The 54971-nt window shown below is 72.7% G+C and carries 42 protein-coding genes and 4 pseudogenes (1 of these 46 cut by a window edge); 28 read left to right on the forward strand and 18 right to left on the reverse strand.

What is annotated here, in order from left to right; translation table 11 throughout:
- Positions 1-192, reverse strand: partial view of a Dps family protein gene (locus tag ACGFYH_RS21365; RefSeq protein WP_393804721.1) — the 5' end (the start) only. It extends 411 nt beyond the left edge of the window; only the first 192 of its 603 coding nucleotides appear in the window; the start codon lies at positions 190-192; the stop codon falls past the left edge of the window.
- A 208-nt stretch (positions 193-400) separates the two neighbouring features.
- Here ACGFYH_RS21365 and ACGFYH_RS21370 point away from each other — a divergent pair, with 208 nt between their 5' ends.
- Together ACGFYH_RS21370 and ACGFYH_RS21375 are read left to right on the forward strand one after the other, a co-directional pair.
- A complete protein-coding gene (locus ACGFYH_RS21370; RefSeq protein ID WP_393804722.1) occupies positions 401-1522 on the forward strand; it encodes a Gfo/Idh/MocA family protein in 1122 nt (373 codons plus the stop codon).
- A gap of 169 nt (positions 1523-1691) precedes the next feature.
- On the forward strand, positions 1692-2144 hold the full coding sequence (locus ACGFYH_RS21375; RefSeq protein ID WP_393804723.1) for a phospholipase: 453 nt from the start codon (positions 1692-1694) through the stop codon (positions 2142-2144).
- Between the two features lie 323 nt (positions 2145-2467).
- On the opposite strand, the gene ACGFYH_RS21380 is transcribed toward ACGFYH_RS21375, so the two are convergent.
- The gene (locus ACGFYH_RS21380; protein ID WP_393804724.1) at positions 2468-3247 is read right to left on the reverse strand and encodes a DeoR/GlpR family DNA-binding transcription regulator; all 780 of its coding nucleotides are present in this window, start codon (positions 3245-3247) and stop codon (positions 2468-2470) included.
- A gap of 166 nt (positions 3248-3413) precedes the next feature.
- Between ACGFYH_RS21380 and ACGFYH_RS21385 the strand changes: the two genes are divergently transcribed.
- Complete coding sequence (locus tag ACGFYH_RS21385) at positions 3414-4295, forward strand: SIS domain-containing protein (protein WP_393804725.1); 882 nt, start codon at positions 3414-3416, stop codon at positions 4293-4295.
- A 31-nt stretch (positions 4296-4326) separates the two neighbouring features.
- Positions 4327-5196, forward strand: a complete 870-nt coding sequence (locus tag ACGFYH_RS21390) for a ketose-bisphosphate aldolase (protein WP_393804726.1) — start codon at positions 4327-4329, stop codon at positions 5194-5196.
- On the opposite strand, the gene ACGFYH_RS21395 is transcribed toward ACGFYH_RS21390, so the two are convergent.
- A complete protein-coding gene (locus tag ACGFYH_RS21395) occupies positions 5189-6319 on the reverse strand; it encodes a methyltransferase (protein ID WP_393804767.1) in 1131 nt (376 codons plus the stop codon). The genes ACGFYH_RS21390 and ACGFYH_RS21395 overlap by 8 nt on opposite strands.
- Positions 6320-6529: 210 nt before the next feature.
- Between ACGFYH_RS21395 and ACGFYH_RS21400 the strand changes: the two genes are divergently transcribed.
- Together ACGFYH_RS21400 and ACGFYH_RS21405 are read left to right on the forward strand one after the other, a co-directional pair.
- Entirely contained in the window at positions 6530-7768 is a 1239-nt protein-coding gene (locus ACGFYH_RS21400) for an ROK family protein (protein WP_393804727.1), read from the forward strand.
- Between the two features lie 323 nt (positions 7769-8091).
- A complete protein-coding gene (locus ACGFYH_RS21405) occupies positions 8092-8376 on the forward strand; it encodes an SHOCT domain-containing protein (protein WP_393804728.1) in 285 nt (94 codons plus the stop codon).
- 92 nt (positions 8377-8468) lie between these two features.
- On the opposite strand, the gene ACGFYH_RS21410 is transcribed toward ACGFYH_RS21405, so the two are convergent.
- Entirely contained in the window at positions 8469-9017 is a 549-nt protein-coding gene (locus ACGFYH_RS21410) for an ATP-binding protein (protein WP_393804729.1), read from the reverse strand.
- Positions 9018-9202: 185 nt separating this feature from the next.
- Complete coding sequence (locus ACGFYH_RS21415) at positions 9203-9526, reverse strand: hypothetical protein (protein ID WP_393804730.1); 324 nt, start codon at positions 9524-9526, stop codon at positions 9203-9205.
- Positions 9527-9873: 347 nt separating this feature from the next.
- Between ACGFYH_RS21415 and ACGFYH_RS21420 the strand changes: the two genes are divergently transcribed.
- The gene (locus tag ACGFYH_RS21420; RefSeq protein ID WP_393804731.1) at positions 9874-10998 is read left to right on the forward strand and encodes a PLP-dependent cysteine synthase family protein; all 1125 of its coding nucleotides are present in this window, start codon (positions 9874-9876) and stop codon (positions 10996-10998) included.
- Positions 10999-11012: 14 nt separating this feature from the next.
- Here ACGFYH_RS21420 and ACGFYH_RS21425 read toward each other — a convergent pair whose 3' ends face one another.
- Positions 11013-11486, reverse strand: a complete 474-nt coding sequence (locus ACGFYH_RS21425) for an SRPBCC family protein (RefSeq protein ID WP_393804732.1) — start codon at positions 11484-11486, stop codon at positions 11013-11015.
- A 119-nt stretch (positions 11487-11605) separates the two neighbouring features.
- The gene (locus ACGFYH_RS21430) at positions 11606-12430 is read right to left on the reverse strand and encodes a DeoR/GlpR family DNA-binding transcription regulator (RefSeq protein WP_393804733.1); all 825 of its coding nucleotides are present in this window, start codon (positions 12428-12430) and stop codon (positions 11606-11608) included.
- Between the two features lie 296 nt (positions 12431-12726).
- Between ACGFYH_RS21430 and ACGFYH_RS21435 the strand changes: the two genes are divergently transcribed.
- Positions 12727-15111, forward strand: a complete 2385-nt coding sequence (locus tag ACGFYH_RS21435) for a hypothetical protein (RefSeq protein ID WP_393804734.1) — start codon at positions 12727-12729, stop codon at positions 15109-15111.
- Between the two features lie 63 nt (positions 15112-15174).
- On the opposite strand, the gene ACGFYH_RS21440 is transcribed toward ACGFYH_RS21435, so the two are convergent.
- The 4 genes and pseudogenes from ACGFYH_RS21440 to ACGFYH_RS21455 all read right to left on the reverse strand — a co-directional run bounded on the left by ACGFYH_RS21440 (position 15175) and on the right by ACGFYH_RS21455 (position 19852).
- Entirely contained in the window at positions 15175-17613 is a 2439-nt protein-coding gene (locus tag ACGFYH_RS21440; protein WP_393804735.1) for a right-handed parallel beta-helix repeat-containing protein, read from the reverse strand.
- 108 nt (positions 17614-17721) lie between these two features.
- Positions 17722-18327 (reverse strand): annotated as a pseudogene (locus ACGFYH_RS21445) (hypothetical protein).
- 211 nt (positions 18328-18538) lie between these two features.
- Positions 18539-19366, reverse strand: a complete 828-nt coding sequence (locus ACGFYH_RS21450) for an MOSC domain-containing protein (protein WP_393804736.1) — start codon at positions 19364-19366, stop codon at positions 18539-18541.
- Positions 19367-19408: 42 nt separating this feature from the next.
- Positions 19409-19852, reverse strand: a complete 444-nt coding sequence (locus tag ACGFYH_RS21455; RefSeq protein WP_393804737.1) for a DUF6643 family protein — start codon at positions 19850-19852, stop codon at positions 19409-19411.
- 319 nt (positions 19853-20171) lie between these two features.
- Here ACGFYH_RS21455 and ACGFYH_RS21460 point away from each other — a divergent pair, with 319 nt between their 5' ends.
- Positions 20172-21494 carry a TerD family protein gene (locus tag ACGFYH_RS21460; RefSeq protein WP_393804768.1) on the forward strand — a complete coding sequence of 441 codons (1323 nt, stop codon included), beginning with the start codon at positions 20172-20174 and terminating at the stop codon, positions 21492-21494.
- Positions 21495-21511: 17 nt separating this feature from the next.
- On the opposite strand, the gene ACGFYH_RS21465 is transcribed toward ACGFYH_RS21460, so the two are convergent.
- Positions 21512-22747, reverse strand: a complete 1236-nt coding sequence (locus ACGFYH_RS21465) for a glycosyltransferase (RefSeq protein ID WP_393804738.1) — start codon at positions 22745-22747, stop codon at positions 21512-21514.
- 39 nt (positions 22748-22786) lie between these two features.
- On the opposite strand from ACGFYH_RS21465, the gene ACGFYH_RS21470 reads away from it, so the two are divergent.
- The 6 genes and pseudogenes from ACGFYH_RS21470 (at position 22787) to ACGFYH_RS21495 (ending at position 29974) form a co-directional block, all read left to right on the forward strand.
- Positions 22787-23572 carry a glutamate racemase gene (locus ACGFYH_RS21470; protein ID WP_393804739.1) on the forward strand — a complete coding sequence of 262 codons (786 nt, stop codon included), beginning with the start codon at positions 22787-22789 and terminating at the stop codon, positions 23570-23572.
- A gap of 75 nt (positions 23573-23647) precedes the next feature.
- Positions 23648-24190, forward strand: coding sequence for a hypothetical protein (locus tag ACGFYH_RS21475; protein ID WP_393804740.1), 543 nt, complete (start codon positions 23648-23650; stop codon positions 24188-24190).
- A gap of 751 nt (positions 24191-24941) precedes the next feature.
- Positions 24942-26555 (forward strand): apolipoprotein N-acyltransferase, encoded by a 1614-nt coding sequence (gene lnt, locus ACGFYH_RS21480; protein WP_393804741.1) that lies wholly within the window; start codon positions 24942-24944, stop codon positions 26553-26555.
- Positions 26556-26623: 68 nt separating this feature from the next.
- A complete protein-coding gene (locus ACGFYH_RS21485; RefSeq protein WP_393804742.1) occupies positions 26624-27103 on the forward strand; it encodes an NUDIX domain-containing protein in 480 nt (159 codons plus the stop codon).
- A 54-nt stretch (positions 27104-27157) separates the two neighbouring features.
- A complete protein-coding gene (locus ACGFYH_RS21490) occupies positions 27158-27958 on the forward strand; it encodes a 3-hydroxybutyrate dehydrogenase (protein WP_393804743.1) in 801 nt (266 codons plus the stop codon).
- 56 nt (positions 27959-28014) lie between these two features.
- Positions 28015-29974 (forward strand): annotated as a pseudogene (locus ACGFYH_RS21495) (helix-turn-helix domain-containing protein).
- Positions 29975-30016: 42 nt separating this feature from the next.
- Here the strand turns inward: ACGFYH_RS21495 and ACGFYH_RS21500 are convergent.
- Together ACGFYH_RS21500 and ACGFYH_RS21505 are read right to left on the reverse strand one after the other, a co-directional pair.
- Complete coding sequence (locus ACGFYH_RS21500; RefSeq protein ID WP_393804744.1) at positions 30017-31399, reverse strand: MFS transporter; 1383 nt, start codon at positions 31397-31399, stop codon at positions 30017-30019.
- Positions 31400-31967: 568 nt separating this feature from the next.
- The gene (locus ACGFYH_RS21505; RefSeq protein ID WP_393804745.1) at positions 31968-33017 is read right to left on the reverse strand and encodes a LacI family DNA-binding transcriptional regulator; all 1050 of its coding nucleotides are present in this window, start codon (positions 33015-33017) and stop codon (positions 31968-31970) included.
- 138 nt (positions 33018-33155) lie between these two features.
- Between ACGFYH_RS21505 and ACGFYH_RS21510 the strand changes: the two genes are divergently transcribed.
- The 4 genes from ACGFYH_RS21510 to ACGFYH_RS21525 are packed head-to-tail and all read left to right on the forward strand — an operon-like array spanning position 33156 to position 38620.
- Positions 33156-34460 carry an ABC transporter substrate-binding protein gene (locus ACGFYH_RS21510; protein ID WP_393804746.1) on the forward strand — a complete coding sequence of 435 codons (1305 nt, stop codon included), beginning with the start codon at positions 33156-33158 and terminating at the stop codon, positions 34458-34460.
- A gap of 10 nt (positions 34461-34470) precedes the next feature.
- Positions 34471-35427, forward strand: coding sequence for a carbohydrate ABC transporter permease (locus ACGFYH_RS21515; protein ID WP_393804747.1), 957 nt, complete (start codon positions 34471-34473; stop codon positions 35425-35427).
- Positions 35424-36242 carry a carbohydrate ABC transporter permease gene (locus tag ACGFYH_RS21520; RefSeq protein ID WP_393804748.1) on the forward strand — a complete coding sequence of 273 codons (819 nt, stop codon included), beginning with the start codon at positions 35424-35426 and terminating at the stop codon, positions 36240-36242. Before ACGFYH_RS21515 ends, ACGFYH_RS21520 begins: the two co-directional genes overlap by 4 nt.
- Positions 36239-38620 (forward strand): glycoside hydrolase family 3 N-terminal domain-containing protein, encoded by a 2382-nt coding sequence (locus ACGFYH_RS21525; protein WP_393804749.1) that lies wholly within the window; start codon positions 36239-36241, stop codon positions 38618-38620. The genes ACGFYH_RS21520 and ACGFYH_RS21525 overlap by 4 nt, the downstream gene beginning before the upstream one ends.
- Positions 38621-38690: 70 nt before the next feature.
- On the opposite strand, the pseudogene ACGFYH_RS21530 reads toward ACGFYH_RS21525, so the two are convergent.
- Positions 38691-39262 (reverse strand): annotated as a pseudogene (locus ACGFYH_RS21530) (dihydrofolate reductase family protein).
- 114 nt (positions 39263-39376) lie between these two features.
- Entirely contained in the window at positions 39377-41020 is a 1644-nt protein-coding gene (locus ACGFYH_RS21535) for a PucR family transcriptional regulator (protein WP_393804750.1), read from the reverse strand.
- Positions 41021-41245: 225 nt separating this feature from the next.
- Here ACGFYH_RS21535 and ACGFYH_RS21540 point away from each other — a divergent pair, with 225 nt between their 5' ends.
- The 4 genes from ACGFYH_RS21540 (at position 41246) to ACGFYH_RS21555 (ending at position 49287) form a co-directional block, all read left to right on the forward strand.
- On the forward strand, positions 41246-42514 hold the full coding sequence (locus ACGFYH_RS21540; RefSeq protein ID WP_393804751.1) for an aspartate aminotransferase family protein: 1269 nt from the start codon (positions 41246-41248) through the stop codon (positions 42512-42514).
- Positions 42515-42582: 68 nt separating this feature from the next.
- The gene (locus ACGFYH_RS21545; RefSeq protein ID WP_393804752.1) at positions 42583-44022 is read left to right on the forward strand and encodes an NAD-dependent succinate-semialdehyde dehydrogenase; all 1440 of its coding nucleotides are present in this window, start codon (positions 42583-42585) and stop codon (positions 44020-44022) included.
- A 46-nt stretch (positions 44023-44068) separates the two neighbouring features.
- Positions 44069-45514 carry an argininosuccinate synthase gene (gene argG / locus ACGFYH_RS21550; RefSeq protein WP_393804753.1) on the forward strand — a complete coding sequence of 482 codons (1446 nt, stop codon included), beginning with the start codon at positions 44069-44071 and terminating at the stop codon, positions 45512-45514.
- A gap of 377 nt (positions 45515-45891) precedes the next feature.
- The gene (locus ACGFYH_RS21555) at positions 45892-49287 is read left to right on the forward strand and encodes a CARDB domain-containing protein (protein WP_393804754.1); all 3396 of its coding nucleotides are present in this window, start codon (positions 45892-45894) and stop codon (positions 49285-49287) included.
- A gap of 66 nt (positions 49288-49353) precedes the next feature.
- Here ACGFYH_RS21555 and ACGFYH_RS21560 read toward each other — a convergent pair whose 3' ends face one another.
- Positions 49354-51621 carry a hypothetical protein gene (locus tag ACGFYH_RS21560; RefSeq protein ID WP_393804755.1) on the reverse strand — a complete coding sequence of 756 codons (2268 nt, stop codon included), beginning with the start codon at positions 51619-51621 and terminating at the stop codon, positions 49354-49356.
- A gap of 440 nt (positions 51622-52061) precedes the next feature.
- On the opposite strand from ACGFYH_RS21560, the gene ACGFYH_RS21565 reads away from it, so the two are divergent.
- From ACGFYH_RS21565 to ACGFYH_RS21580, 4 genes are all read left to right on the forward strand, one after another.
- Positions 52062-52310: a hypothetical protein gene (locus tag ACGFYH_RS21565; RefSeq protein ID WP_393804756.1), complete on the forward strand. Its 249-nt coding sequence runs from the start codon at positions 52062-52064 to the stop codon at positions 52308-52310.
- Positions 52311-52931: 621 nt separating this feature from the next.
- The gene (locus tag ACGFYH_RS21570) at positions 52932-53273 is read left to right on the forward strand and encodes a hypothetical protein (RefSeq protein WP_393804757.1); all 342 of its coding nucleotides are present in this window, start codon (positions 52932-52934) and stop codon (positions 53271-53273) included.
- A gap of 107 nt (positions 53274-53380) precedes the next feature.
- On the forward strand, positions 53381-53518 hold the full coding sequence (locus ACGFYH_RS21575; protein WP_393804758.1) for a hypothetical protein: 138 nt from the start codon (positions 53381-53383) through the stop codon (positions 53516-53518).
- A 76-nt stretch (positions 53519-53594) separates the two neighbouring features.
- Positions 53595-53726 (forward strand): hypothetical protein, encoded by a 132-nt coding sequence (locus tag ACGFYH_RS21580; protein ID WP_393804759.1) that lies wholly within the window; start codon positions 53595-53597, stop codon positions 53724-53726.
- A 381-nt stretch (positions 53727-54107) separates the two neighbouring features.
- On the opposite strand, the gene ACGFYH_RS21585 is transcribed toward ACGFYH_RS21580, so the two are convergent.
- The gene (locus ACGFYH_RS21585) at positions 54108-54395 is read right to left on the reverse strand and encodes a hypothetical protein (protein WP_393804760.1); all 288 of its coding nucleotides are present in this window, start codon (positions 54393-54395) and stop codon (positions 54108-54110) included.
- A 68-nt stretch (positions 54396-54463) separates the two neighbouring features.
- Here ACGFYH_RS21585 and ACGFYH_RS21590 point away from each other — a divergent pair.
- Positions 54464-54879: pseudogene (locus ACGFYH_RS21590) on the forward strand (IS5 family transposase); the annotation flags it as partial.
- Between the last annotated feature and the right edge of the window lie 92 nt (positions 54880-54971).

Below are 54971 nucleotides of genomic sequence, written 5' to 3' on the forward strand. Positions count from 1 at the left end.
GATCCGGGTGTCCGCCAGCACCTTGTTGAGCCGCTGGCAGGAGTAGAGACGGGTCTCCATGGTGAGCGCCACGGGGAACTGCTTGACGGTGCCGAACTCCTGAATGGTCCGGCCCTTCTGGTGCAGCCAGGGCTGACTGCCGTCCGACCGGTGCTCAGCGGACGACGAGGGCTTCGGCTTCGGGGAACTCACGCCTTGACTCCTTCGGGAGAGGACTGAAGGGTGGGCCGGCACGATGGCGCCGGCCTCGGTTCCCCCCGCGACAGTCGACCAGCCGCAGGCCCGGCCCGCAAATGGTGGGGGGTTGTCCGGGCGATTGTTCCCGGCCTATTGTCGGCCCTGCGTGAAAGCGCTTTCTAAGAGACTTGCGCCTGTCGCGCCGATGTCCGAGGAGGACCGCATGGCCCCACTCCCCGCCCGCCGCCGGGTCGCCGTGGTCGGTACCGGTGCCATCGTCACCGGCGGCCACCTGCCCGCTCTCGGCGCCCACGCCGACCGCGCCGAACTGGTCGCCGCCGTCGACGTGGACCGGGCGCGGCTCGACGCCTTCTGCGCGCAGGCACCGGGTGACGTCGCCGGGTACGCGTCGATGGCCGCCATGCTGGACGCCGTACGCCCCGACCTCGTCCTGGTCGGCACGCCGCCGTCCCTGCACCGGGAACAGACGGTGGCCGCGCTCGAGGCGGGGGCCTGGGTGCTGTGCGAGAAGCCGCTGTGCCTGTCCCTCGCCGAGTACGACGACATCGCGGCGGCCGAGGAGGCGTCCGGGGCGTACGCGTCCGTGATCTTCCAGCACCGGCACGGCTCCGGCGCCGCGCACGCCCGCGAACTGATCGCGCGCGGCGAGCTGGGTGCCCCGCTGGTCGCGCACTGCCAGACGACCTGGCACCGCGACGCCGCCTACTACGCGGTGCCCTGGCGCGGACGCTGGTCCACCGAGGGTGGCGGCCCGACCATGGGCCACGGCATCCACCAGTACGATCTGCTGCTCCATCTGCTCGGCCCCTGGGCGGAGATCCGGGCCATGGCCTCGCGGCTGGTCCACGACACCGAGAGCGAGGACGTCTCCACCGCCCTGGTGCGCTTCGGGAACGGCGCCCTCGCCACCGTCGTCAACAGCGTGCTCTCCCCGGACGAGGTGAGCCGCGTTCGCGTCGACTGCGCCGACGCGACAGTCGAGTTGACCCACCTGTACGGGCACCGCAACGACGACTGGACCTACACCCCGGCCCGGCACGTCGAACCCGGACGCGCCGCCGCCTGGCGCACCCCGCGAACCGACGTGCCCAGCTCCCACACGGCGCAGCTGGGCGCCGTGCTCGACGCCTGGGACGCCGGAACCCGCCCGCCCGGCAGCGGCCCCGAGGCCCGCGACACGCTGGAGTTCGCCGCCGCCCTGTACAAGGCGGCGTTCACCGGACGGCCGGTGCTCGCGGGCGAGATCGCGCCCGGCGACCCCTTCTATCCCGCCATGCACGGCGACCACCCCGACTGGGCCCCCGGGAGCGCGCGAAGCGCCTGAGGGGAGGACCCGGCCGTACCGGGTGGACACGCCTCCTGACGCCGGACCAAAAATGCCGTGCTCACCGCCGGTTGGCGCGACAGAGGTGTGAACAGGTGGTTGAGATGCGCATCATCTTGACATGAACCTGCGGCCCGAGGGGCGGGTCGCAGCCTCATGGAGGTGTGGGATGCACCGCAGACCCGCCACCGGACTCACCGCCGCGGCCCTGGCCGCGACCACAGTCGTCGCCACCGCCGCGACCGCCGAGGCCGCTCCCGCCGACAAGGCCCGGGTACTCGCGAGCTGGACGCAGACCAGCGCGTCCAGCTACAGCGCCTGGACCACCGCGCGGGCCAACCGGTCCGCGTGGAGTGCCTACGGGTTCGACTGGACCACCGACTACTGCTCCTCCTCGCCGGACAACCCGTTCGGCTTCCCCTTCAGCACCTCCTGCGCACGGCACGACTTCGGCTACCGCAACTACAAGGACGCGGGCACCTTCAGCGCCAACAAGTCCCGGGTCGACAGCGCCTTCTACGAGGACCTCAAGCGGGTCTGCGCCCGCTACGGCGGTGCCACCGGGACCGCGTGCGACAGCACGGCCTGGACGTACTACCAGGCCGTGAAGGCCTTCGGCTGACGGCCCCCGGTTCACGGCCGGGCACCGGTGCGGCCGCCGCTGCCGCCGCCGCTGCCGCCGGCGCGGCGGTCGTTCCGGCGATTACCGCCTCCGTCTGGACTTCCGACACTGGACGGGGTTCACACCGCGGCGTTCGCGTGCGGGCCGGAGCGGCGCCGGGTGCGCGGGAGCCCGCCCCGACCGCCGCGACGGAGCACACGGGCGGACACGGGCGGACACGGGTACTGACAGTGACAGTGACAGTGACAGTGACGGACACGGCCACGGACACGGACACGGCCACGGCCACGGACGCTGACGGCCACGTAGGGTCGGCGCAGCTCTCAGGCCGTGACGACCCGGACCCCCGCCTCCTCGAACTGCCGCACCAGCTCCGGGTCGGCGGCGCCGTCCGTGACCAGCGTGTCCACCGACTCGGTCGCGCAGATCCGGGCGAACGCCCGCCGCCCCAGCTTGCTGGAGTCGGCGGCCACGACCACCCGCTCGGCGCGCTCGCACAGCAGCCGGTTGATCGCGGCCTCGGCCTCGTCGTGGGCCGCGGCACCGTGCGCGACGTCGAAGGCGACGACGCCCAGCACCGCCACGTCGAGGGTCACCTGGCCCAGCACGCCGTCCGCGAGCGGCCCGATCAGCTCGTACGACTGCGCACGGGCCACCCCGCCGGTCACCACGATCTTGAACTGCGGCCGGACGGCCAGCTCGTTGGCGATGTTGAGCGCGTTGGTGACCACGGTCAGCGCGGGGGTCCCGGAGGTCAGGTCGGCGCGCACGGCCAGCGCGCGCGCCACCTCGGTGGTGGTCGTGCCCCCGGTCAGTCCCACCGCCTCGCCGGGTGCCACCAGGGCGGCGACCGCCTCGGCGACGCGATGCTTCTCCGAGGCGCGGCGAGCGGTCTTGTAGCGCAGCGGCAGTTCGTACGACACCCCGTGCACCACCGCGCCACCACGCGTGCGCACGAGCATCTGCTGTTCGGCGAGCCGGTCGAAGTCGCGCCGGATGGTCGCGGCCGAGACCTCCAGCTCGGTCGCCGCCTCATCGACGTCCAGCCGGCCGCGCTCGACGAGCAGCTCCAGCAGCGCCTTCCAGCGGGCGTCGCGCGACATCCGCGCCTCCGTTCCTCGATCTTCCGCCGACCCTAGCGCACCGCATTCTTCTCTCGGACTGCTTGATTGTGCTCGAAAGCTAGCTATATCTTGCAGGAACAATCAACAAGTCAGCGAGCGGACCGGGCCCGACGGGCCATGGGCGATCGATCGGGGAGTGTGCGACATGACGTATGTCGAGGACGAGCTCAACAGCCAGCCCGAGTGCTGGACGCGCGCCGCCGCGGAGGCGGCACGCCACACGGCGGCGCTTCCGGCGGCGGGGGAGCGGGTGGCGATCGTCGGATGCGGCACCTCGTACTTCATGGCGCAGTCGGTGGCGTCGCTGCGCGAGGACGCGGGGCTGGGTGAGACGGACGCCTTCGCGGCCTCCGAATTCCCGCGGGGCCGCGCGTACGACCGGGTCGTCGCCCTGACGCGCTCCGGCACGACCACCGAAGTGCTGGAGCTGCTCGCGGCGTTGCGGGGCAGCGCGCGCACCGTCGCGCTGACGGCGGACCCTGGGACGCCGGTCATGACCGCCGCCGACGACGTGGTCGTCCTCGACTTCGCCGACGAACGGTCCGTCGTGCAGACGCGGTTCGCGACCACCGCCCTCACCCTGCTCCGCGCCCACCTGGGCCTGCACACCGGCACGGTGGTCGCCGACGCCCGCACCGCCCTCGCGGCCGAGCTGCCCGAAGGACTCGTCGAGCGCACCCAGTTCACCTTCCTCGGCCGGGGCTGGACCGTCGGACTGGCCAACGAGGCCGGTCTCAAGATGCGCGAGGCCTCCCTGTCCTGGACCGAGGCCTACCCGGCGATGGAGTACCGGCACGGCCCCATCAGCATCAGCACCGCGGGCACGGCGACCTGGATGTTCGGCGAGGCCCCCGAGGGACTGGCCGAACAGGTCCGCGAGACCGGTGCGCTGTGGGTGCCCGGGGGCCTCGACCCGCTCGCCGAACTGGTCCGCGCCCAGCGGCTCGCCGTCGCTGTCGCCGCCTCCCGCGGCCTCGACCCCGACCGGCCCCGCCACCTCAGCCGCTCGGTGATCCTCGCCCCCTGACGCCCGCCCCGACACCCGGTAAGGAACAACCGTGCCCCTCGCCACCACCGGTGACCTGGTCGGCCGTGCCGCGGCCGCGCGCTCCGCCGTCGCCGCCTTCAACATCATCACCCTGGAGCACATCGAGGCCGTCGTCGCCGGCGCCGAATCCGTGCGCACGCCCGTCGTCCTCCAGGTCAGCGAGAACGCCGTGAAGTACCGCCACGGTCACCTGCTGCCGCTCGCCCGGGCGGCCGTCGCCGCCGCCGAGGGCGCCGCCGTGCCCGTCGCCCTTCACCTCGACCACGTCCAGAGCGACGGTCTGCTGCGCCGGGCCCAGGATGCCGGGTTCAGCTCCGTGATGTACGACGCCGCCCGGCTGCCGTACGCGGAGAACCTCGCGGCGACCCGTGCCGCGGCCGACTGGGCGCACGCCCGGGGTCTGTGGATCGAGGCCGAGCTGGGGGAGGTCGGCGGCAAGAACGGCGCACCGCCGCTCGACGCCCACGCGCCCGGGGCCCGCACCGATCCCGCCGAGGCACGTGCCTACGTCGCCGACTCCGGCGTGGACGCCCTGGCCGTCGCCGTCGGCAGCTCCCACGCCATGACCACCCGCACCGCGGCCCTCGACCACGACCTGCTCAAAAGACTGGCCGGCGCCCTGGACGTGCCCCTCGTCCTGCACGGCTCCTCCGGAGTCCCGGACGGCGAACTCGCCGCGGCCGTCGCGGGCGGCATCGCCAAGGTCAACGTCGGCACCGCGCTCAACATCGCCATGACCGGCGCGATCAGGGAACACCTGGCCGGCCGCCCCGAAGCGGTCGACTCCCGCGGCTACCTCACCGCCGCGAGGGAAGCCATGGCCCGGACGGTGGCCACGATCATCCAGGTGGTCGCCGGGGCCGCTCCCGCTACTACCTGACCGCCCTCAGCACCACGAACTTCCGGTCGCCCGCCACCAGGTGACTGCTGCCGAACAGGCGCCGCAGCTTGACGTGGTGGCCCAGGTGCCGGTTGCCGACCACCCACAGCTCGCCACCGGGGCGCAGCACCCGCCGCGCCCCGGTGAACATCCGCCAAGCGGTGGCGTCGGTCGTCGCCTGGTGGGAGTGGAACGGCGGGTTGTTGAGCACCAGGTCGACACTGCCGTCCGGCACCCCGGCCAGCCCGTCGCCGACCCGGAACTCCGCGCGCCCCGCGACGCCGTTCTCCCGGTACGTCGCCCGGGCCGAGGCCACTGCCTGGAAGGACTCGTCGGTGAACAGCATTTGGGCGTCCGGATCGGCCAGCGCCACCGCCGTACCGACCACACCGTTGCCGCAGCCCAGGTCCACCACCCGCCGAAAACGCCCCGCGCCCGGCAGATGCTGGAGGAAGAAGCGGGTGCCGATGTCGAGCCGGTCGGCGCAGAAGACCCCGGCGTGACTGACGACGGGCCGACCGGACAGCGGCCCGACGTCGGCGGGGAGCCGGTAGCCGAGCGGCCAGGGGTTGACGGGCCGCTTCAGCGTGAGGTCGGGCTCGGCGAAGATCAGCCGGGCCTTCCGCACGGCCAGTGAGGTCCGGGTCGGGCCGACGATCCGCTCGAACAGCCGGAGCGTCGAGGTGTGGATCTCCTTCACCATCCCGGTGCCGACCACGACCGTGCCCTCGTGCAGCGCGGGCGCCAGCCGCAGCAGTTGGTCCTCCAGCAGCGCCAGGCTCTTCGGCACCCGTACGAGCAGTACGTCGACCCGGTCCGGCGGCGGGTCCTGCGTGGTGAGCAGGCGTACCGAGCCCGGCTCGACGCCGTCGCGCCCCAGGTTGGCCCGCGTCGCCTCCCGCGTGAGGTGCGAGTCGGTGATCTGCACCGGCCGGTGCGCCGCCAGCGCCGTCACCAGCGCTCCCCAGCGGTCACCGACGACCACGACCGTGCCGGACAACGGGGCCTCCCGCTCCGCGAGGTGCCCGAGCAGGTACTCGTCGGAGGCGTCCCAGGCACGGAGCCGGTCGCGCGGGTCCTCGGGGAAGCGGGACAGCAGGTGCTCGCCCCATGGCGTCGTCATACGGTCGCTTCGGTCGTTCATCGTGTGCCCAGGCTAGCCGAGCCGCAGCTCAGCACCGGTCGCGGCCGGGGAGACGGAGACGGGGGCAGGACCGGGGAGACGGACGCGGAAGCAGGATGGGGGACATGGACGCCGAGCTGGGCTGTACATCACGCTCCGGGTCGGTGGCAGTCGGCCCCGGAACGGGCGGATCATGGGAGACTCGCCCTCATGAGCGGCAAGGCGGACCCCCGGACGGCGGGGGAAGGGACCACCTCGAGGACGCGGCTGGACCGGGGGCGTGGTGCGCTCGGACCCGCGTTGGAGCTCGTGCACACCGGACGCGCACCCACCCGGGCCGTCCTCACCGCGGAGCTGGGCGTGACCCGGGCCACGGCCGGCGCGGTCGCCGCCGAACTGGAGGCGCTCGGACTGATCCGGGTGGACGCCCGGCCCGGCGCGGCCGCCGGTTCGCAGGGCCGCCCCTCGCACCGTCTCTCCGTCGCCGAGGACGGACCCGTCGCCCTCGCCGCCCAGATCCACGCCGACGGTTTCCGCGCGGCCCTGGTCGGTCTGGGCGGCCGGATCGTCGCCACCGCGCCCGGCTGCGAGGTCGTCGACGCCGACCCGGCGAAGGTGCTGGGCTCCGTCATCGAGGCGGGCGCGGAACTCCTGCGGGACACCGGGCGGCGCTGCGTCGGTGCCGGACTCGCCGTGCCGTCCGCCGTCGCGGAACCGGAGGGGCTGGCCCTGAACCCGCTGCACCTGGCCTGGCCGGCGGGCGCGCCCGTGCGGCGGATCTTCGCGGAGCAGGTGCGCGCCGCGGGCATCGAGGGACCCGCCTTCACCGCCAACGACGTCAACCTCGCGGCCCTCGCCGAGCACCGCCACGGCGCCGGTCGCGGCGCGCGCGACCTGCTGTGCGTGGCGACCGGTCACCGCGGGGTCGGCGGTGCGCTGGTCCTCGACGGCCGTCTGCACTCCGGCAGTTCGGGCCTCGCCCTGGAGGTCGGCCACCTCGCCGTCAACCCCGAGGGCCGCCCCTGCTACTGCGGCAGCCGCGGCTGCCTCGACGTGGAGGCCGACCCGCTGGCCTTCCTCACGGCGGCCGGCCGCGAGCCTGGGCCCGAGGTGTCCCTGCTCCAGCAGTCGTACGACCTGATCCGCGAGCACTACACCGACCCGGCCGTCCGCACCGCCACCGAGACCCTCATCGACCGCCTCGGCCTGGGCCTCGCCGGACTGGTGAACATCCTCAACCCGGACCGCATCATCCTCGGCGGACTGCACCGGGCGCTCCTCGACGCCGACCCCGAGCGGCTGCGCGCGGTCGTCGCCGAGCGCAGCCTGTGGGGCCAGAGCGGCGGCGTTCCGATCCTGCCCTGCGGCCTGGACCACAACAGCCTGGTCGGCGCGGCCGAACTGGCCTGGCAGCCGGTCCTGGACGACCCGCTGGCCGTGCCGGCGTAGGCATCCGAACGCTGTGCGCCGCGGAGCGTCGAACGGTGGGCCTCAGGGCGCCGGCCGGTCGCCGCCGCCCGCGGCGTGACCGCCACGAGCACGACGTCCTCGTCCCGGTGCACGCCGAGGTGGTCGCGGTACCTCGGCATGAGTGATCAACGGGAGACGGGAGACGGGAGACCGGAGACGGGGAGAGAGGGAGCAGACGCGCGGCTGGACGTACTCCCCGCGAGGTACGCACACTGCCGTCGGCCGTACGACGACCCGGGCCCCTTCACGGGGCGAGGCTCGGAAGCGACACGAGAGACACCGCGACCGAGGAGTTGGACGACATGGAGACCCTGGCACAGTTCGGCGACGGTGGGCCCGGCCCGTGGATTCTGCTCTTCCCGGTGTTCTGGGCCCTGGTCATCGGCGGCGGCGTCACCCTGCTGCGCCGCACGGTGTGGCGCGGGCGCCGCGGCCCCGGGCGGTCGGCCGCGGTCGAGGGCAACTCGCCCATCACCGTGCTCGGCCACCGCTTCGCCTCCGGCGAGATCGACGAGGACGAGTACTGGCGCCGGCTGTCCGTGCTGGACGAGCAGTTCGGCCGGACGGGCGAGAACGGTGCGGCGTGACCACGACGGACGGACTCGCCCCCGCCGCCCCGGTCCGTGGACGCCGTGAAGGCGTACGGCGGTGGCCGCGGCAGCGGGGGGTCACCGCCCGGTCAGCCGGCAACGGCCGACCGGGCGGGAGCGGGTTGGGACCTGCCCAGGTCGATCGCGTGCTCGGCCTCGGCGAACACGGCGGCCGGCACTTCCTCGACCAGCCGGCGCGGCGGGCGCGCCGAGACGGGCGGCGCGGTGACCGGCGCGGCGGTGAGGGCCGCCGGAAGCGTGAACCAGACGACCTTGCCCGACTCGCCGTCCGGCCGGGCGCCCCAGCTCTCGCTCATCGCGGCCACCATGGCGAGCCCCCGCCCTGAGGTCGCGAGGGGCTCGGCGTCGTCCACGACGGGCAGTCGAGGATCATGGTCGCGCACGGAGACCGTGAGCCGGTCCAGGAGGAGTTCCATCTCCACGGTGCACGTCTTGTCGGGCCGGGCATGCAGGTGGACATTGGTCAGCAACTCCGTCACGCCGAGCGCCGCCCGGTCGATCAGGAGATCCATATGCCAGTAGCGCAATTGCGCAGATACGATTCTGCGGACCTGGCCGATCCGCGACGGCAGGGCTTGCAGCTCCACCGTGCAGTGTCTGCTTGGGTGAGTGATCACGGCTGCGACTCCCCGACATAGAGGTCCGGAAGAACACGGAGTTCGGATCCAGCGGGGCGCACGTGGCACATGCCGCCCGCTGTCGTGGCCGGCGGGCTGGTTCGCAGCGTAATCGCCGGTAAACCCAGAGTGACGTGTGACCAGCGTGACGCAAGGGGTGAGGCACCGCAACTTACGGACATCTCTCAGACGCGGCGTCCGGCCGCTCTGCGCACCGCCTCGATGAAACGGCGGGCCGCGGGCGGGCCCGGCTCACCGGGTGCGGGATCCCGTTCGCCGAGGGTCAGCAGATACCGCTTGCCGTCGAGGTCGGCCAGCGCCCGGTCCTGCGGGGCGAACCACGGCCGGGAGGCGTGCACGGCCTGCACCGGCGCGCTGTCTATCTCACTGCCGTAGCTGGTGAGCAACTCCACCCTGCCACCGCTGATCCGGACCGTTCCGGCCCGGGTGAGCGAACGCAGCCGTTTGCCGATCCGCACCCCCGTGGCCCTGAACTCCGGCTCCGCCATGCCGTCACCCCCTCGTGCCCGTCGGTTGCCGGACCGTGCACCGACCGTGATGCTCCCGGTACCGGCTCGTGTCGTGCTCCAGTGTGCGCCCGCGACGGGACCCAGTCCCGCCGCTGGCAGTCTGCCCCCACCGCGCGCGGAGCACCAGTACGCACCGCCCCTTTCCGGAGGCGGCCGGAGCACTCGCGCGAATGCGCCCCCTCACCGTGCCGACCGCCGTGCCCCAGGGACGCCTTTGGGGCACTCAAAGGTGTGTTTATGCAGGTGAGAAGCGTGCGGAAGGTGTTTATGATCGGAGTGTCGGCCGCGCTGCACGCCGTCGGCGCGCAGCCTAAGGAGCCCCCCGAGTGAGCACTGCCCGGCAGACCCGAACCGGCGCCACCCTGGACGTCGACCACAGCGACGCCGCCTACCGCGCATGGCTGAAAGAGGCCGTCCGCAAGGTCCAGGCCGACGCCAACCGCTCGGCCGACACCCACCTGCTGCTGTTCCCGCTCCCGGAACACTGGGGCATCGACCTGTACCTGAAGGACGAGTCGACCCACCCGACCGGCAGCCTCAAGCACCGCCTCGCGCGCTCCCTGTTCCTCTACGGCCTGTGCAACGGCTGGATCCGGCCGGACCGCCCGGTGATCGAGGCGTCCAGCGGCTCGACGGCCGTCTCCGAGGCCTACTTCGCGAAGCTGATCGGCGTGCCCTTCGTCGCCGTCATGCCCCGCACGACCAGCACCGAGAAGATCCGTCTGATCGAGTTCCACGGCGGACGGTGCCACTTCGTGGACGACTCCCGGCGGATGTACGAGGAGTCCGCCCGCCTCGCGGCGGAGACCGGCGGCCACTACATGGACCAGTTCACCTACGCCGAACGCGCCACCGACTGGCGCGGCAACAACAACATCGCCGAGTCGATCTTCCGCCAGTTGCGGCGGGAGCGGTATCCCGAGCCGTCCTGGATCGTGGCCACGGCCGGCACCGGAGGGACCTCGGCGACCCTCGCCCGCTACGTCCATTACATGCAGTACGACACCCGCGTCTGTGTCGCCGACCCCGAGAACTCCTGCTTCTTCGAGGGCTGGACCACCGGCGAACCCGGCGTGGCCTGCGACCGGGGCTCCCGGATCGAGGGCATCGGCCGGCCCCGGATGGAACCGAGCTTCGTGCCCGGCGCGATCGACCGCATGATGAAGGTGCCGGACGCGGCGAGCGTCGCGGCCGTACGCTCCCTGGAACGGGTCATCGGCCGCAAGGCGGGCGGCTCCACGGGCACCGGGCTGTGGAGCGCGCTGAAGATCGTCGCCGAGATGGTGGCGACGGGAGCGCGGGGCAGCGTCGTGGCGATGCTGTGCGATCCGGGGGACCGGTACCTCGACAAGTACTACTCGGACTCCTGGCTCGTCGAACAGGGCCTCGACATCGAGCCGTACACGGCGGCGATCGACTCCCTGCTGCGCACGGGCACCTGGCCCGACTGACACCGGCCGCGGGACTACGGCCGCGTCAACCGCCGGTCCAGCGACGTGACCGCGTCCCGAAAGGCCCGCGCCAGCCCAGGACGCGCCCGGCCGAGCACGAAACGGAACGGCGCCGTGCCGTCCGCCGCCAACGTCCATCGCACCCGCGTACCCGTACCGGCCGGCGCCAGCCGCCACTCCTCGAGCATGGCGCGGGCGCCCGGCGCGTTGGTGACGTCGACGCGATAGGCGTACACCTCCGGCCGCTCGGCCGCCAGCACCGTCTCCACGAAGCGTGTGCCGCCCTTGAGCCGGATCTCGCGCCCCGCGCCCTCACCGATGGGCCGGGCGAACGTCACCGCCGAGAACCACGCGGTCCAGCCGGGCACGTCCTCGGCCAGGGCGCGGAAGACCGCGTCCGGAGCGGCGGAGACCTCCCCTGCGAAGAGCAGACGTACCGGCGCCGTCCCGACGAAGTCGAGACCCACCGGGCGCAGACGGCGAGCCATGGACACAACCCCCTTGTACGAAGCCGCGCGTGCGGACGATCGGCCGGGTGGCGCCACGATAGCCGGGGGCGCGCCGGGTGTCAGCGGGGCCGGGGGGCGCACGCCCGCGCACGCGAGGGTCAGTCGGCCGCTGCCTCCGGCTCGCCCGCCACCACCAGTGCGAGGTGCTCGGCGACCTCCGCGCGGGCGTCCGCCGGCAGACCGGCGTCGGTCACCAGCGTGTCGACCTGCTCCAGCGCCGCGAACGAACTCAGGCCCACCACACCCCACTTGGTGTGGTCCGCGACCACCACGACCCGCCGCGCCGACTGCACCAGCCGCCTGTTCGTCTCGGCCTCCGCGAGGTTGGGTGTGGACAGGCCGGCCTCGGCCGATATCCCGTGCACGCCGAGGAACAGCGCGTCGAAGTGGAGCGTCGCGATCGCCTGGTCGGCGACCGGCCCCACCAGGGAGTCGGAGGGTGTGCGCACACCACCGGTGAGCACCACCGTCGCCGCGCCCTGCCGCGCCCCCGACGCGCGCTGCGCCACGTGGAACACGTCGGCCACCCGCACCGAGTTGGTGACCACTGTGAGATCCGGCACGTCCACCAGCCGGTGCGCCAGCGCGTACGTCGTCGTACCGCCCGACAGGGCGATCGCGGCCCCCGGCACGACCAGTTCCGCGGCGGCCCGCGCGATGTCCTCCTTGGCGGTCGGCTCCAGACCGGACTTGGCCTCGAACCCGGGCTCGTGGGTGCTCGCCTCGGCCACCGGGACCGCGCCGCCGTGCACCTTCTCCAGCACGCCCTGCCGGGACAGCGCGTCCAGGTCGCGGCGGACCGTCATGTCCGACACGCCGAGCTTGCGGGTCAGCTCGTTGACCCGGACCCCGCCCCGGCGGCGCACCTCGTCGAGGATCAGGGCGCGGCGCTGCTCCGCGAGGAGGTTCGGATTCTCACTCACGTACGCTTCGGTCCTTTCGCCGCAAACCGTCCGACCCGCCGACGCACTCGCTCCGATGAGGACTTCTCCCCGCATCCGTGCGCGGACGTCCCATCCTCGCACGCCACATTACGGGCCGCGCCACCGCCCGTCCGCCGCGCACACGCCACTCCCGTACCGTCCCCCGCCCCCTCCCGGCGCCACCGCTCACACGGATCGGGGAGATTGCGTGCCAAGGGGTGTACGCCGCTCGCGGAGTGAGGATCCTTGTGCCCGCACGGACAGAGCCGACGGCGCGTCACGGGGGAGTGCGGACAGTGGAACAGGCGCAGGAAGGGGCCGGAGCGGGCGGGGACGACGTCACCGGTCGGCGTGTCGGGACGGACGCGGGAAACGGCACCGCACTTGAGCTCCTGGTGCACGGCGTGGGCGGTACGACACCCGCCGACATGCTCGACGACCCGCGGACCGTGCGGATCACCGGCGACCACATCGCGGCCGTCTTCCGGCGCGCCGAGGACGCCGACGCCGAGTCCCGGCCCGAGGACTACCGGGGCCGCCCGGTGCCCGAGGCCTACGTCTGGTGCAACCTCACCTCGGGCAACGGCACCCGCGCCCTGTGGCTGCTGCTCCTGCCCTTCATGGTGGTCAACCTCGCCCACTGGATGCGGCCCGCCGCACACGGCCGGATCCGCACGGTCCGTCTTTACGGGCTGCTGCTGCGGCTCGCGGGACTCACCCTGACGGTGCTGCTGGTCGCCGCCGCCTGCGAGGTCGCGCTCGACCTCGTGGCCTGGCAGTGCGCGGGTACGCGCGCGTGCGCCGAGCGGCACACCTGGCTGGGCTTCCTGTCGCCGGAGATGTCGGACGGCGGCTGGTGGAGCCCGCCCGGCCGCAGACTCGCCCTCGCGGCCGCGGTGCCCGCCGTGCTGACCGGACTGCTGTGGTACCTGTCGCTGCGCACCTGGCGGGCCTACGAGTCCCAGCAGCCGATGGACCGCGAGAGCGAGCACGAGGACGAACCCGGCCGCACCGCGCTCGGCCGCCCCGGCTTCTGGTACGGGCGCCGCCTGGTGGCCCGGCTGCGCGCCGCGCACACCGCCGCCGGCCTCCTGACCATCGCCGCCGCGGTCGGCACACCGGCGGCCCGCTTCGACCGCCGGGCGGGCGGGCCCGCGCTGCTCGACACGCTGGGATGCGCCCTGGAGGGAGCGCTGGTCGCCGGGGCGGTCGCCATGGTCGCGGTGGTGTGCCGCCGGGGCCGCAGCGAGAACCGCATCGACCGGGAACTCGACGCACACCTCGTACGACGCCTCCCGCTCGCCGCCCTCCTCCTGTTCGTCCTGTCCCTCCTGTACGGCGGCTGGGCCCGCCCGGAATGGACGTCGGGCGGGCGGCTGGCCGGGGACCTGACCTTCGGCGGCATCGCCCTGGCGCAGGGGCTGCTGGTCGTCGCCCTCGCCGTGGTCGCCCACCGGCTCCATCGCAGCCGTCCCGACACCCGGGCCGCGATGCGGGGGCTGGGCGGCCCCGCCGTCGCCATGCTGGCCTGCGCGCTGGGCGGTGTGATGTCCGGCGGCGTCGCCCAGCGCGTCTCCGACTGGATGGACGGCACCGGCTCCTTCCTCGACGGCCCGCCCGTCCTGCTGACCTGGCAGGCGTCCGTCATCCCGCCGCTGCTCGTCGTCGTCCTGCTGATGTGCGCCGCGCTCGCCCGGCACACCCTGCGCCTCGCCCGGGCGGAACGAGACGCCGTGGAACGCGACCACCCGGGGGAGACCGGGGACCACGGCCGTACCCGGCGCATCGCGATCACCCGCGCCCTGGCCACCCTCACCGACCGGGCGCCCCTCCTCGTCGCCGTCACCTCCGCCGCCACCCTGCTCCTCGGCGCGGGAGCCCTGGTGGGTGCCCTGGCGACCGACCAGGTGCCCGGCGAGGCCGCGCGCGGGACGTACGCCGCCGTGCAGGGCGCCGCACAGACCGCGCAGGCGCTCGGCTCCTGGCTGACCGGCCTCGGCTTCATACTGTTCGTCACCTGGGGCAGGCGCGCCTACAAGGACGCCTCCGCGCGGCGCACCATCGGCATCCTGTGGGACGTCGGCACCTTCTGGCCGCGCGCCGCCCACCCCTTCGCACCGCCCTGCTACGCCGAGCGGGCCGTTCCCGACCTGACCTGGCGGATGGCGACCTGGACCCGTGCCACCGGCGGGCGACTGGTCATCTCCGGGCACTCGCAGGGCAGCGTCCTGGCCGCCGCGGCGTCCTGGCAACTGGAACCGTCCGTCCGCAGACGGGTCGCACTGCTCACCTACGGCTCCCCGCTGGAGCGGCTGTACGGCCGCTGGTTCCCGGCCCACTTCGGGCCGGCCGCGCTCGCCTCGCTGCACGCGGAGGTCGACTGCTGGCGCAACCTGTACCGGCCCACCGACCCCATCGGCGGCCCGGTGCGGCTGCCGGGCGGCTCGGGTCCCGCGGTGGACCGCGCACCCCTCAAGGACCCGCTGACGTACGGCCGCACGGCACTGCACCCGCTGCCCGCGCCGATCCTCGGCCACTCCGACTACCGGGCCGACCCCGCCTTCGCCGAGGAGCGCGCACGGCTGCTGGCCCGGCTGCGCCCCGAGGTACCGGCACCGCGCCACACCGGGGGCGCGGCGTCGTCCGTCCCGGCGGCGGACGACGCGGACGGGGGCTGCTAGGTCCTGGGCCGCCGGGCAGGCGCCGTGGGGCATGCGCCAGGCCCGGCCGGCGCGCCGGTACCGCTACGGCAGCTCCGGCAGGTCCTCCGGGTACAGCAGGGTCAGGTCGTCCGTGCTGGCGTCCGACAGCTGGGCGACCCGGCTCGCGTGGCGCTCCACCATCGCCTCGAAGGTCTGGCGGGCGGTGCGGCCGTTTCCGAAGGCCGGGCCCTTGGGGATGGCCGTGAAGTACGTCGTCAGCGCCTCGGCCGTACCCGGCGCCAGCCGGTACTCGTGCTCGTCGGCCTGCTGCTCCACGATCCGCAGCAGCTCCCCGGGGCCGTAGTCGCCGAAGGTGATGGTCCGTGAGAAGCGGGACGCCACACCCGGGTTGACGGACAGGAAACGCTCCATCTCCGCCGTGTACCCCGCGACGATCACGACGACTGCCTCCCGCTGGTCCTCCATCAGCTTGACCAGCGTGTCGATGGCCTCCTTGCCGAAGTCCCGCCCCGCGTCCTCGGGGGACAGGGCGTACGCCTCGTCGATGAACAGCACACCGCCGTGCGCCCGTTGGAACGCCTCCTGGGTGCGGATGGCCGTGGAGCCGATGTGCTCGCCCACCAGGTCGACCCGGGACACCTCGACCAGATGTCCCTTGTCCAGTACTCCGAGGGAGGCGAGGATCTCGCCGTACAGCCGGGCGACCGTCGTCTTCCCGGTGCCGGGGGAGCCGGTGAAGACCAGGTGCCGCTTGACCGACGCGGCCTTCAGCCCCGCCCGCTGCCGACGCCGGCCCACCTCGATCATGTCGGTCAGGGCCCGCACCTCGCGCTTGACGCTGTCGAGGCCGACCAGAGCGTCCAGTTCACCCAGTACGGCCTTCGAGGTCCGGGCCGGCTCCCGCGGCGCGGTGCCCGCGACCAGGGGCTCCTGCTCGGTGGTGCGCTGCCCGGGGATCGAGCCCAGCAGGCCGGGGGACTGCGCCACCGTCTGCACGACCGGCTCCGGCGCGGCGGGCGCCGTCAGGCCGGTGCTCTCGTCGCCGGTGCAGTCCTCGACGAGCGGGCCGGAGTCGTACGACGTGTCTGGCCCGCCGTCCGCGAACTCGTAGCCGCCGCGCGCGCACCGCTCCGTGCGGCACTTCTTCAGCGTCGTACGACAGCCGTCGATCACGTGGAAGCCGTAGCCGGCGCTGCCGGTCACGCGGCAGTTCAGAAGGCTGCCGCGGCCTCCGGCCGACACGTAGACGCCCGCCTCGGAGGGCGAGTCGACCGTGCAGCGCTCGATGGTGGGGTCGGCGCCCTTGGTGACGATCACACCGGTGCGGTTGCCGGCCAGGGTGCAGTTGTTCAGTGTGCCGCCGCTGCCGTGGTCGCGGAACCAGGCGCCGGTGGCGGCGTCACGGATGCGGCAGTCGTCGAGCTGCGCGGTGGCGCCGTCGCTCACCGACACGGCGGTGTTGCGCACCTGGGACAGGTCGCTGTCGACGACGTCCACGCGCGAACCGCGGTCCAGGACGAACAGCGCGTCCGGCACGTCGTGCACCCGGCAGGAGTCGAGCACCGCGGTGGCGCCGTCGCTGACCCAGACAGCCGGGTAGTCGCCCGTGCTGTCGAAGATCTCGCACTGGTTGGCGTCCACCCGCGTGCCCGGGTCCCACACCGACAGGCCGTTGCGCCCGAACTGCCGCACGCTGGTGCGCGTCAGGGTGAGGACGGAACGGGAGCGCAGGTCGATCGCGTTCTCCGGGATGTCGTGGATACGGCAGTCGGCGAGGGTGAGTACCGCGTCCGTGTCCAAGGTGACGCCGTTGCCGGTGGTGCGGTGCACGTCGCAGTCGGTCAGGTGGGCCGTGGCCCGGCCGGTCACCTGCACGCCGCTGCCCCGGACCTCGTACACCTCGCAGCCCACGGCCTCCAGTGCCGAGCCCTCGCCCGTCGCCGTCAGTCCGGAACCCGCCGCGTGGTGCACCCGGCAGCGGTCCAGCCGGGGATGGGCGCCGGAGCGCACCGCGACGCCCGCCTGGCCGGCCGAGACGACCTCGCACTCCTCGAACACACCGCCCCCGCCGTCCACGACGGCGATGCCGACACCGGCCGGATTGTCGACGGTGCAGCGCCGCACCGTGGGCCGCGCGCTGCCGCGCACCTCTATCCCGGAGGCGGATCGCGCGACGACCCTCAGACCCAGCAGCTCAGGCGTACCGTCCTCGACCAGCACCGCGGGCGCCGCCGCGTCCTGGCCCTCGACGTGCAGGTCCTGGATCACCGCCGCGGCGCGCACGGTCAGCGGGACACCGTCGACGGGTGCGATCCGGACCGAACCCTGGGCGCCCTCGGGGCCGCGCAGGGTCACCGCCCGCTGGACGACGAGGTTCTCCCGATAGGTCCCGGGGGCGACGGTGAGGACGTCACCGTCGGCCGCGGCCTCCAGGGCGGCGGCGAGCGATGCGTACTCACCTGTGCGGCGCCGCCACCGCGAGGTGCCGGTGTGCGTCACCTGGACCGTGCCCTGTGCCATGGCGTTGCTGTGCCCCCACCTCGTCGTACGCGGGTCGTCGCCGATTCGGTTCGGCCGGTCCACCGTAGCGTGCGCGCGGGTGGTGAGTTGACCGGAGGCGGAAGCCCGTCAACTGCCCGCGCCGGTCCTGCCCCAGTCCGGCCCGCCCGGTCCCACTCCCGCCCCAGGCGGGCGTACCGGTGGCGGACCAGACGCCACACGACGATTCGCCGGGCGGCCTCCACCAGGGCCGCGGCCGCCACCTCGGTGCCGAACCCGGCGAGCACGGCGTGCGTGGCCGCGGTCGAGGGGGGCCAGCGGGCGGTGCACCTGGCGTCCCCGCGCGTCCGTCCGGATCGCGAACCGGTCGCCACTGCCCGGGTCGTCGATGCCCGCCGTGACGGGGCCCTCGTGCCGTGAGCCGTCCGGCGCGGTCCAGTCGGCGAGGACACGGGTGCGCCGGTCCCCGCCAAAGGCGCGCTCCTGGTCGGGGGGCCAGGGGCGCACGCTCCGGGGCACGGACCGCGGTGGCAGTCACCCGGTGCCGGGACTCGTGCCGGTCGCGCACCGACCGCCGCGAAGCGCTGTGCGCCGCACCGCCCGCGAGCGCGCCGGCCGGGGGCGCCACGGACAGAACAGCGGCGGCGCCGTCAGGGCCGCCCGGCCCTCGGCCAGGTCGCTCGTGCGGCGCAGCGGATTGCCTCGCCCGCGCCAGAGGCCGCTGATCGCGCGCACACACGCGCCCCGTCCCGCTCTTCGCCACCCCCGCCGAGTCGTCCACGCCGATCCCGGTCGGACCGGACCGTGCGCGTGCGCCCCCGCGGTGGCCCTCGCCGGCCGGGTTCTCGTGAACCTCTCACCGAGCCGAGCCGAACGCGCGGACCACGGACCGGGTTCCCGGTACCGGGCCTTTTGTCCGGCACCCGGCCCGTGGGACGGCGTCACGTCACGCGACGATCCGCACCGGGTCGCCGACCCGGACCGTGCCGCGGCCGAGGGGAACCAGGTTCTGCCCGAAGAGCAGTCCGCCGTCGACGCGGCGGTGCCGGCCGAGGCTGTGCAGGGGCTCGGCGCCGCGGTCCGCGGTGTCCTGGCCGATGGTGGTCACGACGCACCGCCCGCACGGCTTGGCGACCCGCAGGACGACCTCGCCGACGGCGATGCGCGACCAGCCGTCCTCGGCCCAGGCCTCGGTGCCGGAGAGCACCAGGTTCGGCCGGAAGCGGTTCATGGGCAGGGGACCCTCGTCCGCGTGCTCGCCGCGCGCGATCAGGGAGTTGAGGGCGTCGAGCGAGGCCGTCGTCGTCAGCAGGAGCGGAAAGCCGTCGGCGAAGGAGACCGTCTCGCCCGGCCGCCCGTACCGCGGGTCCACGGGCCGGCGGGTGGCGGGATCGTCCAGGTGCACCAGTCGGACGTCGGCTCCGAGCAGTGCGCTGCACCAGGCGTGCGTGGCCTCGTCCTCGGCGGGGCGGGCCTCGACCTCGTCCCGGAAGATCCGCGTCGTCACGGTGCCGACCGCGCGCGGGACCGGCACCGTGAGCGGTGTCATGCCGGGCGCGGACAGCCGTACACCGCCGCCGGGCACAAGCTCGGCGGCGGCCAGGGCAAGGCGCGGCCGACGGCGTTGCGTGACGACGTTTCCCCTGTCGTCGATCAGCATCCAGCGTCGGTCTCCGGCCGGCCCCCAGGGCTCCACGACGGCCTCTCGGAGTGACAGGCTCCGCAACGCCTTGACCGGATGGACGTGGATCGACCGCAGTCGCGCGTACCCCATGAGGTCATCGTGCCAGGTGGCACCGACGCCCCGGAGACCGGCTCAGTAGCCGCGGTACTGCTGCTGGTTGTACGGGTCGTGGTACGGCGCGGGGGCCGGCCGGGGAGCCGCGGGGCGCATCGCCTCGTACCCCGCGGGGCCGGGCGCGGCCGGACGCTGCTGCTGCGGCTGCTGGGGGCCGGGGTAACCGCGCGGCGCGGTCGCCTGGTGCGGGATGTACGCGGCGGGAGCCTGCTGCAGCGGGGCGGGCTGCGGGGCCTGCTGCGGATATCCGTAGGAGGGCTGCGAGGGACCCGCCGGGAGGGCGGGCAGGGCGGACGGCAGCGCGGGCAGGTGGCTGCTGCTCGGCATGTCGTACGCGGCGGGGACCCGGATCGGGGCGATCTGCGGTGTGCCCCGTTCGGCCACGAGCGAGTCGTAGATCGGGGTGTCCGGGAAGGAGGCGGAGTAGTAGCCGCCGCCATAAGTGGAGCGGGGGGAGGTCATGGCCATAAGTTAAGCCCACGATGTGCTGGTTGGGGAGACCGATAAGAGGGTTGTTTTCCGTGTCCGCAGTGACCCGGCATCCTCAATGCGAGCGAACTCGGCAAAATAGGGCGTCATGCCGCGCGACTTTGCGGTAAAGGCCAAGTTCCGGGCGGGTTACCGGCGGTCGGCCGGGCCTGCCGCCGGGCCGGCCGTCCAACCTCCTGCCGGACTCCTCTCCGGAAACGGGCGGCCGGGAGAATAGGTTGAGCACCGAGAACTCGACGACTGGCCGGGACGCGGCCCGGCCAGGTGACACGTGATGGGGGCGAACATGCCAATGTCGAAAGGATCGAACACTGCGGTGCCGACGGCGGCGCTGCGGGTCGAACTGGGCTGGCGGTCCGGCCCCGGCGTGCCCGACGCGGACGCCTCCGCCCTCCTCCTGGTGGGCGGAAGGGTCCGTTCCGACGCGGACTTCGTCTTCTACAACCAGCCGGCCCACTCCTCCGGCTCGGTCCGTCACGAGGGCAAGCGGGACGCGGGCGGCCGGGTGACCGACAGCCTGCTCGTCGACCTCACGCGCGTGGAGCCCGCGATCGAGACGGTGGTCCTCGCCGCCTCCTCGGACGGCGGACCGTTCGGGCGGGTCCCCGATCTGTACATCGAGGTCCGCGACGCCGCGCGGAACACCGTGGTGGCCCGCTTCGACAATCCGGGCGCTACCGTGGAGACGGCCTTCGTGCTGGGCGAGTTCTACCGCCGTCAGGGGGCCTGGAAATTCCGCGCCGTCGGCCAGGGGTACGACAGCGGACTCGAGGGCCTGGCCACGGACTACGGGATCTCGGTGGACGAGCCGCAGCACGCGGCCGCGGCCGCCCCGCCCGCGCAGCCGAGGCCGGCCGCGCCACCGCTCCCGTCCGCTCCCGCGGCCGCGACGCCCCCGTCGGCATCTCCCGCGCCTGCCGTGGCACGGCCGGCCGCCCCGCCACCGCCCCCGCCGGCCGCGCCCTCCGCCACGCCGGTCCGGCTGACCAAGGTCACGCTCACCAAGGCGGCGCCCTCCGTGTCGCTGGCCAAACAGGGCGGCACCTCGGGCGCCATGCGCGTCAACCTCAACTGGCAGGTGCGCAAGCAGTTCTCGGGCTGGGCGCGCAAGCTGGGCCGTCCGGTCGCCATGCACGACGATCTCGACCTCGACCTGTGCTGCCTGTACGAACTGAGCGACGGCAGCAAGGGCGTCGTCCAGGCACTCGGCAACGCCTTCGGCGCGCTGCACCAGCCGCCGTTCATCCACCTCGACGGCGACGACCGCACCGGTGCGGTGTCGACCGGCGAGAACCTCACCGTCAGCCTCGACCACAAGCAGCACTTCCGGCGCGTCCTCGTCTTCGTGACCATCTACGAGGGGGCCCGCTCCTTCGCGGACCTGCACGCCACTGTCACTCTCCAGCCGCAGTACGGCGCCGCGATCGACTTCTCGCTCGACGAGTGCACCGTGCCCTCGACGGTGTGCGCACTCGCGCTGATCACCAACACCGGAAGCGACCTCGTCGTCCAGCGCGAGGCCCGCTACCTGGTGCCCGAGCGCGGGGTGAGCCCGCAGCGGACGGTCGACCACGCATACGGCTGGGGCATGAACTGGACCCCCGGCCGGAAGTGACCGCCCCGGGCCGGTGCTCAGCCCTCCTCGGGCACGGCGTCCGGACGAGCGTAGGTGCGGCCCTTCCAGGCCGCGCCGCGCCCCCGGTAGTGCTGTACCGCGGAGTCGACCGTCATCAGGAGATAGAGGAACGCGGTGCACGGCAGCAGCGGCGCGAGCCACAGCGGCTGCCGGTAGTAACGCAGCATCGGCAGGTACGTCCCCGCCATCACCAGCCAGGCGGCGGCGCCGGGAACCGCCGTCGCGGCCTGCCCCGTCGCCGCGCCGACGAGCACCGCCGCCGGCGGCACCAGATACACCAGCACCAGGCCGACGACCGTTCCGGCGAGCACCAGGGGGTTGTGCCGCAGCTGGGCGTACGCGCTGCGCGAGACCATCCGCCACAGGTCGTGCAGACGCGGATACGGACGCACGCTGTCCACCCGCTCGGCCAGGCCCAGCCAGACCCGGCCGCCGGCGCCCTTGACCGCGCGGGCCAGGGCCACGTCGTCGATGACGGCATGCCGGATGGCGTCCGGGATCCGCGCCCGCCCGGCGGCCTCGGTACGCAGCAGCACACAACCGCCCGCAGCGGCCGCGGTGCGTGTCCCCTTCTTCCCCCCGCTCCCCGCGCGGCCGCCGCCGATCCACCGGAACGGATACAGCTGGGCGAAGAAGTAGACGAAGGCCGGCACCACGAGCCGCTCCCACAGGCTCTCCACCCGCAGCCGGGCCATCTGGGAGACGACGTCGAAACCTCCGCCACCGGCCGCCGACACCAACTCGCGCAGACTGTCCGGCGCGTGCGCGATGTCGGCGTCCGTCAGCAGCAGGTACTCGGGTTCACGCGCGCGTGCCAGGCCGATTCCGTGCCGCACCGCCCACAGCTTGCCCGTCCAGCCGGCGGGCGGCTCCCCGGGCGAGGCCACGGTGAGCGGCAGGCCCTCGTGCCGCCGGGCCAGCTCGCACGCCAGCCCACCCGTGCCGTCCGCGCTGCCGTCGTCGATCAGGAAGACCTCGGCCCGCCCCGGATAGTCCTGGGCCAGCAGCGACGGCAGGGTCGAGGGCAGCACCGCCGCCTCGTCGCGCGCCGGGACGACGACGCACACCGAGGGCCAGACGTCGGGCTCCCGGCGGGCCGGAAGCCTGACGTCCGTACGCCAGAAGAAGCCCCGCGCGAGCAGCAGCCACAGCCAGGCGGCGAGGGAGAGGGCTGGTACGACGGTCACGACGGAAGTCCACACATCGGCGCTCACGTGCGCAGTCTGCCGCACGACACCGGCCCGCGGCGGCGCATCGTCTATGGTGGCCGGGTGAAGATCGCGCTCATGGACTCCGGAATCGGTCTGCTGGCGGCCACCGCCGCGGTACGGCGCCTGCGACCGGACGCCGATCTCATCCTCTCCCTCGACCCCGACGGAATGCCGTGGGGACCACGCACCCCCGAGGACCTGACCGAGCGCGCCCTCGCCGTGGCCGAGGCCGCCGCCGCGCACCGTCCGGACGCCCTGATCGTCGGCTGCAACACCGCCACCGTGCACGCGCTGCCCGCACTGCGCGCCAGGCTCGAGCCGGAGGTGCCCGTCATCGGCACCGTGCCGGCGATCAAGCCCGCCGCTGCCGGTGGCGGCCCCGTGGCGATCTGGGCGACGCCCGCCACCACCGGCAGCCCCTACCAGCGGGGTCTCGTCGAGGAGTTCGCCGGGGGCGCGACGGTCACCGAGGTGCCGTGCCCGGGGCTCGCCGACGCCGTCGAGCACGCGGACCAGACGGCGATCACCGCGGCCGTCGACGCCGCGGCCGCCCTGACACCCGACGACGTCACGACCGTCGTCCTGGGCTGCACCCATTACGAACTCGTCGCGGAGCGCATCCGCGCCGCCGTGCAGCGCCCCGGCGCCCCGCGCCTCGTCCTGCACGGCTCGGCCGGCGCGGTGGCCGCCCAGGCGCTGCGCCGCATCGGCGCCGGGCCCGACCCCGGCGCCCCGGCCGAGGGCACCCTGACCGTGCTGCTCAGCGGCCGCGAGGGCACCCTGCCCGCGCCCGCGCTCGCCTATGACGAGGGCAGGCTACTGCGCGCCGTCACGCCGGCCGGCTGACCGGCCCGCCCGGTCGGCGCAGTCACCCTGCGCGACGAGGTACCCGCGCAGCGAAACATGAGTAACCTCATAGCCATGAGGCATCGCCACGGCGAGACCGTCCCCCAGCCGAACGTCTGGACCGGCCGGGCCACCAACCGGGTCCAGTGGTTCCTGGCACTCATCGGCGCCGCCTGCATGGCGCTCGGCATCGCCCTGGCCGTCGACTCGGCCTGGGAGTCCGGTGTCGCCCCGCTGGCCATGGCCGTTGTCGGCTGCATCGCGGCGGGACTGCTGGTGCTGTTCGGCACGCTCGCCTTCGTGCACGTCGCGCTGAGAGTCGACGAGGACTGCCTCGAAGTGCGCTGCGGCCACATCGGCGTGCCCCGCCGCCGCATCCCCCTCTCGCACGTCGCCGGCGCCGAGTTCGCACCGCACGTCACCCCACGCCACTGGGGCGGCTGGGGTTACCGATGGCGCCCGGAGATGGGCACCGCCGTCGTCGTGCGGCGCGGGGAGGGGCTGATCCTGCGGCTGTGGGACGGCCACACCTTCACGATCACCGTGGACGACGCGGAGGCGGCCGTCCAGGTCATCAAGGACCGGCTGCGTCCCAAGGCACCGGGCCCGGCGCGCTGAGCCCCGATCCGGCCGGACGAACCCGGGCGTGGCGGCCCCGCCGGACGAACCGAGTGGACCGAGTCGGCGGGCGCGTCAGGGTGCTGCCCGAGGGAGACCGAGCGGCCCGCGCCCGCCTGGCCCGTGAGACCGCCGGGCGCGCCCAGTGGCCGCACTCGCGGGGTGAAGCGTGCGGTGCGGCTTCGCGAGGCCGACCGAGTGGGTCGTGCCCGCTGGGAGCGCTGAGCTACCGAGCTTGCCAGGGTGAACCGAGTGGGGTGCGCCCGCCGGGCGATCCGGCCGAAGCGACCACGCCGGGACGGCCGCGGGCGGGCCGGGCCGCCGGGCGAACCAAGCGACCCCCCTGGGTGAACCGAGCGCGCCGGTTGCGGCGGAGCCGGGCCGCGCCGCTCACCGGCGCAGCCGCAGGCGCCGGGGGCGCCACCCCCGTGGTGTCCGCGCCGCCGTGTCTCCCACCGCCCGCGACCGCACCGCCTGCGGCCGCACCGCCTGCGACCGCACCGGCCGCAGACGCCGTCGCCCTCGCACCCGCCGTGTCCCCCGCCCGCGTCGCGCCGACCTGACGGGCACCCGCCGCCCGGCGCACTGGGCCTGGCGACCGGGACTCGGGCACACCGTAACGGCTGGTCGGCGGATTGTGGACCGGTCGGCGCCCGGTGGTGGTGAGACGAGGCCGCGCCGGCCGCCCCGCCCCCCGGCGCCCCCGGACCGTCCTGTCCGCGGTCGGGTCACCCGCCGTACACTCCGGGGGGTGACAGCCACCGCAACCTCCGTCGGTGAGCCGGACCGGACGCAGCCGCAGACCACACCCGCCTCCCGGGTCGTCGCGCGGCTCCTGCGCCTGCTGCCGGCCGCCGCCGCGGCGCTCTCCGGAGCGCTCCTCTACGTCAGCTTCCCGCCGCGCACCCTGTGGTGGCTCGCGCTGCCGGCGTTCGCCGTCCTCGGCTGGGTGCTGCGGGGCCGCGGCTGGAAGGCGGGCCTCGGCCTCGGCTATCTCTTCGGCCTCGGCTTCCTGCTGCCCCTGCTGGTGTGGACCGGTGTGGAGGTCGGCCCCGGCCCCTGGCTCGCCCTGGTGGCGATCGAGGCGCTCTTCGCCGCGGCGGTCGGCGCGGGTGTCGCCGCGGTGTCGAAGCTGCCGGGACGGCCGGTGTGGGCGGCGGCGCTGTGGATCGCGGGGGAGGCCGCACGCGCGCGCGTGCCCTTCGACGGCTTCCCCTGGGGCAAGGTCGCGTTCGGGCAGGCGGACGGCGTGTTCCTGCCGCTCGCCGCCGTCGGTGGCACACCGGTGCTCGGCTTCGCGGTCGTCCTGTGCGGATTCGGTCTCCACGAGGCCGTGCGCCTGGCCGTCCGGGCCCGCCGCGGCGGCGAGGTGCGGCGCGGCGCGGCGGCGATGGCGCTCCTGGGGGCGGTCGTGCCCGTCGTGGGCGCCGTGGCCGCCCGTCCGCTGGTGAGCGACAAGGCGGAGGACGGCACCGCGACCGTCGCCGTGATCCAGGGCAACGTGCCGCGCGCGGGCCTCGACTTCAATTCCCAGCGCCGGGCCGTGCTCGACCACCACGCGCGCGAGACGCAGCGCCTGGCCGCCGAGGTGCGGGCGGGCAGGGTCGAACGCCCCGACTTCGTGCTCTGGCCGGAGAACTCCTCGGACATCGACCCCTTCGCCAACCCCGACGCCCGCCTGGTCATCGACCGGGCAGCCAAGGCGATCGGCGCCCCCGTCTCGGTCGGCGGCGTCGTGGAACGCGACGGCAAGCTGCTCAACGAGCAGATCCTGTGGGACCCGGACAAAGGCCCCGTCGACACCTACGACAAGCGGCAGATCCAGCCCTTCGGCGAGTACCTGCCGCTGCGCCCGCTCATCGGCGCGATCAACGACGACTGGACCTCCATGGTCAGCCGGGACTTCAGCCGGGGCACCGAGCCCGGCGTGTTCACGATGGCCGGCACCGAGGTCGGCCTGGTGACCTGCTACGAGGCGGCCTTCGACTGGGCCGTGCGTTCGGAGGTCACCGACGGCGCCCAGATGATCTCCGTGCCCAGCAACAACGCCACCTTCGACCGCAGCGAGATGACCTACCAGCAGCTCGCCATGTCCCGCATCCGCGCGGTCGAGCACAGCAGGACCGTCACCGTGCCGGTGACCAGCGGCGTCAGCGCGATCATCATGCCGGACGGCAGGATCACCCAGAAGACCGGCATGTTCGTGGCGGACTCCCTGGTCCAGAAAGTGCCCCTGCGCTCCTCCGAGACACCCGCCACCCGGCTGGGCGTGGCGCCCGAGATCGTCCTGGTGCTGGTCGCGGCCGGAGGGCTCGGCCGGGCCGTCGGCGCCGGTGTGCGCGGGCGGCGCGCCCGCGACGTGTAGCGGTACGCCCGTCGCACGCCCCGCGGCACCGGCGGGAGCGGACCGGCCGGGCGGTTAGGGTCGTGCGCATGGCTACTCCCGATTTCATCCGCGACCTGCGCGCCTCGGCCGGACACCAGCTCCTGTGGCTCCCCGGAGTCACCGCCGTCGTCTTCGACGACGAGGGCAGAGTGCTGCTCGGCCGACGGTCCGACAACGGGCGCTGGTCGCTGATCGGAGGCATCCCGGAGCCGGGGGAGCAGCCCGCCGCCTGTGCCGTGCGCGAGGTGCAGGAGGAGACCGCCGTCCAGTGCGTCGTCGAGCGGCTGGTCCTCGTACAGGCGATGAAGCCGGTCACCTACGACAACGGTGACGTGTGCCAGTTCATGGACATCACCTTCCGCTGCCGGGCCGTGGGCGGCGAGGCCCGGGTCAATGACGACGAGTCGCTGGAGGTGGGCTGGTTCGCGGTGGACGCGCTGCCGGACATCAAGGATTTCGGGCTGGCCAGGGTCAAGCAGGCCATGTCCGACGCCCCCACATGGTTCGAACCCACTGATTCCCTCTGAAGTATGGGGTGTGCCCACATGGGGAGTGGGGTGGACGCTGCCTAGGGTCGGAGCATGACCTCGCCCAGCGTCCTCCAGGCCTCCCACGCCTCCTCGCTCGACCTCGGCGGCCGCACCGCCCTCGTCACCGGGGCCGCCGGCGGCATCGGCCGTGCCTGCGCGCTGCGGCTGGCCGCCGCCGGGGCGGAGGTCAGAGCGATCGACCGGGACGCCGCCGGTCTCGACGCGCTCGCCGGGAGCTGCGGTGGCCTCGCGGGCCGTGTCGAGACCCGGGTCCTCGACCTGACCGACCTGGACGCCGCCGAACGCGCCGCGGCCGGCACCGACGTCCTCGTCAACAACGCCGGGCTGCAGCTGGTGCGGCCCCTCGTCGAGTTCCCGCCGGACGTCTTCCACACCGTACTCACCGTGATGCTGGAGGCACCCTTCCGGCTCATCCGGGGCGCCCTGCCCCACATGTACGGGCAGGGCTGGGGCCGCATCGTCAACATCTCCTCCGTCCACGGCCTGCGCGCCTCGGCCTACAAAGCGGCCTACGTGTCGGCCAAGCACGGACTGGAGGGACTCTCCAAGACCGCCGCCCTCGAAGGCGCCGCCCACGGCGTCACCTCCAACTGCGTGAACCCCGCCTACGTACGCACTCCGCTGGTGGAGAAGCAGATCGCCGACCAGGCCCTGGCCCACGGAGTCCCCGAGAAGCAGGTGCTCTCCGACGTACTGCTGCGGGACAGTGCCGTACGGCGGCTGATCGAACCGGAAGAGGTCGCCGAGGCGGTCGCGTACCTGTGCGGCCCCCAGGCGTCCTACGTCACGGGCACCTCACTGGTCCTGGACGGCGGCTGGACCGCGCACTGAACCGGGGTTTTCCACAGGGCTGCCGGGAGGACCGGGTGATGGGCGATCCTGTGGGCATGTCCCGCGATCACGTGCAGTCCGCCGAGCGCCCCGCCCCCGATGCCGCGGCGCCGGCCGACGACGCGGCCCAGGCGTCCGCCGCCGAGGCGCCGTTCCTGCGACTGCTGGCCCGCGGCGCCTCCGCCGACGCCTACGAGCAGCCGGTGCTGCTGGCCCGCGCCGAGGGCGGGCCGGCCGAGCGGATCGACGCGCTGGAACGGGCCAAGCGCCTCGCGCTGCGTGTGCGCTCGGAGCTCGAAGGCCGGCGCAGGCGGGAGGCGGAGCTGTCCGCGCTGTTCGAGACGGCCCACGACCTCGCCGGGCTGCGTGACCTGGACGCGGTACTGCGCGCGATCGTCCAGCGGGCCCGCTCCCTGCTCGGCACCGACGTCGCCTACCTCAGCCTGAACGACCCGGACCGCGGCGACACCTACATGCGGGTCACCGAGGGCTCGGTCGCCGCCCGCTTCCAGCAGCTGCGGCTCGGCATGGGGGAGGGGCTCGGCGGCCTCGTCGCCCAGACCGCCCGCCCCTACGTCACCGACGACTACCTCAAGGACGCACGCTTCCAGCGCACCGGCACCATCGACGCGGGTGTACGCGACGAGGGCCTGGTCGCCATCCTCGGCGTGCCCCTGACGCTCGGCCACCACGTCATCGGTGTGCTCTTCGCCGCGGACCGGCGCGCCCGGGTCTTCGAACGCGAGCAGATCGCCCTGCTGGGCTCCTTCGCCGCTCTCGCGGCCGCCGCCATCGACACCGCGAACCTGCTCGCCGAGACCCGCTCGGCCCTCGCCGGACTGGAACGGGCCAACGAGATCATCCGGGACCGCAGCGGTGTCATCGAGCGCGCCTCCGACGTCCACGACCGGCTCGCCGAACTCCGTCCTGCGCGGCGGCGGGGTGCACGACGTGGCCGCCGCCGTCTCACAGGTCCTGGCCGGCACCGTCGAGTTCACCGAGGCCGCGCCGGCGCGTGCCCTGGAGGCGTCCCGGGCCGAGGGACACGCGGTGCGGCACGAGGACGACTGGATAGCCGCCGTCACTGCGGGCGACGAACTGTTCGGCGCCCTCGTCCTGCGCGGTCACCCGGGCCTGGACCCCGTCGACCAGCTCACCCTGGAACGCGCCGCGATGGTCACCTCCCTGCTGCTGCTCGCCCGCCGTTCCGCCGCCGAGGCCGAACAGCGCGTGCGCGGTGAGCTGCTGGACGACCTGCTCGACGCCCGCGACCGCGATCCGCGCCTGCTGAGCGACCGGGCCCGACGACTGCACGCCGACCTTTCCGCCACCCACGTGGTGCTCGCCGCCCGCCTCGACGCCACCCCTCCCGACGCCGACCAGGAGGCGGACGCGCGCAGACGCCTGTGGGCCGCGGCCTCCCACCTCGCCGCGACCCGGCGCGGCCTGGCCGCCGCCCGGGACGGCGGCACCGTACTGCTGCTGCCCCTGGCCTCCGGGGACGGTGCCACCGGTCTGGCCCGCCGCACCGCGCGGCACCTGGGCCGGGCCGTCCACGGGGCCGTCACCGTCGGCGCCTCCGCCCCCGTGGCGGACCTCGCCGCCCGCCCCGACGCCGTGGCCGCCGCCTATACCGAGGCCGGACGCTGCCTCGACGCCCTGCGTCTGCTGGGCCGTTCCGGGGACGGCGCCGCGGCCGAGGACTTCGGCTTCCTGGGCCTGCTGCTCGCCGGGGACCGGAACGTGCCCGGGTTCGTCGAGCGCACCATCGGCCAGGTCGTGGCCTACGACGAGCGGCGCGGCACCGAACTCCTGCGCACCCTCGACGCGTACTTCGCCTGCGGCATGAGCCCGGCCCGCACCAAGGAGGCACTGCACGTCCACGTGAACACGGTCGCCCAGCGCCTGGAGCGCGTCGGCCGGCTCCTGGGCGACGACTGGCAGAGCCCCGACCGCGCACTGGAGATACAACTGGCCCTCAGGCTCCACCGGTTGTCCGTCCCGGCACAGCACTGACCCCCGCACGCACGGGCGTACGGGGGCTGGTTACGGGGCGGCTCAGACCGTGCGCGCCCCCTGCGTGCGGGAGGCGGTCACCGCCCCGTCCCCGTCCTCGGGGACGGAGTCGATCTGCGTCAGATCCCGGTGGCGTGTCTCCCTGGCCACGCCCACGGCGATCAGCGTCAGCACGGCCGCGGCGATGACGTAGAGGGAGATCGGCGTCGAGCTGTCGTACTCGGACAGCAGCGCGGTGGCGATCAGCGGCGCCGGTGCGCCGGCCGCGACGGAGGCGAACTGGGCGCCGATGGAGGCCCCGGAGTAGCGCATCCGGGTCGCGAACATCTCGGTGAAGAAGGCCGCCTGGGGCGCGTACATGGCGCCGTGCAGCACCAGTCCCACGGTCACCGCGAGCAGCAGACCGCCGAAGTGACCGGAGTCGATCAGCATGAAGAACGGGAACATCCACAGCCCGACACCGGCAGCGCCCAGCAGATACACGGGACGCCGGCCGATCCGGTCCGACAGCGCGCCCCAGGCCGGGATGACCGCGAAGTGCACGGCCGAGGCGATCAGCACCGCGTTGAGCGCCGTCTGCTTGGAGACGTCGGCCGCGGTCGTGGCGTAGACGAGGATGAAGGCCGTGATGACGTAGTAACTGATGTTCTCGGCCATCCGGGCGCCCATCGCGATCAGCACGTCGCGCCAGTGGTGCCGCAGCACCGAGACCAGCGGCATCGGCTCGGCCTTCGCCTTTCGCGTCTCCGCCTGGGCCAACGCCTGCTTGAAGACCGGCGATTCGTCGACGGACAGACGAATCCACAGGCCGACCATGACCAGGACACCCGAGAGCAGGAACGGTATCCGCCAGCCCCAGCTGTCGAACGCGGTGTCGGACAGCACGGCCGTCAGCAGGGACAGCACGCCGGTCGCGAGCAGCTGCCCCGCAGGCGCCCCGGTCTGCGGCCACGACGCCCAGAACCCGCGCCGCCGCGCGTCCCCGTGCTCGGACACCAGCAGCACGGCCCCGCCCCACTCACCGCCGAGGGCGAAGCCCTGGACGAGCCGCAGCACGGTCAGCAGCACGGGAGCGGCCGTACCGATGGTCGCGTGCGTGGGCAGCAGCCCGATCGCGAAGGTTGCCCCGCCCATCATCAACAGGCTCAGCACCAGCAGCTTCTTGCGCCCGAGCCGGTCACCGTAGTGTCCGAACACCAGGGCCCCCACTGGGCGCGCGGCGAACCCCACGGCGTACGTCAGGAACGACAGCAGCGTGCCGACCAGCGGGTCGGAGTCCGGGAAGAACAGCTTGTTGAAGACGAGAGCGGCGGCGGAACCGTAGAGGAAGAAGTCGTACCACTCGATGGTGGTGCCGATGAGGGACGCGGCGACGACGCGCCTGAGGCTGTTCGGGGCCGGCGGAGCGGTTGCGGGCGACGACATCGGCACCACTTCCTGGGGATCTGCGGGGACGGTCGGGTGTCGCCATACCGTAGGAACGGCCAGGCGAGACGCGTATGTGGCGAGGCACCATAGTTTGGCGGCGAGCTATGCGCGCCGTCCCCATTCGTGCTCGTGGCGACGGCATGGCCGTCGTGGGTGGCTGGGCCGAGGCGCTGGCACCGGACGCGCGTGTCGCCGCGCGTGCCGGGTCGGCCCGCAGGGGCACGGCACGCGCGGCCGATGCCGGCCGAGGGCCGGTTCCGGATCGGAGGGTGGTCCGGTGCCCTGACCGGGCCCGGCATCGACACCAGGTTGACGCGTCGTACTCCCTCCACGACACCTGGGACGTCGACGAAGCGTACGCGGCGCGGAACGACGGGCACGATCGTCGACAGCCTCCGGCTCCACGCGGACGTGCCCGGGGAGGACGTCGTGCCGGTGGCCTTCGAGGCGGCCACGGAGAACCGGTGGGCGGCCGGCCGGGGCGTCGGCCCCGCGACCGGTTACGACGAGCGCATGGCCGACGTATCCGCCGACCCGGTCCGGTGGCGGAGCCCGCGGATCCCCGTCACGGACCCGCGCCGCCGGGCCCCTTCGGATCCTCGCCCGGCGGCGCCGTGCTCTGCCGTACGACGAGATGGGTCGCCAGCTCGATGCGCCGGCCCGCCCGGCCGGGCTCGTCCGGGCGGAAGAGCATGCGGGTGGCCTCCTCGGCCATGTGCCGCAGCGGCTGGTGGACGGTGGTCAGCGGCGGGCTCGACCACTGGGCCAGCGGCACGTCGTCGTAGCCGACGACCGAGAGGTCCTGCGGCACGCGCAGTCCCCGGATCCGGGCCGCCTCCAGCACGCCGAGTGCCTGGAGGTCGCTGCCAGCGAAGACCGCCGTCGGCCGGCCGGGACCGGCGAGCAGGTCCATGCCGTGCTCGAAGCCGCTCTGCACGTGGTACTCGCCGTACCGGACCAGCGCCGGGTCGATCGGCAGCCCCGCCATGGTCATCGCCGAGCGGTAGCCGTCGAGACGGGCCATCGAGCACAGCATGTCCTCGAACCCGGTGATGATCGCGACGCGTTCGTGTCCGTGGTCGGTGAGATGGCGGGTCGCCGCCAGGCCTCCCGCCCAGTTGGCGGAGCCCACGGAAGGGACGTCGGGGTCGGGGTCGCCGGCCGGGTCGACGATGACGAAGGGGATGTCCCAGGAGCGGAGCCGTTGCTTGACCTCCGCGGGGAGCGACGAGAAGACCAGCACGACGCCCAGCGGCCGGCGCCTGAGCACACCTTCGATCCAGTCCGGCGCGGGCGCGTGCCGGGTGCCGCTGCGGGTGAGCACCACGTCGGTCCGGTTGGCCCCGGCGACGTTCTCGACGCCCCGGACCAGTTCCATCGCCCAGACGCTGTCCAGCTCGTGGAAGACGAGTTCGACCAGCGGCGAGCGCGGTGGGCTCGGGGTGCGGCGGCGGTAGCCGTGCACCTCCAGAAGCTGCTCGACCCTGGCCCGGGTGTTACTGGCGACATCCGAACGACCGTTGAGGACCTTCGAAACTGTCGGAGGGGAGACCCCCGCCTCTCTCGCCACCTCGGCCAGGGTGACCCTCGCTCCCACCTCAATTCCACCGTGCATGCAGGCAGGATAGGCCATGCGATCGATAACGTTTTGAGTCGGCGCCCGCACGCCCATTGACCGGAAATCACGTCTCACTTTACTGTCCGACCAGCATGGACTTTCGGTGTTGATGCCGAAACTTTCGAGAGGCGAACGATGAAGACACGTGCGCGCTTGCCCAGACTGGTCGCCACCGGCGCGACGCTCGCCCTGGCGCTGAGCCTGTCAGCCTGCGGTGACGGGAACGGCGGGGCGTCGTCGGACGACGGCAAGATCCATGTCCTGGTCTACGGGGACGCCACCAACAAGGTCGAGAAGCGGATCATCGACAAGTTCAACAAGACGTCCGATGTCAAGGCCGTCCTCGACACCATCCCCGGTGCCGACTACCAGCAGAAGCTCCAGACGATCATCAGCACCCCGCAGGCCCCGGACGTCTTCTTCAACTGGGGCGGCGGCAGCATCAAGCCGTTCGTCAAGGCCGATCTGCTGTTGCCGCTGGACGACTTCATCAAGAAGAACCCGGACCTCAAGAGCAAGTTCCTGCCGTCCGTCTTCGACAACGCCGTCGTCGACGGCAAGCCGTACGGTATCCCGATGCGCGGCACCCAGCCGGTCCTGCTCTTCCACAACAAGGCGGTCCTCGACGGGGCGGGCGTCGAGCCGCCGAAGACCTGGGACGAACTGCTCGACGCGGTCGGGAAGCTGAAGGACGAGGGCGTCACCCCCATCGCGCTCGGCGGCGGTGACGTCTGGCCCACCCAGATGTGGTTCCAGTACCTCTACGACCGCATAGCCGGACCGGAGCTGTTCGCGAAGGCCGTCGGGGGCGACAAGAGCGCCTGGGAGAGTGCGGACAGCAAGAAGGCCCTGGACATGATCAGGGAGCTCGTCGACTCCGGCGCCTTCGGCAAGAACTACGACTCCGTCAAGTACACCAACGGGGGCTCGGTGCAGCTGGTGGCCTCGGGCAAGGCGGGCTTCGAGCTGATGGGCTCCTGGTACTTCTCCCAGCAGCTGACGGACCACAAGGACTTCGCCGAGAAGGACCTCGGCTACAGCGCCTTCCCGACCGTCGAGGGCGGCAAGGGCGACCCGGCCAACGTCGCCGGCAACACCAACAACTACTACTCGGTGATGAAGAAGACCAAGCATCCCGAGGCCGTCGCCGAGTTCCTGAAGCTCATGTACTCCGACGAGTTCGTCAAGGCGCAGCTGGACATCGGCAACCTGCCGACCACGACCAACACGGACAAGTTCATCGACGGCTCGGGCACCCCCGAGTACTCGCGCTTCCAGTACGACCTCGTCGCCGACGCCCCGTCGTTCCAGCTGTCGTGGGACCAGGCGTACCCGCAGAAGGCGAGCTCGGACATGCACAAGGCCATCCAGCAGTTCTTCAACGGACAGCTCGACACGGACGGCTTCATCAAGGCCATGCAGGCCCTCCCGACCGAGTGACGAACGGCTCATGACCACACAGATCACGAGCGCCCGGCCCGCCGCCGGACCCCGCAAGGGGTCCCGGCGGCGGCCGCCCGCCTCGTCCACGACGAAGGTTGGCCGCCCCGGCTTCGCCTGGGCGCTGCCCGCCGCAGTGTTCTTCGCCCTCTTCGCGATCGTCCCGCTGATCATGGTGGCGGTGCTGTCCTTCATGAGCTGGGACGGGATCAGCTCGCCCGAGTTCGTCGGCACGGACAACTGGTCGCGCCTCATCGACGACCCGGTGATGCTCAAGAGCATCTGGCTGACCCTGCTGCTGACCGTGCTCGGCGTGCTCCTGCAGACCCCGCTGAGCATCCTGCTCGGCGTCTGGGCCGCCGGTCACCAGCGCAACCGCGCCGTCCTCTCGGTCATCTACTTCGTCCCGCTGCTGCTGTCCGCGACGGCCGTGTCCGTGCTGTGGCGGGCGCTGCTCGACCCGAACTTCGGCATCCCGGCCGAGGCCACCTGGCTGTTCGGCGACGGCAACCTGTTCGGCGAACAGGCCACCGCCATCGGGGTGCTGGCGTTCGTCAGCACCTGGCAGTTCACCCCGTTCCACACGCTGATCTACCAGGGCGCCGCCCGAGCGGTCCCGCAGATGCTGTACCAGGCGGCGGAGATCGACGGGGCGGGCCGCTACCGGCAGTTCTTCCACATCACACTGCCGCAGCTGCGCACCTCCATGATCACCTCGATGATCCTGATGATCGTCGGCGGCCTGACCACGTTCGAGACGGTCCTCATCCTGACCCAGGGCGGCCCCGGCACCGACACCACCATCAGCGCCTACTACATGTACGACAAGGCGTTCAGGAGCTTCGACTACGGCACCGGCTCCGCGATCGCCCTCGCCCTGGTCGTCGCGGCCACGGTCATCTCGCTGATCGTCGTCCGGGTCTCCGGCTACGACAAGATGCGCAGTTCCATGGAGGGTGTGTCATGAGGCGCCGACCGAACTACGTGGCCGGCGCCGGCTCGCTCTTCTGGCTCGTCCTGGTCGGCCTGCCGCTGTACGTGATGCTCGCCGCGACCCTGCGCACCCGCCAGGACTACGCCGAGAACGGCCCGGTCTCGATCCCGGACAGCTTCACGCTGGACAACTACACCGGCGCCTTCGACTCCGGCTTCGGCCAGTACTTCCTCAACACACTCGTCGTCACCGCCTGTGTGATCGGCATCGTCCTGCTGCTGGTCCCGCCGCTCGCCTACGCGATCGTCCGCAGCCGCGGCCGGACCACGTCGGCGATCTTCCGGCTGTTCCTGCTCGGCCTCGCCATCCCGGCCCAGGCCGTGATCGTGCCGATGTTCTACCTGATCAGCGAAGCCGGGCTGTACGACAACCTCCTCGGTGTCATCCTGCCCACGGCCGCGTTCTGCCTGCCGATGTCCGCGCTGATCCTCAGCGGCGCGATGCGCGACATCTCGCCGGAGCTGTACGAGGCCATGGCCATGGACGGTGCGAGCCCGCGGCGCATGTTCTTCCAGCTCGTCGTGCCGCTGTCCCGCGGCGGACTGTCCACGATCGTGGTGTTCTCCGCGCTCCAGGCGTGGAACGGCTTCCTGTTCCCGCTCGTCCTGACCCAGTCCGACTCCACCAAGGTGGTCACGCTGGGTCTGTACAACTTCCAGACCGCGCACGGCATCGACATCCCCGGTCTGCTGGGAGCCGTGGTGCTGTCCATGGTGCCCATCCTGCTCGTCTACCTGTTCGCCCGTCGCGCCCTGGTCCAGGGGCTGATGGGTGTCGGAGGAAAGTGACCGCCAACGTGGCCGTAGAGACCACCCCCGAAATCCCCCTCTGGAACGACCCCACCCACCCCGTCGCCACCAGAGTCGACGCACTCATCGGTGCGATGACCCTCGAGGAGAAGATCGCCCAGCTCTACGGAGTATGGGTCGGCGCCTCCGACAAGGGCGGCGAAGTGGCCCCCCACCAGCACGACATGGAGGAGGCGGTCGACCTCGACGCGCTGGTGCCCGCCGGCCTCGGCCAGCTCACGCGCCCCTTCGGCTCCGTGCCCGTCGACCCCGCGCTCGGCGCGCTCTCCCTCATGCGCACCCAGGCCCGCATCACCTCGGCGAACCGCTTCGGCATCCCCGCCGTCGCACACGAGGAGTGCCTGGCCGGCTTCGCCGCCTGGGGCGCCACCGCCTACCCCGTTCCGCTGTCCTGGGGCGCCACCTTCGACCCGGACGCGGTGCGCCGGATGGCAGCCGCCATCGGCCGCGACATGCGGTCCGTGGGCGTCCACCAGGGCCTCGCGCCCGTCCTCGACGTGGTCCGCGACGCCCGCTGGGGCAGGGTGGAGGAGACCATCGGAGAGGACCCCTACCTCGTCGGCACCATCGGTACCGCCTATGTGCGGGGCCTGGAGTCCGCCGGCATCATCGCCACCCTCAAGCACTTCGTCGGTTACTCCGCCTCCCGCGCCGGCCGCAACCTCGCCCCCTCCTCCGTGGGCCCGCGCGAACGCGCCGACGTCCTGCTGCCCCCCTTCGAGATGGCGATCCGCGAGGGCGGTGCCCGCTCGGTGATGCACGCGTACACCGACACCGACGGTGTGCCGGCCGCGGCCGACGAGACGCTGCTGACCGGGCTGCTGCGCGACACCTGGGGCTTCGAGGGCACCGTCGTCGCCGACTACTTCGGCATCGCCTTCCTCAAGACCCTGCACGGCATCGTCGCCGACTGGGCCGGCGCCGCGGGTGCCGCGCTCGAAGCGGGCGTCGACATCGAGCTGCCCACGGTCAAGACGTTCGGCGCGCCGCTCGTCGAAGCGGTGACCGAGGGACGTGTCCCGGAGGCGCTCATCGACCGGGCGCTGCGCCGCGTGCTCGGCCAGAAGGCGGCGCTCGGACTGCTCGACCCGGACTGGAGCCCGGTACCGGCCGCGCTCGACGGCGTCGACCTGGACGATCCGGAAGCGCTGCGCGGCAGGATCGACCTGGACCGGCCCGAGAACCGGGAACTGGCCCGCGAGGTCGCCGAGAAGTCGGTCGTCCTGCTCACCAACGACGGCACCCTGCCGCTCGCCCGGCCCCGCCGCATCGCCCTGGTCGGCCCCAACGCCACCGAGGCGACGGCCGTACTGGGCTGCTACTCCTTCCCGCGGCACGTCGGCGTGCAGCACCCGGAGGTCCCGGTGGGCATCGACCTGCCGACCCTGCGCGACACCCTGGCCGCCGAGTTCCCCGACGCGGACATCACCGTCGCCCGCGGCACCGGAGTCGACGACGGTGAGCTGTCCGGCATCGGCGAGGCGGTGGACACGGCCCGCGAGGCGGACATCGTCGTCGCCGTCCTCGGCGACCGCGCGGGCCTGTTCGGCCGTGGTACCAGCGGTGAGGGCTGCGACGCCGAGTCCCTCGCCCTGCCCGGCGCCCAGCAGCAGCTTCTCGACGCGCTGCTCGACTGCGGCAAACCGGTGGTCACCGTGCTGCTCGCCGGCCGTCCCTACGCCCTGGGCCGGGCCGTGGCCGAGTCCGCCGCGATCGTGCAGTCGTTCTTCCCCGGCGAGGAGGGCACCGCCGCGATCGCCGGTGTGCTCAGCGGGCGCACCGGTCCCACCGGCAGGCTGCCCGTGAGCGTGCCCGGCGGAGCCGGTGCCCAGCCGACCACCTATCTCGGGGCGCGGCTCGCCCACGCCAGCGAGGTGTCCAACATCGACCCGACGCCCGCCTTCGGCTTCGGGCACGGGCTCACCTACACCACGTTCGCCTGGAGCGACCTCGTGGTGCACACCGAGGAGGCGCCCACCGACGGCGAGTTCTCGCTGGAACTGACCGTCCGCAACACCGGCGAACGGCACGGCACCGAGGTCGTACAGCTCTATCTGCACGACCCGGTCGCCTCCGTCGTCCAGCCGGTACAGCGTCTCGTCGGCTACACGCGGGTGCCGCTGGCGCCGGGCGAGGCCCGCCGGGTGCGCGTCGAGGTGCCCGCCGACCTGGCCTCGTTCACCGGCCGCGACGGCCGCCGCGTCGTCGAGCCGGGCGGCCTGGAGCTGCGGCTCGCCGCGTCCAGCACCGCCCCGCTCCTGACGGCGACGGTCGCCCTCACCGGTCCGGAGCGCCGGGTCGACCACAGGCGGCGGCTGCACGCGGTGTTCACGCAGGAGGCGGCCGCGGGCGCCTGAGCCGCCGGCGGTACGACGGGCGGTGGTCCCGGGGCACGGTACCCGGCACCACCGCCGGGTGAAGGCAGGCTCAGTGGACGACGTCGAAGACGTTCTTCTGCAGGCCGTTGGCGTAGGCCTCGTGCTCGACGAGCCTCAGCTTCTGGGCGTCCTTGTCCGTGGCGCTGAACAGCCGCTTGCCCGCACCGAGGAGGAGCGGGAACACCAGCAGGTGGTAGCGGTCGATCAGGCCGGCGTCCGAGAGACCGTGGTTCAGGGCGGCACTGCCGTGGACGATGACCGGGCCGCCCTCGGTCTCTTCAGTGCGGCGACCTCGTCGAGCGAGCGCAGGATCGTCGTCTCGCCCCAGTCCGCCGCCAGGCCGTCCTCGGTGAGGGTGGTGGAGACGACGTACTTCGGCATCGTCCGGTATGCGGCGAACTCCGTCATGTCGGGCCACACCGGGCTGAACGCCTCGTAGCTCACCCGGCCCAGCAGCATAGCCGCGGCTTCGCCCTGCTCCCGGCCCTTGATCTCGAACGCCTCGGGGAGGAAGTCCACGTGGGTGAAGGTCCACCCGGAGTTCCGGTAGCCGGGCTCGCCGCCGGGGGCCTCCACGACACCGTCGAGCGAGACGAACGCAGTGCTGATCAGAGTACGCATGGGGGTTCCTCAACGTTTGGCGTCCGGTCCGTGTACCCCTTCGACCCGGGGCCGGGGAGAAACTCATCGGTCCTGGCCACGACGCCTGTGCGCGCGTCCACGGGCGGCACCGGTTCATCCGCTGGACGGCCGGTCCCGGCCGGTGGAGGGGTGCGCCCGCAGCGCGTCGAGTGCGTGCAGGGCCACGTGGAGTTCGGTGCGCTGCTCGCCGGACTCCAGGTCGCGGCCGAGCAACCGCTCGATGGTGCGCAGCCGTTGGTAGACGGTCTCCCGGGACAGGCCGCAGGCGCGGGCGGCCGCGGTCTTGTTGCCCGCGGCGTCCAGATAGCCGCGCAGGGTCGGCACGAGACCGGTGCCGTGCCGGGCGTCGTGGTCGAGAAGCGGGCCCAACTGCCGTTCCGCGTAGTCCTGGACGCGGAGATCGTCGCGCAGGGCGAAGAGCAGGCGACGCAGGCCGATGTCGGACCGTTCGTGGAAGGAGCGGCCGGGCGGGAGCAGCCGGCCGGGTTCGGTGGCCTCGGCCACCCGGGCCGCCTCGCGGAACGAACGGGCCACACCGGCGAGGTCGTCGGCCGGCGGGCCGACGCTCACGGCCGCATCCGGGGCCGCGCCAAGGGCGGTCCGGCTCAGCCGCTCGACGGCTTCGCGCCACGGCCGGGACGGGCGCAGCGCCAGCAGCACGCCGAGGCGGGTGGGGGACAGGAGCCCGACGAGGGCCCGCGCTCCCGTCGTCGCCGGCTCCTCGGCGAGGCGGGTCTCGGCGGCCGCGGTGTCCTCCTCGGACGGCAGGTCCGCGAGGACGGCGACGAAGCGGGCGTGCTCCACGGGCAGCCCCAGGGCCGCGACGCGGGCCCGAGCGTCCGCGGGGGAGCGGTGACGCTGCTCCACCAGATCGCGCAGCGCGTTGCGGTGGGCGGTGCGTTCCCAGGGCGTGGGGTGGGTGAGACGGGCGATGGTGAGCGCCATCGCGGTCCGCTCCAGCACCGTAACGTCCTCGGGTCCGAAGGCCCGGCCGGGGAGCATGACCACCCGGCCCCACCTCTCGCCCTGGTACTCCACCGGGGCCGTGAGCCAGCACTCGGGCCCCGCCACCCCGGCGCGGTCGGTGGCCGGTGTGGTGCGCGAGCGCCGTTCCCACTGCGCGAGCGCGGCCTGAGCCGTGGCCCCGGACGGCTCGCAGACCAGCGCCCGGTGGACCAGGTTCTCCAGCACGACCGTGCGGCCGCTCATCTCCGCCCCGGCCCGCAGGACCTCCTCGGGTCCCGCGCCCCGCAGGGTGAGGGCGGTGAACGCCTCGTGGACGCGCTGGGTCCGGCGCATCGCCTCCGCCTGGTGGCCGAGGATCAGGGTGTGGACGACCTGGGTGACCTCCAGGAAGTTGACGTCCCTGGCGAGAGTGACGAGCGGCAGGCCGCGCGCACGGCAGGCCTGGACCAGGGCGTCGGGCGGCCGGTGGTAGCGGCGTACCAGCTCGATGACCAGGGCGGCGGCACCGACGGCGGCGAGTTCGTCGACGTAGCGGCGGACTCCGGCCGGGTCGTCGGGCAGGGGCATGCCGGTGGTGAGGACGAGTTCGCCGCCCTTGAGGAAGGAGGCGGGGTCCGTCAGTTCGGTGATGTGGACCCAGCGGACCGGACGGTCGACGGACTCCTCGCCGGTGACCACCCGCGGACCGCCCCCGGCCAGGACCGGCAGGGCCAGGATGTCGGCCACCGTGGGCGAGCGGCCCGCCGGGCCCTGCTGCCGGTTCTCGCTCACGGTGCCTCCCTGCCGCGCCCTGGTCACTCTGACAAGCCTCGCTGACCTGTGCAAGAGCGCTCGGGGCGCGGCGGGGGCGCGGGCGGGCGGTGCCGGGTGCGCCGAACGGCTGACACATCGTCCGGACACCGGGCCAGGGCCGGACAGATCACGCGTTGCGGGACCTGCCGCGACGGGAAGGCTGGGGGCACCGCAGGAGACCGACGAGCAGGCCGGGAGACGAGCATGACCGCACTGTCGCCGCACCTTCGCCAGGCCACCCCCGTGGTGGCGGTCCGGGGCGAGGGGGTCCACATCCACGGCGAGGACGGCCGCCGCTATCTGGACTTCACCGCGGGCATCGGCGTCACCAGCACCGGACACTGCCACCCGAGGGTCGTGGCCGCCGCCCAGGAGCAGGTGGGGACCCTGGTCCACGGCCAGTACACGACCGTCATGCACCAGCCGCTGCGGCGTCTGGTCGACAAGCTCGGCGAGGTGCTCCCGGCCGGCCTGGACAGTCTGTTCTTCACCAACTCAGGCAGCGAGGCGGTCGAGGCCGCGCTCCGGCTGGCCCGCCAGGCCACCGGCCGTCCCAACGTCCTGGTCTGCCACGGTGGATTTCACGGCCGCACGGTGGCGGCCGCCTCCATGACCACCTCCGGAACGCGCTTCCGGTCCGGATTCTCACCGCTGATGAGCGGCGTGGTCGTCACCCCCTTCCCGACGGCCTTCCGCTACGGCTGGGACGAGGAGACCGCCACCCGCTTCGCCCTGCGGGAACTCGACTACACCCTCCAGACGATCTCCTCACCCGCCGACACGGCCGCCGTCGTCGTCGAGCCGGTCCTGGGCGAGGGCGGGTACGTACCGGCGAACCGCGCCTTCCTGCAGGGCCTGCGGGAGCGGGCCGACCGGCACGGCTTCCTGCTGATCCTGGACGAGGTGCAGACCGGGGTGGGCCGCACCGGCCGGTTCTGGGGCCACGAGCACTTCGGCGTCAGCCCCGACATCCTCGTCACCGCCAAAGGCCTGGCCAGCGGCTTCCCGCTGTCCGGCATCGCCGCCCCCGAGGAGCTGATGCGCAAGGCCTGGGCGGGCTCGCAGGGCGGGACCTACGGCGCCAACGCGGTCGCCTGCGCGGCCGCCTGCGCCACGCTGGACGTCGTGCGCGACGAGAAGCTCGTCGAGAACGCCGGGACGATGGGCGCCCGGCTGCGCCACGGACTGGAGGCGGTGGCGGCCCGGACACCGGCCGTCGGCGACGTCCGGGGCATGGGGCTGATGCTGGCGAGTGAGTTCGTCACCGCGGACGGCGAGCCGGACCCCGGGACCGCCGCCCGGGTGCAGCGGGCCGCCGTCGACGAGGGACTGCTCCTCCTGCTCTGCGGGGCCTGGAACCAGGTGGTGCGGATGATCCCGGCACTGGTGATCGACGAGACGGCCGTGGACGAGGGACTCCGGGCGTGGGCCGCGGCCGTCGAGGCCGGTACGTCGGGAGCGGCGGGCCGGTGACGCCCGCCGCGCGGCGCCCGGCGACCCGGACCGCACAGACGACACATCGGCCGATCAGGAGGGACCCCATGACCGACACCCCCACACAGCTGTTCGTCGGCGGTTCCTGGGTGGACGCCGCGGACGGCGCCGTGATGCCCGTGGACGATCCGGCGACCGGCGAGATCCTGTGCCACGTCGCCGACGCGGGACCCAAGGACGCCCGGCTCGCCGAGGAGGCGGCGGTCCAGGCCCAGGAGGAGTGGGCCCGGACGGCGCCGAGGGCGCGCAGCGAGATCCTGCGCCGCGCGTACGAGATCCTCCTGGAGCGCACGGACGAGCTCGCGCACCTGATGACCTCCGAGATGGGCAAGCCGCTGGCCGAGGCCAGGGGCGAGGTCGCCTACGCCGCCGAGTTCCTCCGCTGGTTCTCCGAGGAGGCCGTCCGGATCGACGGTGGCCACGGCGTCCTGCCGGACGGACGCAACCGCATGCTGCTCTCCCGGCGTCCGGTCGGACCCTGTCTGCTGATCACCCCGTGGAACTTCCCGCTCGCCATGGGCACCCGCAAGATCGGCCCCGCGATCGCGGCCGGCTGCACGATGGTGCTCAAGCCGGCTCCCCAGACCCCGCTCTCCGGCCTGGCCCTCGCGGCGACCCTGAAGGAGGCGGGCCTGCCCGACGGCGTGCTGAACGTCGTCACCACCTCCCGGGCGGGGGAGGTGTGCGAACCGCTTCTGCGTGGCGGGCGGCTCCGCAAGCTGTCCTTCACCGGTTCGACGGCTGTGGGGCGGCTGCTGCTGGCACAGTGCGCGGACACGGTCGTGCGGACCTCGATGGAGCTGGGCGGCAACGCGCCGTTCGTCGTCTTCGACGACGCCGACCTGGACACGGCCGTGGACGGCGCCATGGTCGCCAAGATGCGCAACATGGGCGAGGCCTGCACCGCCGCCAACCGCTTCTTCGTGCACCGCTCGGTGGCCGAGGAGTTCGCGGACCGGCTGGCCCGGCGGATGGGGGCACTCGTGATGGGGCCCGGCGCCGGTGACGGCGTCGACGTCGGCCCGCTCATCGACGCGGCCGGGCGCGCCAAGGTCGAGGACCTGGTCGCCGACGCGGTGGAGCGGGGTGCCCGGGTGCTGGTCGGCGGCCGCACGCCCGAGGGGCCCGGCTGCTTCTACCCGCCCACGGTGCTCACCGACGTCTCTCCGGACAGCCGTCTGACGGGGACGGAGATATTCGGCCCCGTGGCGGCGATCCTCACGTTCGAGGACGAGGACGAGGTCGTGCGCCGGGCCAACGACACCCCCTGGGGGCTCGTCGGCTACGTCTTCACCAAGGGCCTGGACCGCGCCCTGCGGGTCAGCGAACGCCTGGAGGTCGGCATGGTCGGCCTCAACACCGGCCTGGTGTCCAATCCCGCCGCGCCCTTCGGCGGCGTCAAGCAGTCGGGTCTGGGCCGGGAGGGCGGCAGGGCGGGGATCGAGGAGTTCCTGGAGTACCAGTACGTGGCGATGCCGGCCCGGTGACGAGGGACGCTTTGCATGGTCATGCGTAATCATGCATACTCTTCCTATGTCCAAGGTCCTCACCTCCCTCCCCACCGGCGAGCGCGTCGGTATCGCCTTCTCGGGCGGCCTCGACACCTCGGTCGCGGTCGCGTGGATGCGTGACAAGGGCGCCGTCCCCTGCACGTACACCGCCGACATCGGCCAGTACGACGAGCCCGACATCGCCTCGGTGCCCGACCGTGCGAAGGCCTACGGCGCCGAGGTCGCGCGCCTGGTCGACTGCCGCGCGGCGCTGGTCGAGGAGGGTCTGGCCGCGCTCACCTGCGGGGCGTTCCACATTCGCTCGGGCGGGCGGGCCTACTTCAACACCACGCCGCTCGGCCGCGCCGTCACGGGCACCCTGCTCGTGCGGGCGATGCTCGAGGACGACGTCCAGATCTGGGGCGACGGCTCCACGTTCAAGGGCAACGACATCGAGCGGTTCTACCGGTACGGCCTGCTCGCCAACCCACAGCTCAGGATCTACAAGCCGTGGCTGGACGCGGACTTCGTGACCGAGCTGGGCGGCCGCAAGGAGATGTCGGAGTGGCTGGTCGCCCACGACCTCCCCTACCGGGACTCCACGGAGAAGGCGTACTCCACCGACGCCAACATCTGGGGCGCCACCCACGAGGCCAAGACGCTGGAGCACCTCGACACCGGCGTGGAGACCGTGGAGCCCATCATGGGCGTGCGGTTCTGGGACCCGTCGGTCGAGATCGCCGCCGAGGACGTGACGATCGGCTTCGACCAGGGCCGCCCGGTGACGGTCAACGGCAAGGAGTTCGCCTCCGCCGTCGACCTGGTCATGGAGGCCAACGCCATCGGCGGCCGGCACGGCATGGGCATGTCGGACCAGATCGAGAACCGCATCATCGAGGCCAAGAGCCGCGGCATCTACGAGGCGCCCGGCATGGCCCTGCTGCACGCGGCGTACGAGCGGCTGGTCAACGCCATCCACAACGAGGACACCCTCGCGCAGTACCACAGCGAGGGGCGGCGCCTGGGCAGGCTCATGTACGAGGGCCGCTGGCTCGACCCGCAGTCGCTGATGATCCGCGAGTCGCTGCAGCGCTGGGTCGGCTCGGCGGTCACCGGCGAGGTCACGCTGCGGCTGCGGCGCGGTGAGGACTACTCGATCCTCGACACCACCGGACCCGCGTTCAGCTACCACCCGGACAAGCTCTCCATGGAGCGTACCGAGGACTCCGCGTTCGGTCCGGTGGACCGGATCGGCCAGCTCACCATGCGCAACCTCGACATCGCCGACTCGCGCGCCAAGCTGGAGCAGTACGCCGGGCTCGGTCTGATCGGCAGCGCCAACCCCGCCATCGGCGCCGCCCAGGCCGCCGCGACCGGGCTGATCGGCGCCATGCCGGAGGGCGGTGCCCAGGCCATCGCCTCCCGCGGCGAGGTCTCCGCCGACGACGAGCTGCTGGACCGCGCCGCGATGGAGTCCGGCACGGACTGACCGTCCCCCGGGGGGACCCCGCACCGGAAGGGGCCGGCTCGATGCCTGAGGGCATCGGGCCGGCCCTTCTTGTTTCCTCACCTCGTGTATGACTTGCGCGCCTTGCGAGCTTCGAACAGCCCATTCCTCCCCCCGTGCTCCTGGATTGCCAGTTCAAGTGCTGCGCAAGCACGTGGTAAGCGACGCAAGCCGTTTGCGCATCAACTCGCGCCTCTACCGCGACGGTTGACAAACAGGTGACGCGCTAGAAACCTGATGACGCACTTTCCGCAAAGAATCGACTGTACCGCTCAATTGGCGCGCAGAGTCGGTGTTTCCCTCCTGCTTGCCGGACCGTCGCGCCCGCTCCCCGACTCCCCACCGAACAGAGGACCCCCATGAGACGGAGATCTCTCGGCCGGCGGACGCTCACGGGCGCCGTCGTCGCCGGGCTGTTGACGGTCGGGCTGCTGCCGCTTCCGTTCGCCGCCACCGCGCAGGCGGCGACGGCGCCGGTCACGGCCGCCGCCGACGTCAACCTGGCCCTCGGCCGCCCGGCCAGCGCGGGCGGCTCGCACGGCGCCTACCCGGCGGGCAACGCCACCGACGGACAGCAGGCCACCTACTGGGAGGGGCCGGCCGGCTCCTTCCCGCAGTGGCTGCAGGTCGACCTCGGCGCCGCACGCGACATCGACCGGGTGGTCCTCAAACTGCCCGCCGGCTGGGAGAGCCGGACCCAGACGCTCTCGTTGAGAGGCAGCACCGACGGCTCCACCTTCCGCACCCTCGACGCCTCGGACGGACGGGCGTTCACCCCGGCACAGGCGGGCACCGTCGCCGTCGACCTCGACTCCCCCTCCGAGGCCCGCTACGTCCGCGTCGACGTCACCGGCAACACCGGCTGGAACGCCGCACAGCTGGCCGAGCTGGAGGTGTACGGCGACGACGCCGACACCGGCCCGCCGCCCACCGGCACCAACCTCGCCCGCAACAAACCCGCCGAGGCCACCTCGACGACCCAGAACTACGTCGCGGCCAACGCCACCGACGACTCCACCTCCACCTACTGGGAGGCCGCCGGCCACCCGGCCGACCTCACCGTCAAGCTCGGCGCCGACGCGGACGTCACCGGTGTCGTGGTCAAGCTCGACCCGGATCCGGTGTGGTCCGCCCGCACCCAGAGCATCCAGGTGTCCGGCCGCGCCCAGGGCGAGAGCGACTTCACCCCGCTGCGCGACCGCGCCGACTACGCCTTCAGCCCGGGCCGGGACAACGCGGTGACCATCCCGGTCGGCGGCCGGGTCTCCGACGTACGGCTCCGCTTCTTCTCCAACACCGGCGCGCCCGGCGGCCAGGTCGCCGAGTTCCAGGTCCTCGGCACCGCGGCGCCCGCGCCCGATCTCACGGTCACCGGCCTCGACTGGTCGCCCGCCGCGCCCTCCGAGCGCGACGAGGTCACCGTCGGCGCCACCGTCCGCAACGCCGGCACCGCACCCTCGGCCGCCACCACCACCGAGGTCACCGTGGAGGGCACGGCGGCCGGCAGCGCTTCGGTCCCCGCGCTCGACCCCGGCGAGTCCGCCGAGGTCGCCGTCTCCACCGGCACCCACACGGCCGGCAGCTACGCGGTCGCCGCCGTGGTCGACCCGCGTGACACCGTCGCCGAACTGGACGACACCAACAACAGCCGCGCCGCCACCGACCGGCTGGTCGTCGGCCGGGCCCCCGGACCCGACCTCGAGGTGCGCTCCATCACCACCGACCCGGCCGACCCGGCGGTGGGCGCGAAGGTCTCCTTCACCGTCGCCGTCCACAACCGCGGCACCAGTGCGGCCGAGGCGGGCTCCGTGACCCGGATCCAGGCCGGCTCCACCACCCTGAACGGCACGACCGGACAGGTGGCGGCCGGCGCCACGGTGAACGTGCCGGTCAGCGGCACCTGGACCGCGGCCGGTGGCGGGGTCACGCTCACCGCCACCGCCGACGCCACCTCGGTGGTCACCGAGACCAACGAGAACAACAACGTGCTCGCCAAGTCCCTCGTCGTCGGACGCGGCGCCGCCGTGCCGTACACCGAGTACGAGGCGGAGGACGGCCGTTACGACGGGACGCTGCTCACCACCGACGCCGAGCGGACCTTCGGACACACCGACTTCGGCACCGAGTCCTCGGGCCGCCAGTCCGTCCGGCTCGACTCCGGCGGCGACTACGTCGAGTTCACCTCCACCACACCCACCAACTCCATCGTGGTGCGCAACTCCGTCCCCGACGCCCCCGGCGGCGGTGGGACCGAGGCCACCATCAGCCTCTACGCCGACGGCGAGTTCGTGCAGAAGCTGAACCTGTCGTCCAAGCACAGCTGGCTGTACGGCAACACCGACGACCCCGAGGGACTCACCAACCGGCCCGGCGGCGACGCGCGGCGGCTGTTCGACGAGTCCCACGCGCTGCTGGACCGGACCTTCCCGCAGGGCACCGAGTTCCGCCTCCAGCGCGACGCGGGCGACACGGCCGCCTTCTACGTCATCGACCTGATCGACCTGGAGCAGGTCGCGCCGCCCAAGGAGAAGCCGGCCGACTGCACCTCCATCACCGAGTACGGGGCCGTCCCCGGCGACGGGCTCGACGACACCGACGCCGTCCAGCGCGCCGTCACCGACGACCAGAACGGCCGGATCGACTGCGTGTGGATCCCCGCCGGGCAGTGGCGCCAGGAGCAGAAGATCCTCACCGACGACCCGCAGAACCGCGGCCAGTACAACCAGGTCGGCATCCGCGACGTCACCGTCCGCGGCGCCGGCATGTGGCACTCCCAGCTCTACGCCCTGACCCCGCCGCACGAGGCCGGCGGCATCAACCACCCGCACGAGGGCAACTTCGGCTTCGACATCGACGACAACACCCGGATCTCCGACATCGCCATCTTCGGCTCGGGCACCATCCGCGGCGGCGACGGCAACCAGGAGGGCGGCGTCGGCCTCAACGGCCGCTTCGGCAAGGACACCGAGATCACCAACGTGTGGATCGAACACGCCAACGTGGGCGTCTGGGTAGGCCGCGACTACGCGAACATCCCCGAGCTGTGGGGCCCCGGCGACGGCCTGCGGTTCACGGGGGTGCGCATCCGCGACACCTACGCCGACGGCATCAACTTCGCCAACGGCACCCGCAACTCCACCGTCTACAACTCGTCCTTCCGCAACACCGGTGACGACTCGCTCGCGGTGTGGGCCAGCAAGTACGTCAAGGACACCTCCGTGGACGTCGGCCACGACAACCACTTCCGCAACAACACGATCCAGCTGCCGTGGCGGGCCAACGGCATCGCGGTGTACGGCGGTCACGGCAACACCATCGAGAACAACGTCATCTCCGACACCATGAACTACCCCGGCATCATGCTCGCCACCGACCACGACCCGCTGCCCTTCTCCGGGCAGACCCTCATCGCAGGCAACGCCCTGCACCGGACGGGCGGCGCGTTCTGGGGCGAGGCGCAGGAGTTCGGCGCCATCACCCTCTTCGCGCAGGGCCGGGACATCCCCGGCGTGACCATCCGGGACACCGAGATCCTCGACTCGACCTACGACGGCATCCAGTTCAAGACGGGAGGCGGTGCGATGCCAAACGTGAGGATCGACCATGTCCGCATCGACAGGTCGAACAACGGCTCCGGCATCCTCGCGATGGGCGGCGCCCGGGGCAGCGCCACCCTGACCGACGTCACGATCACCAACTCGGCCGAGGAGGACGTGCGGATCGAACCCGGCTCCCAGTTCAGGATCGACCAGTAGGCACCCGGCCCGCCCGGCCGCCCGGCGACACGTGGCACGCCCGTGTCGCCGGGCACCGTGCCGCCCTCACGTCCCCTGCCCCGCGCCCGGCGTGCGGGCGTCCCGCGCGCCCCGGATCCGGCCCGGTGACCGTTCGACCGGGACGCGGTCGTCGTCCTTGAGGCGTTCGGCGTTCAGCTCGTCGACCGCGCCGAGCGCGTCGCCGATCGTCGCGTAGTCCACCGCGATGAAGTTGACCGGTCGGCCGCGCTGCCGCTCGCAGTTGTGCGCCCGCTCCAGCACCCGCTGGCGCGAGTTGACGACCCCGGCGTCCAGCCGCAACCCGCCGTTCGCGGTGACGAAGTGGTTCAGCAGGAACAGCCGCTTGTCGGAGCCGCCGCGGTTGGGCACACAGGACATCTCGTCCGGGCTGCGGAAGGCGAAGGGCGTCTCCATGCCGTACCGGTAGAGGTTCCGGTACCAGGGTGCGGGTCCGTCCGCCTTCTCCGCGAAGACGACCAGCCGCCGGCCGCTGTCGATCATGTCCCCGAGCTTCGGCCAGGGGCGGTCCGGGTCGGTGTCCGGCTCGTACAGCAGACCGGACAGTCCGGCCCGGATGAACGCACCCTGGGTCGTCACCGAGTCCACGCCGTCCTGGAGGATCAGCGTGACGACCTCCGTCGGGTTGTCCCGCAGCCACTCACCGATCTGCCGCAGGGCAGGAACCAGTTCGAGGGCCCCGGCACCGCACACCGAGTGACACAGCCAAAGGCCCGGGTGGGGCGGGTTCACCCGCTCCAGGATTCCGGTCAGCCGACGGCGCTCGGCCGGGGAGAAGTCCGAGGTGCTCAGCCGCTCCGCGACCTCCTCGGCCCGCTCCCAGCGGTGGGTGTCGAGGAGCAGGACGCGCACCCCGGCGTCGAGCTGCCCGACGATGTCCGGGTCCTGCAGGGGGCCGATGAACCGGTCGGCCGTCGTCGCCATCGCGTTGTGCGAAGCGAGCTGGGCGATCTCGTCGTAGCGGGCGTCGCACAGGTCGGCGCTGCCCTGGCAGATGCGCGGGGAGGAACCGGTGATCGCCACCGGCGCCAGCATCGTCCCGACCAGGGCGAGGGCCGTGACGGCGAAGGTCAGCGCCGGAACGTGCCGGGGATCGGTGAGGACCGGCACACTGGGCCGGGTCTGCCAGGCCCAGGCGACGGTGATCAGCAGGGCCCCCGCGGCCAGCAGGATCACCGCGACGACGACGGCGGTGGTGAGCAGCCGGTCCAGAGCGGCGGCCTGGACGTCGGCGAGCAGGCCCGACGCCGCCGGTGGCCACGACGGCGGGGCGCCGAACAGCGCGTCGCCCAGCGTGAGCCGCAGCAGGAGCACCGTGAGCGCCATCAGCGAGGCGGCGGCCGCCGGCACCCAGCCGAGTGGCATCAGCCGGCGCCTGGCGGGCGAGGGCGTGGAGAGCCACAGCAGGGTGAGCGCGGCGGCGCACAGCACGGCCGCCGCCGGCTCCACCACCTCCTGGAAGAGCCGGGTGACGGAGCGGGCACGGTTCAGCGGAGCCAGCGCCTCGGTGTCGGGATCGATGTCGACGGTCACGACCCACGTGCCCTGCCGCGCCTCCCGCAGCAGCTCCTCGGCGGCGGCCCGGACCCGGTCGGTCAGGGCGGCCGGGGCGATCGCGGCCAGGGCCGAGGCCACGTCGCCCCGGTCCAGCGCCGTCCGCACGGTTGATCCGATGCCGTCGTGCTCGGGGCCGTCGGGCACCAGCCGCATCAGCGCGTCGGTGGCCGTCACCGCCTGGCTGTGCGACAGCGGCAGCGTCGGCAGTTCGTCCAGCGGCGCCTCACCGGCCACCACCCGCGCCACCAGTTCGGACAGGCGTTGCACAAAGGCCTGGTAGTCCGGTTCGGACCGCTGCTGCAGCGCGGCGACGGCATCACCGAAGTAGGCCTGGCTGAGCCGTTCGACGTTCGCGACGACGGGTTCCAGATCGACCGTGATCCGCAGCCGGTCGCGGTCGCCCTCCAGGTAGTGGACCATCTCCGTGATCTGGCCCTCGCCCATGGTCCGCAGCGTCTCCGGCGGGATCACCACCTTGAGGTTCGAGGTGATGGTCGACTGCGGAACCGGCAGCCGGTCAAGCAGGTCGATGGTGAACGGCGTACTGCCCGGGTCCACCAGCACCTCGTCGTAGAAGCGCTGGTAGGCCCGCTCGTCCTCCAGCACCTGGCCGTAGAACTGGGGATCGAGCACCGTACTGCGGACGACGGCCGCCGCGGCCAGGACGGTCAGGCTCAGTACCGCCACACACCAGACCAGTACCTCGACCCAGGGCGAGCGCCGAACCAGTGCGTCCATGGAACCATTCTCGTATCGGCCGACCGCCGAGCCGCACGGCTCGCGGCAGGGAGTGCCATGACACGCATGCCCCGGTCAGGGCCGGCCGATACCCGTCAGCCTCCGCTCGTGACCTCCGGCGGGTCGGCCCTCTCCCGCGGACGGACGCAGTGCCACCGACGGCCCCCGTCACTCCGCCGCCGGAAAGGCGGTGGCGCAGGTGCCGTCCGCTTCCGGCAGCGGGCGCGGAAGGGGCAGCCGGACGGCGGGCTGGTGGCCGGCGGCACCGGGCCGCGCAGGACGGTCCGTCCGGAGCGCTCCAGCAGGCTCAGACCCCCAAGGACCGGTGCCTTCGCGCACGGGGAGGGAGACGCCACAGACCCGCGCGGACCCGCCCTCCTCGACCACCCGGCCCAGACAGGCACCGCGCCGCGGTCCGCCGGACGGCGCACCGTCCGCGCGTGTCGGTGCGGGCGCGGATCCTCGGTCTGCTGACGGATCTGCGCGTCCGGCGGCCCGGCCGGGTCATGGCCGACGTGCCGGCGCTCGGCGAGGGCCGCGCCGCCGCCGGCCACGGCCCGGCACGCGCGCGGGGGAGGGCGGCGGAGTCCGTGTCCCACCGCCCCCTGGCGCGCGCTCGCGGTACTCGCCTCGCGGATCAGACCGCCGGAGCCGGGTACGTCGGGTACTCCACCCCGGAGCGGGCCTGACCTGCGTCGAGTGAGCCAAAGGCTGCTGCGACCTGGTGTTTAAGTGTTTCCGGGTGTTTCTCGATGTTCCGCGATCTTTCACGCGGAAACCCCCTGAGAACCCCCCGTGGCAGAGGGAACTCCCTAAGAACTCCCTCGGATCACCCTCCCAGGTAGGGCTCTGAGCTGCGAAAATAGTAGCCCCCTGCGTCATACGGCGACGCAGAGGGCTTCCTCCCGTCGTAGCGGGGGTATGGTGCCGTATCGCCTTCTCACAGGTGCGGCACGGCCCGCCCGTCGGCAGAAGCTCGGGCTGACCGGCGCCGGTGGTGGCTTCCTCGTGCGCGGTCCGGCGGCCGTGGGAGACCCAGCTCATGCTGCCTGCCCGACAGTACGTGCACCCGGCTACCTGGGCCTGCCAGTCGTACCAGGTGGTGAGCCAGTTGTACCGGACCCAGTAGCAGCCGGAGCAGCCCGCGGGGTCACGTCGAGCGCTTGCAGGTCAGTGGCGGCCGGGCCTGCCAGCCTCTCCGACCGGTCGGCCTTCGAGACCCGAGACGATCCCGCCTCGACGGCCCCCTCAGCGAGGCAACCCAGGAAGCAGCCGCGCTCGGCTCCCCATGGCGCGCTGCCGCCGCCCACATGAGCCACGCACTCGTCACGATGTACTCTACGGACAGCATCGACGCCGCGCGGCGCCTCGTAGACGCCGTCGTGCGCACCGAGCGTACCGGGGAATCGACGCTGATGCGGGCCCGCGCGCACGCCCTGCCAGCCGAGATCGCCGCCCGGGCCGGACAAGGACGCCAGGCTGAAACAGTACTCGGGCTGGCCTGGTACGACAGGGAAGCCACCCACACCGACGCCCCGGCACCCACCAGCTTTCCGGCCGGCCACCTCCTCGGCTTCGAGGGCATGTGCGAGCTGTACGTCGGTGTGCGGCCAAGGCGCATGATCGGTTCGCCCTATCCGCTGCGGACCTAAGCCTGCCCCGCGAGGTCGTTCAGCGCGCGATCGTCACAACCGCCCAGGCCCTCGCCCGGATCCGCCTGGGTGAGCCCCAGTCGGCCGCCGAGCTGTTCCACGAGTGCGTGGCCGCCGCCTCTACCACCGGTGGCCGGGTGCCGGCGCTCTGGATGCGGCAGGCCCGCAAGAAACTGCGGCCGTTGCGACGCGAGGAGTGGGTGGCCGATCTCGACGACCACCTTATGGACGTACTCGGGGCTTGATGTCAGTGCCGCCCCGTACGCTTAAATCATGCCCCCGACGTCCGCTCACCCTGGCCCCGCACGGCCTGCCGCCGCGGTGAACGATGACATCCGACAGCTGATGCTGCGCGCCGGCGGTCGACTGAGGGAAGAGGATCGGGAGGTCTACCGGCGGCTCGTCGTCGAATGGGCGCTCGCCATACGGGACGAGGTAGTGGAAGCAGCCTGACGCTCAGGACGTAATGACGAGCACATCGTGGATTTGCTCCCTCAGTTCCCGCCCTGGCCGCGTGTCCGCGAACGGATCGGCCTCCTGGTCCAACTCGCCGAGCCGGTCACCCACCCGCGGGGAACCGAGCAGCTTTCAGCAGTTGGAGACAGCGCTTAGTCTCCTCGGTACTCCCTCAACCCCACCGGCAAAGAGGTGGGTCCGCGCCAGGCCGAGGTGATCGAAGGCCTGGGAGCGGCGGCGGTGGAGGTCGGGCCGGGCAGCCAGCGCTGTTGCACGAGACCCTCCGAGCGGTACACCCGCGCGGTCCGGCTGGCGCTGTCGAGATGCCTTGCAGTAGTCTGGTGAGTCATGCCCAGCGTGGCGCTCAGCTCAGCAAGATCAAAGAACGTGATGTACGCGGGCTGATCGTCGGCATTGATCCGTTCGAAGGTCCTGCACTCGGCTGGCAGCAGTGTCGCTCTCCGCCGGATGCCGAAGGATTGTCTGGAACTGGGACTCCAGCGCTGCAAGCATCGAGACGGTGGCGGAAGTCATCTGCCAGCGGGCACCGTACTGCGCCAGCACCACCAGTTCGAGAGTCTCCTCCATGTGTCCGAGATCGGACAACTGGTGAGCCATACACTGCAGAATGTGCGCACCAAGCGCCTGGTCCTTGGCCTCGGTCAACGCGTGCAGAGCAGCGGCGAAGGTGGGCTAGAGCGTGTCTCTTTGACGGGTTGATCAGTTGATCGGATGTGTCTGTCCGGTTGGTGATCACTGATGCGATGTGGGCCCGGATCGAGCCGCTGATGCCGGCCGATCCAGTCCGTGGACGACGGTGGGCCGACCACCGCCGGACCCTGGAAGCGATCGCGTGGAAGTACCGCACCTGCTCACCCTGGCGCGACCTGCCAGAAGAACTCGGCTCCTTTCAAACCGCGCACAAACGCCTGATCAGGTGGGCTATGGACGGGACTTGGCAACAGGTCTTCACTGCGGTTCTTGCAATGGCTGATGCCGATGACGACGTGGGCTGGACGGTCTCCGTGGACTCCACCGTCTGCCGGGCTCACCAGCATTCGGCCGGAGCCAGGAAAAGGGGGCGTCCGACAGATCCGAGCCCGACGACCACGCGCTCGGACGCTCCCGCGGCGGCTTGAGCACGAAGGTCGGGACCTGTCCCCGAGTGGTGGACACCTCTGAGCCCGGCCCCGGCAGGGGCCGGGTAGGAGGGATCTCTTATGGTGATGAAGGTCTACTCGC

Origin of the sequence: Streptomyces sp. NPDC048392 (genome assembly GCF_043200575.1) — a bacterium.
Lineage (GTDB): Bacteria > Actinomycetota > Actinomycetes > Streptomycetales > Streptomycetaceae > Streptomyces.

Excerpts from the sequence above, each read along its gene's own strand:
- ACGFYH_RS21490 (WP_393804743.1), top strand. The coding sequence starts at position 27,158 with ATGACCTCGCCCAGCGTCCTCCAGGCCTCCCACGCCTCCTCGCTCGAC.
- ACGFYH_RS21370 (WP_393804722.1), top strand. The coding sequence starts at position 401 with ATGGCCCCACTCCCCGCCCGCCGCCGGGTCGCCGTGGTCGGTACCGGT.
- ACGFYH_RS21415 (WP_393804730.1), bottom strand. The coding sequence starts at position 9,526 with ATGGCGGAGCCGGAGTTCAGGGCCACGGGGGTGCGGATCGGCAAACGG.
- ACGFYH_RS21545 (WP_393804752.1), top strand. The coding sequence starts at position 42,583 with ATGACCGACACCCCCACACAGCTGTTCGTCGGCGGTTCCTGGGTGGAC.
- ACGFYH_RS21380 (WP_393804724.1), bottom strand. The coding sequence starts at position 3,247 with ATGTCGCGCGACGCCCGCTGGAAGGCGCTGCTGGAGCTGCTCGTCGAG.
- ACGFYH_RS21570 (WP_393804757.1), top strand. The coding sequence starts at position 52,932 with ATGAGCCACGCACTCGTCACGATGTACTCTACGGACAGCATCGACGCC.
- ACGFYH_RS21425 (WP_393804732.1), bottom strand. The coding sequence starts at position 11,486 with ATGGCTCGCCGTCTGCGCCCGGTGGGTCTCGACTTCGTCGGGACGGCG.
- argG (WP_393804753.1), top strand. The coding sequence starts at position 44,069 with ATGTCCAAGGTCCTCACCTCCCTCCCCACCGGCGAGCGCGTCGGTATC.
- ACGFYH_RS21460 (WP_393804768.1), top strand. The coding sequence starts at position 20,172 with ATGTCGAAAGGATCGAACACTGCGGTGCCGACGGCGGCGCTGCGGGTC.
- ACGFYH_RS21395 (WP_393804767.1), bottom strand. The coding sequence starts at position 6,319 with ATGACGACGCCATGGGGCGAGCACCTGCTGTCCCGCTTCCCCGAGGAC.
- ACGFYH_RS21500 (WP_393804744.1), bottom strand. The coding sequence starts at position 31,399 with ATGTCGTCGCCCGCAACCGCTCCGCCGGCCCCGAACAGCCTCAGGCGC.
- ACGFYH_RS21375 (WP_393804723.1), top strand. The coding sequence starts at position 1,692 with ATGCACCGCAGACCCGCCACCGGACTCACCGCCGCGGCCCTGGCCGCG.
- ACGFYH_RS21520 (WP_393804748.1), top strand. The coding sequence starts at position 35,424 with ATGAGGCGCCGACCGAACTACGTGGCCGGCGCCGGCTCGCTCTTCTGG.
- ACGFYH_RS21455 (WP_393804737.1), bottom strand. The coding sequence starts at position 19,852 with ATGACCTCCCCCCGCTCCACTTATGGCGGCGGCTACTACTCCGCCTCC.
- ACGFYH_RS21560 (WP_393804755.1), bottom strand. The coding sequence starts at position 51,621 with ATGGACGCACTGGTTCGGCGCTCGCCCTGGGTCGAGGTACTGGTCTGG.
- ACGFYH_RS21440 (WP_393804735.1), bottom strand. The coding sequence starts at position 17,613 with ATGGCACAGGGCACGGTCCAGGTGACGCACACCGGCACCTCGCGGTGG.
- ACGFYH_RS21475 (WP_393804740.1), top strand. The coding sequence starts at position 23,648 with ATGAGGCATCGCCACGGCGAGACCGTCCCCCAGCCGAACGTCTGGACC.
- ACGFYH_RS21555 (WP_393804754.1), top strand. The coding sequence starts at position 45,892 with ATGAGACGGAGATCTCTCGGCCGGCGGACGCTCACGGGCGCCGTCGTC.
- ACGFYH_RS21540 (WP_393804751.1), top strand. The coding sequence starts at position 41,246 with ATGACCGCACTGTCGCCGCACCTTCGCCAGGCCACCCCCGTGGTGGCG.
- ACGFYH_RS21485 (WP_393804742.1), top strand. The coding sequence starts at position 26,624 with ATGGCTACTCCCGATTTCATCCGCGACCTGCGCGCCTCGGCCGGACAC.
- ACGFYH_RS21450 (WP_393804736.1), bottom strand. The coding sequence starts at position 19,366 with ATGGGGTACGCGCGACTGCGGTCGATCCACGTCCATCCGGTCAAGGCG.
- ACGFYH_RS21400 (WP_393804727.1), top strand. The coding sequence starts at position 6,530 with ATGAGCGGCAAGGCGGACCCCCGGACGGCGGGGGAAGGGACCACCTCG.
- ACGFYH_RS21505 (WP_393804745.1), bottom strand. The coding sequence starts at position 33,017 with ATGCACGGTGGAATTGAGGTGGGAGCGAGGGTCACCCTGGCCGAGGTG.
- ACGFYH_RS21510 (WP_393804746.1), top strand. The coding sequence starts at position 33,156 with ATGAAGACACGTGCGCGCTTGCCCAGACTGGTCGCCACCGGCGCGACG.
- ACGFYH_RS21385 (WP_393804725.1), top strand. The coding sequence starts at position 3,414 with ATGACGTATGTCGAGGACGAGCTCAACAGCCAGCCCGAGTGCTGGACG.
- ACGFYH_RS21515 (WP_393804747.1), top strand. The coding sequence starts at position 34,471 with ATGACCACACAGATCACGAGCGCCCGGCCCGCCGCCGGACCCCGCAAG.
- ACGFYH_RS21405 (WP_393804728.1), top strand. The coding sequence starts at position 8,092 with ATGGAGACCCTGGCACAGTTCGGCGACGGTGGGCCCGGCCCGTGGATT.